We start from the raw sequence: 57671 nt of genomic DNA, 5'->3' as shown, positions 1-57671 counted from the left end.
TGGCCGTTGGCCGCGAGCTCACGTGCCCGCACGGTGGGTACGTGAAGCAGCTGCTTGACCATGCGCCGCAGGGCGAACTCAACCTCTTCCGCGGCGGCGGTGCAGCCGTGCCGGGCGCGCACCTTTTCCATTTCCGCGTCCAGCACGTTCATGGTGTGGCGCCGCAGGGCAACGATGGCCGAGTCCACGGACCGTGCCTCGCGCTCCTGCTCAAACGCCTGGGCGGCGCCGGCCACCATGCTGCTGGCCTGGGCGAGCGACTCCGCCTGCTCCTGGGGCGCAGCGAGCCGCACGGATTCCAGCGTGAGCAGCTCCACGCCGTCGAGCTCCCCGACGGCGGGGTCAAAGTCGTGGGTGAGCGCCAGGTCGATGGCGATCAGCGGCTGAGCGGACCCGGCACGCACCTGGGCGAGTTCGTCGGCCTCTACCCGCGTATCCGAGCCGCTGCAGCCGATCATGACGTCGGCCGCGGCCACCGCAGCGTTCAGGGTGTCGCCGTCGAGGGCGGTTCCGCCCCTGGTCGCCACGAAGGTGGCCGCGCGGCCCGACGAGGAGAATACCGAGATGTCGCGGCAGCCGCGTTCACGGAGGAGGGCCATGGTGGCTCCGGCGTAGGCTCCGGTGCCGAACACCACAACCTTCTTCTTCGACCAGTCCGCGTCCTCGGAGAGGTCGGTGGCGAGGTCGAGGGCCACGGAGACGATGGACAGGCCCCGCGAGCCGAGCGCAGTCTGCGCGCCGACGTCCTTGGCGGTCTTGGAAGCGGCCTGAAACAGGCGGACCAGTCCGGCGCTGGCCGTACCCTCATGCTGGGCAGTGATCAGGGCGCGGCGTACCTGCCCGGCGATCTCACGTTCGCCCACCACCGCGGAGTCGAGTCCGGAGCTCACTGCAAACAGGTGCTTGGTGACCTCGGGCCCGGTGTGGGTGCTGAACGAACGGGACACGAGCTGCTCGCTGAGGCCGCTGGTTTCGCTGATTTGCCCGACGAGGGCAGCGCGTGCGGCTTCCACGTCGTCGGCATGGGGCGCCTCGCCGTAGATTTCATAGCGGTTGCAGGTGGCAAGGACCACTGCCCCCTTGACCGCCGGGGAACCGGCGAGGGCGGACGTGGCAATGCCAGAAGAACCGTTGCTCAACTGAGCAACGGTTTCGAGGTCGATGTCGGCGTGTGTAGCCACCAATGAGAAAAGAACCACAGCAGGACAATCATAGCTTTTTCGCACCGGCGTAGAACAACCCTTCAAACGGATAGGGGCGTTCCCAGGCCTGTGATTCCTGCCACCCGGTGAAGTGGCTGCCGCGGAATGACAAGCTGTCGTTATCTTTTGGGGACTATTTTGGGCACAATCAAAGGCATGACTTCTAGCGCTGTAACACCCGCCGGTACCGGACTCGACGCAGGCCATCCGCTTCGCGACGGACGCACTGCAGACTCTCCTCTTATTACGGCTTACCGCGGCGGCAAGCCGGGCCGCCGTCCGGTGTGGTTCATGCGCCAGGCGGGGCGTTCCCTGCCGGAGTACCTGAAGGTCCGCGAGGGCGTCGCCATGCTGGACTCCTGCCTGCGGCCCGAACTTGCCTCGGAAATCACCCTGCAGCCGGTGCGCCGGCACGATGTGGACGCGGGCATCTTCTTCTCTGACATTGTTATTCCGCTCAAGCTGGCCGGCGTCGGCGTCGACATCGTTCCGGGCGTGGGGCCGGTCCTGGACAAGCCGGTGCGGACCGCCGCCGACGTCGCAGCGCTGCCGCGCCTCACCGAGGAATCGCTGGAGCCCATCCGGGAAGCTGTCCGGCTGACCGTGGAGCAGCTCGGCAAGACCCCGCTGATCGGCTTCGCCGGCGCGCCCTTCACGCTGGCGGCATACATGGTGGAGGGCCGCCCCTCCCGCGACCACCTGGGTCCGCGGACCATGATGCACGCCGACCCTGAGACGTGGACCGCGCTGGCCAACTGGGCTGCGGACGCCTCCGGGCTGTTCCTGCGCGCCCAGCTGGAGGCAGGCGCTTCCGCCGGCCAGCTCTTTGACTCGTGGGCGGGTTCCCTGGGACTGGCCGACTACACCCGCTTCGTAGCGGCCGCCTCGTCCCGCGCCCTGGACCACGTCCGTGACCTCGGCGCGCCGCTGGTCCACTTCGGTACCGGCACCTCCGAGCTTCTCGTGGCCATGCGCGATGTCGGTGTTGACGTGGTGGGCGTTGACTACCGCCTGCCGCTGGAGGAAGCCAACCGCAGGCTTGGCGGCACTGTTCCGCTGCAGGGCAACATCGATCCTGCCCTGCTGTCAGCACCGTGGGAGGTCCTCGAGGCGCACGTTCGCGAAGTCATCGCCTCGGGCGCGGCGGCCCCCGGCCACGTACTGAACCTTGGCCACGGCGTGCCGCCGGAGACTGACCCGGATGTCCTGACGCGCGTCGTCGAACTCATCCACTCCATCTCCCCGGAGTAAGGGCAGTGGCTGCTGGCAGTCCCTCCCTTGCCGGGCGCAGGGCACTGGTGATCGGCGGCGGCATCTCGGGGCTCCTGGCCGCCCGTGAGCTCGCCCGGGCCGGTCTCCAGACCACGGTGCTCGAAGCCGCCGGCGCGTGGGGAGGCTGTGTGGGCCGGCACGACGTTGCCGGGCTGGCCCTGGACAGCGGGGCCGAGTCCTTCGCTACCCGTTCCACTGCGGTGGCAGACCTGGCGGCCGAGCTGGGACTGGGCAGCCATATCGTTGCCCCGCGGCCCGGGGGCGCCTGGGTGCAGCTGCCCGACGGGCCCCGGGAACTCCCCAAGACGGGCGTCCTGGGCATCCCGGCCAATCCGTGGGACCCGGAGGTCCGCCGCTCGCTTGGCCTGGCCGGTTCCCTGCGCGCCTCGCTGGACAAGCTGCTGCCGGCCTCCGTGGGGACCAAAGCGAAGGTTTCCAGCGTCTCCTCGCTGGTCCGGGCACGGATGGGGCGGCGCGTCCTGGAACGGCTCGTCGAACCGGTGGTGGGTGGCGTGCATTCAGCCGACCCCGGGCTGCTCGACGTCGACATGGTGGCCCCGGGCCTCAGGGCCGGCATCACCCGGCACGGGTCGCTGGCCGCTGCCGTCGCAGCGCAGCGCAAGGGGACCGGAACGCAAGCCACGGCAACACCCAGGGAGCCCGCCAAGGCGGGCTCCGCCGTCGCCGGTTTAAAAGGCGGCATGCACACCCTCGTCACGGAACTCGTGGCGGAACTCCGTGCGCGCGGCGTGCGGCTGCTGCTCAAGACGGAGGCAACGTCGGTGGCGCGGACCGCGGCCGGCTGGAACGTGACGGCAGGGGCGGACAGCTATACGGCCGCCGTATTGGTCGTCGCCCTGGACGGCCCCTCTGCGGTGCGGCTCCTGCGTGAAGCGGTGCCGTCCCTGGCGGGACACGAACCCGGACCGGGGCCTGTGGTCAAGCTTGTGACACTTGTTGTCGATCTCCCCGCGCTGGACAACCGCCCGCGTGGCACCGGCATCCTGGTGGCGCCGCAAACGGCGGGCATCCGGGCGAAAGCCCTCACCCACGCCACCGGCAAGTGGGACTGGGTGGCGGAAGCAGCCGGAAACGGCCGGCACGTGCTGCGGCTCTCCTATGGCCGCAGTGAAGGTGTGCCAGCCGATGCGGCAGCCGCCGGAACGACGCCGGAAGCGGCATCGGACACAGAGCTTCTTGACACCGCTTTGCAGGACGCGTCAGCGCTCCTGACCGTGCCCGTCACGCGCGATGCACTCGTGGACTGGGACGTGGTGAGCTGGGCCGGGGCGCTGCCCTTTGCAGCCGTCGGGCACCGCCAGCGCGTTGCCGAAGTACGGGAGGTCTGCGCCGGCGTTGACGGGCTGCTGATGGTCGGCGGCTGGCTGGCCGGCAATGGGCTGGCGGCGGTGGTGGCCGACACGAAAAAGCAGCTGGCTGCGTTCCTGGCGAAGGGCTGAAACAAGTTTCCGAAGCTGTCCGCCGGACAGCTTCCCTGTCGCCCGCGATACCTTCTCGCCGGGCGGCCCGCAAGTTTTCCCCGGCGCCAAATTGTGTTTAGGGTCGATGACTATGGTCAATCAGAAGTCCGATGGTTTTCGTTCGCTGACTGGTTTCCATGGGGGTCTTCGGCGCGGCACCGCAGCAGCTGCGTTCGGAGCGGTACTGGTCCTGTCTGCAGGCGTTCCTGCATCCAACGCTGCAACGTCCGAGCTGCCGGCGTCCGGGCTGCTGGGCGATTCAGAGCAGACGGGCAGTGGCGCCGGAACGGGGCTGGAAGCCACCGTCGACGCTGCCGGCCTCGAGGCCTGGGCGGCAGCCGCACTGTCGAACGAGCGCGATAGTCGGGACGAGCCAGCGCCGTCCGGCCCGGCTCCGTCTGATTCGCCGTCGGAAACGCCCTCCGAATCACCATCGGTCCCGCCGTCGCTTGCTCCGCTGGTTCCGGCACCGGTCCCGTCCATGACCATCTCTGCCAGCCCGACGCCGGCCGTTCCCGTGCCCTCGCCGTCAGACCCAATCACGTCCGGCCCCATTACGTCCTACCCCGTTCCGTCGGTGCCGGTGCCGTCCGTTCCCGTGCCCACCACTCCGGTTCCCGTGCCCTCCCAGCCGATTCACACTGATCCTGCGCCGTCGCCGGCCCCGGCCTCCCCGGGAACGGCAAAGCCCGCCAGCCCCGCCGCCCCGCCGCCCACATCAGAGGAGACTGCCCCAGCGGGGATGCAGACGCCGTCGGCAACACCGTCACAATCGGGTAGCTGGACCGGGTCATCGACCGGCAACGGAAGCTCGTCCGTCTGGCAGCCGCCCGCCGGGCAGACACCTGGTGGGCAGGCGCTGGCCGGGTCTGTCACCGGAACGGGCTCCCAGGCCCAGTACGCGGGCGGCTCCGCACCGGCCGCCGGAGCCTCTTCGGCGGACACCAGCCCGTTCAAGGAAATCACCGGCCTCTCGGGTGGCTCCGGCCTCCGGGGGCGATCGGCTTCGGGGATTGCCGCCGGAGTCTGGGGATCGGCACAGCTCGCGGGCCCCAACAACATGGCCACGATCAGCTCGGCCTACATGCGCGGACCGGCCGAAAATGCCGTCATGAGTGCGTCGCACCGCGGGACCATCGCTCCGCAGGTGTGGTGGGGAGCGGGACTGCTTGCCGTCGCCGGGGCGGCTGGCGTGGCGGCAGTCAGGCTCCGGCGGGCGCTGTGAATCCGGCTGTGAAATTCACCACTTCTACACAGCGTAGAAGTTGAGTTTTTCGACTTAGGCCGCTCAGAAGGGGCAGGATAGTAACCATGAGCCACACTCCTGCCGAATCTGTCACCAAAATCGAAGAATCAGCCGAGCAGTTCTTCACCCTCTGGACCGTGTTCAAGCGCTCCGCCGAGGTCCTCCGTAGCGCCGATGCTGCCGAGGATTTCGACGCCCTGGTGGCGCGCCTGGCCGAGGCAGGGGTAGTCCACCGCGGAAGCTACGACGTTTCCGCCATGCGCGCCGACGCCGACGTCATGGTCTGGCTCCACGGCCCCAAGCCGGAGGCGCTGCAGCAGGCCATCCGCGACATCCGCCGCAGCAAGCTGTTCGCGGGAACCGAACTCGTCTGGTCCGCCATGGGCGTCCACCGCGAGGCGGAGTTCGCCAAGAACCACACCCCGGCGTTCTCCCGCGGCGTGGAGCCGGCGGAATGGCTGTGCGTGTACCCGTTCGTCCGCTCCTACGAGTGGTACCTGCTGCCGGAGGACGAGCGCGGCAAGATGCTGCGCGACCACGGCCTGCTGGGCCGCGACTTCCCGCAGGTCATTTCCAACACCGTCTCCTCGTTCGCCCTCGGGGACTGGGAATGGATCCTCGGCCTGGAGGCGCCCGAACTCGTGGACCTCGTGGACCTGATGCGCCACCTGCGTTCCACCGAAGCGCGCAACCACGTCCGCGAGGAGATCCCGTTCTACACCGGCCGGCGGATCACGTCCGGCGAGATCGCCGAGGTCCTCGCATGAGCCCGCTGGATCCCCAGGAAGGCACCGCAAATCCTGTCACCGAGACCGGCAGGATGGCTCCCAAGGAGTACGACGGCGTCCTGCTTGCCTCCTTCGGCGGCCCTGAGGGCCAGGATGACGTCATCCCGTTCCTCCGCAACGTCACCCGCGGCCGGGGAATCCCCGATGAGCGCCTCGAAGAGGTCTCCCACCACTACCGCGCCAACGGCGGCATCAGCCCGATCAACCAGCAGAACCGGGAGCTGAAGGCGGCCCTCGAAGCCGAGCTGGCGGCGCGGGGCATCGACCTGCCCGTGCTGTGGGGCAACCGCAACTGGGACCCCTACATCCCGCAGACCCTGCAGGACGCGTACGACGCCGGCCACCGCCGCCTGCTCATGCTCACCACCAGCGCGTACTCCTGCTACTCCAGCTGCCGCCAGTACCGCGAGGACATCGGCATGGCCCTGACCGAGACCGGGCTGGACGGCCGGCTGGAAGTGGACAAGGTCCGCCAGTACTTCGACCACCCCGGCTTCGTGGAGCCCTTCATCACGGGCACCGCCGACGGAGTCGCCGAGGTGCGCGCGCAGCTGGCCGCGGCCGGAAAGCCTGATGCGCCCATCCACGTTCTCTTCGCCACCCACTCCATCCCCACCCGGGATGCCGTGGCTGCCGGCCGCTCCGCGGACGAGCCGCGCGAGTTTGCCGAGGATTCCGCCTATGTGGCCCAGCACCTCGCCAACGGCGCGGAAATCATGCGCCGGGTGGAAGCCGATTCCGGCCTTTCGGCCCCGTGGTCCCTCGTTTACCAGTCACGCTCCGGCGCTCCCCATATCCCGTGGCTCGAGCCGGACATCAACGACGCCATCGAGGACCTCGCCAAGCAGGGCGTCGCGGGCATCGTGATCGTACCCCTGGGCTTCGTCAGCGACCACATGGAGGTTGTCTGGGACCTCGACACCGAAGCGCTGCAGACCTGCAAGGACCTCGGCATCGCCGCCACACGCGTGCCCACGCCGGGAACGCACCGCCGCTTTGTCGAGGGGCTCGTGGAGCTGATCTGCGAACGCACGGTGGCCAACAACGTCGCGGACCGCCAGGCCGTGACCGGCCTCGGCCCCTGGTACGACGTCTGCCGTCCCGGATGCTGCGAAAACTTCCGCGGCGAAAAGCCCACCATCGCCGGCGCCGACACCACCGTTGGACAAGGGCACGACCCCTACCCGGCAGGGCAGGACGCGAAGTGACAGTACGGATCGGCACCAGGGCGAGCAAGCTCGCCCTGACACAGACGCAGCAGACAGCCGACCGGCTGGCCGCGGTCGGAGGTTTCGACGTCGAACTCGTCCATGTCAGGACCGACGGCGACGTCCTCACCGGCTCGCTGTCCCAGATGGGCGGCACCGGCGTTTTCGTTGCCGCGCTGCGCGACGCACTGCTGCGGAACGAATGCGACGTGGCCGTCCACTCGCTGAAGGACCTGCCCACGGGTTCCGCCCCGGGCCTGACGCTGGCCGCAACCCCGCCCCGGGTGGACGTCCGCGACGTCCTCTGCGCCCGCGATGGACTCAAGCTGGCTGACCTGCCCAAGGGTGCCCGCATCGGCACCGGCTCTCCCCGCCGGGCAGCGCAGCTGCGCGCTGTCCGCCCCGACCTGGACATCGTGGACATCCGCGGCAACGTGGACACCCGGCTGGGCCGGGTGCCCGGGCTGCCGGGCAACGCCACCGAGACAGTGGTCGACGGGAAATCGTGCGATCTGGACGGCGTCATCCTCGCTGCTGCCGGGCTGGAGCGCATCGGGCGCCTGGACACCGTCACCGAATACCTGGAGACGGACATCATGCTCCCGGCCGCCGGACAGGGATCGCTGGCCATCGAATGCCGCACCGCCGAGGCGCCCCGCCGGACCGGCTCTGCGGAAGGATCCCAGGGCGTCCTGGCCCAGGCGCTGGCGGCCCTTGACGATGCCGATACCAGGCTTGCCGTCACGGCCGAGCGGGCACTGCTCGCCCGGCTGGAGGCCGGCTGTGCTGCCCCCGTGGGCGCCTACGCGTACCGCAAGGGCAGCATGCTCCACTTGGAAGCTGTTGTCTGCGCCGTGGACGGCACCGCCTCCGTGCGGGACAAGCGCGCCACCGACGGGCTCACCGAAGTCGGCGCCACGTTGCTGGGCATCGAACTGGCCGAGGTCCTGCTGGCAGCGGGAGCTGCGGACATCGCCGACCTGACGGCTTCCTGACGCAGCCGGCCACCGTATGCCAACGACGAGCGGGAAGAACCCGGCGGGCGGGCGCCCGCTGGAAGGATGCCGCGTCCTGGTGACGCGAAGCCCGGAGCGGTCCGGACCCCTCGCGGAGGCGCTGCGGCTGGCCGGCGCCACCCCCCTGCTGCTGCCGCTGACGGCCGCCGAGCGGGCTCCGGACCAGGCGGCGCTCAACGACGCCTTTGAAGCGCTGGGCGAGGGCAACTTTGAGTGGCTCGTGGTCAGCAGCGCCACCACCGTCCTCGCGCTGCAGGAGAAGGCGGCAGAGCACGGGGCGGAACTGCGGAACTGGCTTCCGGCCGGAACCCGCGTTGCCGCGGTGGGCCCCGCCAGCCGGCGCGCACTGGAGGCTGCGGGGGTTGCCGTGCACTTCCAGCCGCAGCACGACCATTCGGCCGCCGGGATAGTGGACGGCTGGCCCGGCGGTCCCGCCGCTGTGCTCTTGCCGCAGGCTGACATCGCAGCCCCGGCACTCGCCCGGGGGCTGGAGGCACAGGGTGCCCGCGTCCGCACGGTAGTGGCCTATGCCACGGTGGATTTCCCGGCCGAGCCCGGGCGCCGGTTAGGCCGCAATGACAGTGCCGGTGCACCGTTGCCGGTGCTGACGCCCGCCGAAGCAAAAGCCGAGGTCGACGGCGGCGTCCTGGCCGCCGTCGTCGCCGCCTCACCGAGCGCCGTGCGGCGCATCGCCGCGGCACTGGCGCCGCTCGCCTCCTGCCGCCTGGTGGTCATCGGCCCGGCGACCGCCGCCGAGGCGGAAGCCCAGGGGCTCGCCGTGGCTGCCACGGCGCGGGAGGCCACACCGGACGGGCTCGTCGCCGCCGTCATCCGGGCCGTCGTCGGCCCCTAGGCGCCGGCCATCAAAACAGCAGTCATCAACAGCAGGCAACACAGTGAAGGACAGGACATGAGCTTTCCGCACCACCGCCCCCGGCGGCTCCGCACCACCCCGGCCATGCGCAGGCTCACGGCCGAGCACCGGCTTGCACCGGCAGACCTGATCCTTCCGGCATTCATCCGCGAGGGGCTGTCCGAGCCCAACCCCCTTGCCTCCATGCCGGGCGTCGTCCAGCACACCACGGACACGCTGAAGCGGGCGGCGGCCGAAGCCGTGGAACTGGGCGTGGGCGGCATCATGCTGTTCGGCATCCCCGAAACCCGCGACGCCGAGGGAACGGCGTCGCTCGACCCTGACGGCGTGCTCAACAAGGCCATCCGGGACGTCCGGGCCGAGGTGGGCGACAGCCTCGTGGTGATGAGCGACGTCTGCCTGGACGAATTCACCGACCACGGCCACTGCGGCGTCCTGGACAGCGACGGCTACGTGGACAACGACGCCACCCTGGAGATCTACGCCAGGATGGCGGTGGCCCAGGCAGACGCCGGCGCCCACGTGCTGGGCCCGTCCGGAATGATGGACGGACAGATCGGCGTGATCCGCCAGGCACTTGAGGACGCCGGCCACGTGAACACCGCCGTCATCGCCTATGCCGCCAAATACGCGTCCGCGTTCTACGGCCCGTTCCGCGAAGCCGTGGACTCGCAGCTGAAGGGCGACCGCAGGACCTACCAGATGGACGCCGCCAACCGCCGCGAAGCCATCCAGGAGGTGGAGCTGGATCTTGCCGAGGGTGCGGACATGGTGATGGTCAAGCCGGCCATGAGCTACCTTGACATCCTGGCCGACGTCGCCGGGATCAGCACCGTGCCGGTGGCCGCGTACCAGATTTCGGGGGAGTACGCCATGATCGAGGCCGCGGCCGCCAACGGCTGGATTGACCGCCGGGCCGCCATCACCGAATCGGTCCTGTGCATCCGGCGTGCCGGCGCCAACATGGTCCTCACCTACTGGGCCAGCGAAATCGCCGGCTGGCTCAGGGAATCCTGATGCCGGAACCGGCCGCCGGTTCGCCGTCGGGTCAGGCCACAGATCCCACCCAGCCGGCGGGTCCCACGGAACCGGTAGGAGCCCGGCAGATCCTGCTGGGCCTGAACACCTTCGGCGACGTCGGAGTGGATGCCGCCGGGGAACCGAAGCCGCATGCCCGGGTGCTGCGGGAGCTGCTGGACCAGGCCGTCCTGGCTGACGCCGTCGGCCTGCACGCCTTCGGGGTGGGGGAGCACCACCGCCGCGACTTCGCGGTCTCCGCCCCCGAGGTGTTCCTCGCTGCCGCCGCGGCCCGGACCACCAGCATCCGGCTCGGTTCGGCAGTGACCGTGCTCAGTTCCGACGATCCCATCCGCGTCTTCCAGCGCTTCTCCACGGTGGACGCCCTGTCCGGGGGCCGTGCCGAGGTCATGCTGGGCCGCGGCTCGTTCATCGAGTCCTTTCCGCTGTTCGGCCTGGACCTGGCGGACTATGAGGTGCTGTTCGAGGAAAAGCTCGAGCTCTTCGACAGGGTGCGGGCGCAGAAGCCGGTCCACTGGGAAGGCCGCACCCGGCCGCCCCTGGCCGGCCTGAGCGTCTACCCGCCGCTGGAACACCACCTGCTGCCGGCCTGGATCGGCGTGGGCGGCACCCCGGAGTCCGTTCTGCGGTGCGCACAGTACGGCTACCCGATCATCTTTGCCATTATCGGCGGCCAGCCCCGCGCCTTCGCGCCGCTGGTGGAGCTGTACCGGGAGGCGATGGCCAAGTACGGCCAGCCCATGCAGCAGATCGCCACCCACTCGCCCGGGCACATCGCCGAAACTGATGAGGCGGCCCGCGAGGAGCTGTTCCCGCACTGGCTTGCCCAGCGGAACAGGATCGGCGCAGAGCGGGGCTGGGGCCCCGGAAACCGGCGCGAGTTCGATGCCATGTGCGGCCCGGAGGGAGCTCTCTACGTCGGCTCGCCCGAAACCGTGGCACAGAAGATTGCACTGTTGAAACGGAACCTGGGCGTTGACCGCTTCGACCTGAAGTACGGCAACGGGACGCTGCCGCACGAATCCATGATGCGCTGCATCGAACTCTTCGGCTCCGTGGTGGCACCCCGGGTGGCCGAGCTCGTCTCTGATGAAACTGTCCGGTGACACCCCCACAGACTGAAAGAATGGGAACCATGACTTCCAGCACCCCTCGCAACGAGGAACTCTTCGACCGCGCCCGCCAGCTGATGCCCGGCGGCGTGAACTCACCGGTCCGCGCCTTCGGTTCCGTCGGCGGCACGCCCCGCTTCATGGTGGCAGCCAAGGGCGCGTACCTGACCGACGCCGACGGCAAGGACTACGTGGACCTGGTCTGCTCCTGGGGCCCGGCCCTGCTGGGACACGCGCACCCGGCCGTCCTCGACGCCGTGCACGCCGCCGTGGACCGCGGGCTCTCCTTTGGTGCCTCAACCCCCGATGAGGCCAACCTTGCCGCCATCGTCAAGGAACGAGTTTCCGCCGTCGAACGGCTGCGCATGGTGTCCACCGGCACGGAGGCCACCATGACGGCGATCAGGCTCGCCAGGGGCTTCACCGGCCGCAACCTGGTGATCAAGTTCGCCGGCTGCTACCACGGCCACCTCGACGGGCTGCTCGCCTCTGCGGGCTCCGGCGTGGCCACGCTCGCCCTGCCCGGTTCCGCCGGGGTCACGGCGGCCACCGCCGCCGAAACCCTGGTGCTGCCGTACAACGACCTCGGCGCCGTCGAGGCCGCCTTCGCCGAGCACGGACCCAACATCGCCGCCGTCATCACCGAGGCTGCGCCCGCCAACATGGGCGTGGTCACCCCCGGCGAGGGCTTCAACGCAGGCCTGGCACGGATCACCGCCGAGCACGGCGCCCTGCTGATCGTCGACGAGGTCCTCACCGGTTTCCGCACCGGCTACTCGGGCTACTGGGGACTCACCGGGGGTGCCGCCGGCGCCGCCGAGAAGTGGACCCCGGATCTGCTCACCTTCGGCAAGGTCATCGGCGGAGGCATGCCGACGGCGGCACTCGGCGGCCGCGCCGACGTCATGGACTGCCTCGCACCGCTGGGGCCCGTCTACCAGGCAGGCACGCTGTCCGGCAATCCGGTGGCCATGGCTGCCGGCGTGGCCACCCTGACCCACGCCACCCGCGACGTGTACTCGTTCGTGGACGCCCGGTCCCTGGAACTGTCCAAGGCCCTGTCCGCCGCGCTGGACGCGGCTGGCGTCGACCACTCCATCCAGCGGGCCGGCAACCTGTTCTCGGTGGCGTTCGGCACGTCCGAGCACGGCGTCCACAACTACAGCGACGCGCTGAAACAGGAGGCGTTCCGCTACGCACCGTTCTTCCACTCCATGCTCGACTCGGGCGTCTACCTCCCGCCGTCGGTTTTCGAGGCCTGGTTCCTGTCCGCAGCGCACGACGACGCCGCCATGAACCGGATCTTCGATGCGCTGCCGGCCGCTGCGGAGGCCGCCGCCGCAGCCAAGGCCTCATAAGCCGTCCGCGCCGCCCGGCGTCGGGCTTGAAACGTTCGGCATAAAAAACTCTGGCACCCGCCGCGGCGGGTGCCAGAGTTTTTTGGTTACGTTCCGGCTTGCCGGGAGACTGCCTAGAAGGCTACCGTCACGTCACCGTTGGGCCATTCCTTCTGGATGAAGGCCTTGACCTCGGGGGAGTGCAGGAGCTCGTCCAGCTTCTTGATGCGGGGATCGTCCTTGGACTCCTCGCGCCAGGCCAGGAAGTTGGCGTAGGGGTTGTTCTCGGTGGACTCCACTGCCAGGGCGTCCGTGGTGCTGAGCCCGGCCTTCAGGATGAAGTTGCCGTTGATCAGGGCCAGGTCCACGGAGGGGTCCTTCAGGTCGTTGATCAGCAGCTCCGGCTGGTTCTCGGAGAACTTCAGCTTCTTCGGGTTCTGCTCATCGGTCAGGCCGATGACGGAGGAGTCATCCTTGATGTCCTTCACGAGGCCGGCCTTTTCCAGCACCCGGAGGGCCCGGACCTGGTTGGAGGGATCGTTGGTGATGGCGATCTTGGCGCCGTCCTTGATCTCGCTGATGTCCTTGACCTTCTCGGAGAAGGCGGCGTAAGGCTCGATGTGGACGCCTTCGCCGTGGCCGAACTTGTAGCCCTTGGTCTTGACCTGGTCCTCGAACCACGGCAGGTGCTGGTAGTAGTTGGCGTCCAGCGAGCCGTCGCTCAGAGCGGTGTTCGGCGTCTGGTAGTCCTCGATCTCCTTGATGTCCAGCTTGAGCCCGGCCTTCGGGGCGAGGTCCTGGTTGAGGAATTCAAGGATCTTGGCCTGCGGTACGGGGCTGGCGCCCACGGTGATCGTGACCGGCTTGGCGGGGTCAAGGGTCTGGGTGGACTCGGCGCTGGGGGCGGAGGAGCCGCCGCCGCACCCGGTCAGCGCCAGTGCCGCGGCGATGCCGGTGGCGAGGAGGGTGAGTGATTTACGCATGGGATGCTTTCCTTTCGAAATAGCCTAGGATCCCGACGGCGGCGCCGGGGAGATCCGAATCAGGTGCAGTGAGCGGCTACTCGCTGCGGTGAAGATTTTTAGCGGTGGTCCAGGCTCCGCGAGATCCATTCACCCGTGAGCTGGATGAGCTGGACGAGGACAATGATCAGCACGATGGTGACGATCATGACCGTGACGTCAAAGCGCTGGAAGCCATAGTTGTAGGCGAGCTTTCCGAGCCCGCCGCCGCCGACGAGGCCGGCCATGGCGCTGTACCCCACCAGGGTGACGACGGTGGTGGTCGCCGCGGCAACGAGCGCGGGCAGGGACTCGGGCAGCATCACCTTGCTGATGACCTGCATCCGGGTGGAGCCCATCACCTGCGCGGCGTCAATCTTGCCGTGGTGGACGTCACGGAGGCAGGCCTCCACCAGGCGGGCGAAGAACGGGATGGTTCCGATCGAGAGTGAAACGGAGGCAGCCACGGGGCCGAGGCTCGTCCCGACGAGGAGCCGGGCCAGGGGGATCAGGGCCACCATCAGGATTGCGAAGGGGATGGAGCGGGTGATGTTAACGACGATGTCGCTGACGATCCGGTTGACGACGGGCATGGGCCGCAGCCCGCCGGGAACGGTGACGTGCAGGAAGACCCCGAGCGGCAGTCCGACCAGCACGGTAAAGAAGGCCGAGATTCCCACCATCTGGAGGGTTTCCACGATGGCTTCCGGCAGCGCCTTGGCCAAAACAGGATTGCTGAAGATCTCGTTCACTTGGCGTCTCCCGTCTCGGCGGCGAAGTCAGTGTCCGCCGGGGCGAATTCGGCCAGTTCCGCGTCGTCGGCGGCCGTGTCAGCCAGTTTCGCGCTGATGCCGCGGTCCCGGAGGTAGTCCAGCACGGCGCGGTAATCGGCGTTGCTGGCAAGCTGGACCCGCAGGTGGCCGAACTGCTGGCCGCCGAGGGTTTCGACGCTGCCGGCCAGGACATTCAGGTCGATGTCAAAATGCCGTGCCACTCCGGTGAGCACCGGTTCCTTGGCGCCGTCGCCGGAGAGGAGGATCTCCAGCACCGGTCCCGTCTGGAGCGCACCCTTGATGGGTTCGGAGGCCGGCAGCGGCAGAAGGGCCCGCGCCAGTTTGCTGTCGAGATCCGAGGCGACCTCGGCGAGGGCGCCGGATTCGATCACGCGGCCCCTGGACAGCAGGGACACGGAGCCGCAGACACGCTTCACCACGTGCATCTCGTGGGTGATGATGAGCACCGTCAGCTGCAGGCGCCGGGTCAGGTCCTGGATCAGGTCGAGGATTTCGTCGGTGGTGGCGGGGTCCAGTGCGGATGTGGGCTCGTCACACAGCAGGACGTCCGGATCCGATGCCAGGGCGCGGGCGATGCCCACACGCTGGCGCTGTCCGCCGGAAAGCTGGGAGGGGTAGGCATTCTCGAATCCCTCCAGGCCCACAAGCTTCAGCAGCTCGGCGACCTTCGCCCGGCTCTTGTCCTTCGGCGCCTTGACGAGCTCCAGGGGATGGGCCACGTTGCCGGCGGCCGTGCGCGAGTCCATGAGGTTCGCGTGCTGGAAGACCATGCCGATGCGGCGGCGCGCGGCGCGGATCTCGGAGTCCCTGACAGAGCTCAGTTCGGTACCGTCAATGTTGACCGATCCCGACGTCGGACGGTCCAGCAGTGTCAGGCAGCGCACCAGGGTGGACTTGCCCGCTCCGGAGTGGCCGATGATGCCGTGGATGGAGCCTTTGGGGACAGAAAGCGATACCCCGTCAAGGGCCACCACTTCCTTTTTCCCCTGACGGTAGACCTTGCGCAGGTCGGTGACTGTGATCATTTATCCTCAGGAGGTTGGACTTGGGCAGGGCATAGCACAAGCACGGTTCTGAACTAAATTATGTCAGCGCAGGGAAACGCCAGCCACTTCCGAACATTATTCGGCTTCGGCAGGGCTGAACCGTTCTTCTGCGCCCTGACTGTTGCTGCGGACTGCGTGATCGACGGCGTTGCAGCATCATCCTGAATCGATGCAGGCGCGGATCGCCCGCCCGAGTTTGGCCGGGCGCTGTGATCTTCGTCCCAAGGCCTTCCGTTTTGTGACTGTCCGGACTTCGGCGCTATGCGGGTGCCTGCCCTAGAAACCCCCGCGGCTTGTGTCCTCGGGAGGCAGCACCGGCCAGTCACCCTCGATGACGGCCGTGGGCTTGGTCTTGCGGAGGTACTGCTGGAAGTCGGCTGCCTGGCTGACGGCCCAGTCCACCTGGAGCTGGTGCAGCTGGCTGGCCGGCATGCTCAGCTTGGGGAACTTACCGGCCATGGCGTCGAGCATGCGCAGGGTTGCCAGGGCGTCCGCGGCCGAGGTGTGCGCGTTTTCAAGCTCCACGCCGTACTCCTCGCACAGCGCCGTCAGCGTCCTCTTTCCCTTGCGGTACCGGTCCACCTGCTTGTTCATGATGTAGGGGTCGAGCACGGGGAACCGGCTCAGCTGCGGGACGCCGTACCTGGCCGACTCGGCGGCCAGGACCGTGAAATCGTAACTGGCATTGAACGCGATCACCGGCACGTCGTCGTCGAACAGCCCCTGGAGCACAGCGGCGACTTCCCTGGTGACCTCCGCCGCAGGCCGGCCGTGGGTGCGGGCATGTTCAGTGGTAATCCCGTGGACGTCGCTGGCCTCGGCCGGTATCTCGACGCCGGGATCAGCCAGCCACTCATGCTCACGGATGACACTTCCGGAACTGTCCACCACCGTGACGGAAGCCGTCACGATCCGGGCGGCACGGGAGTTGCGACCCGTGGTTTCGAGGTCGAACGCGGCCCGGGGGAGAGTGTTCCAAGTGCTCATGGATCCAAATTACCCGGAGCCACTGACAGTCCTGGTGCTTGCCCCGCGCGTGTCCGGCCCATTGTGGGAAGACGCACACGAAGCCTCCCCCGGGAGCTGATGGTCCGGGCCGGCCGATAGTCTGGGGACATGCGGACGGAGTATGTGGAGGCGGTCTTGGCCGTAGTCGACCTCATCCCGGCCGGTGCAGCGGTGGCATACGGGGACGTCGCCGAACTTCTCGGCGCGGGAGGGCCGCGGCAGGTGGGTTCCGTACTAAGCCATTACGGCAGCAGCGTCCCGTGGTGGCGGGTAATGCGGGCCAGCGGACAGGCGCCGGACGGCCATGAGGCCGAGGCCCTCAACCACTACCTGAAGGAGGGCACACCGCTGCGCGGGGACTATCGGGAGTTTGCCAGGACGGGCGAGGGACGGTGGCGGGTGGATCTGACCGCCGCCCGGTGGGCGCCGTCCGACGCCGATTTCGACGCAGTGGATGTGATTGCTGAGCGGCTGGAAGCGTCGCTGCGAAAATTGTCAGTCCCCGATGATGGAATGTCCGTGTGACCGCAACACTTGATCAGATTTCCGCCCTCACTTCGGAACAGGACCACGCGGACTCCCTCTCCGCGGCCGGGTTTCCATCCGCCGGTCTTCGGCTGCTGCCCCCCCGCCAAGTGCACTCGCGCGTTCCGGTGCTCACTGAGGACCAGCTGGCCGCCGTCGAAGTGCCCCGCGGTGCCGGCCCCGTGCTGGTCCCCGGCGCGCCCGGCACCGGAAAATCCACCGTTCTCATTGAAGCGGCAATCCGCCGGGTGGAGGCAGGCGGGGTCGACCCCCAGCGCATCCTCATTCTTGCTCCCGGACGGCTTGCTGCCGATACCCTCCGCGACCGGTTCACCGCCCGGCTGAACAGGAGCCTGAGCACCACACCGGCCCGTACCTGGGCGGCGTACGCCTTTGACCTCATCCGCCGTGCCAAGGCGGAGGGGCTCCTGCCGCTGTCCAAGGCCCCCCGCCTGCTGTCCGGCCCCGAACAGGACCTCATCATCAAGGAACTGCTGGAGGGCCATGCCTTGCCGGGCCTTGGGCTGCCCTGGCCCGATGACCTCATGGCGGCCCTGCCCACGCGCGGGTTTCGGCATGAGGTCCGCCAGCTGTTTGACCGGATCACGGAGGCAGGCCGCACCGCCGATGACCTCGCCGGCCTGGGCCACGCGTGCGGGCGGCCTGACTGGGTTGCCGCTGCTGCCCTGTACGCCGAATACCGCGACGTCCTCGACCTCCGCATGCCGGAGGCGTTCGATCCTGCGGGCATCATCACGGCCGCACGCCAGCTCTTCCAGGATTTTCCGGAGTTCCTGGCGGCCGAACGCGACCGTCTCCAGCTGGTCCTGGTGGACGATATCCAGGAGGCCAATCCGGCGGTCTTCGAGCTCCTGGCTGACGTCGCAGCCGGGAAGGACGTTTATGTGACGTCGGCGCCGGACACGGTGGTGCAGGGTTTCCGCGGCGCGCGGCCGGATCTCGTGGCGGAGCTCCCCGTCCTTCTGGGAGGCGAGGAACGCGCGGTCGTTGAGAAGCCGCTGGTCCACGCCCACCGGCACCGGCCGGCAGTGGCCCGGGCCTGGCTGGGGGTAGCGGACCGGATTTCCCTCCGGGCCGGGGGTCAGCTGGCCCGGCGCCTGGACCCGGTTGTCCCCGATGCCGCCGGCGCTGACGCAGCCGGCGCCGAAGCCGAAGGCGCCGAGACCGGCGGCGCAGAGACCGAAGCCACGGTGACCGACGGCACCGTGGAAGCGCACCTCCTGCCGTCGCCGGTGCACGAGCTGCGCTACGTCGCCCAGAGGATCCTCGAGGCGCACCTTCGGGACGGGCGGCCCCTCGAGGACATCGCTGTGATTGTCCGGAACGGCGGCCAGCTGAGCCAGCTGCAGCGCTACCTCTCCGGCCAGGGGATTCCCGTCCGGATTCCGGTGGCCGAGTCCGCCGTGCGCGATGAAGTGGCTGTCCGTCCGCTGCTCGACGCCTATGCGGTGGCCTTGGACCCGGCGGTCCTCACGCCGGAATCGGCCGTGTCACTCCTGACGTCCCGGGTCGGCGGGGCAACGTCCCTCGAGCTGCGCCGGCTCCGCCAGTCGCTGCGGCGGGAGGAGCTGCTTGGCGGCGGTGGCCGCTCCAGCGATGCGCTGCTTGTCGAGGCGCTGCTGGAACCCGGCGCACTCGGCTCACTGGGCATCGAGGGCCGGTCCGCGCGCCGGGTGGCCCGCATGATCCAGGCCGGCCGGAAGGCCGTCGCCGAACCCGGCGCCAACGCGGAAACGGTGCTGTGGGCCCTCTGGCACTCCACCGGGCTCGCGGGAACCTGGACTGCCGCGGCCCTGGCCGGCGGGCTCGTCGGATCCCGGGCCGACCGCGACCTTGACGCCATGATGGCACTCTTCCATACGGCTGAACGCTATGTGGACCAGATGCCCGGGTCGGGACCGGAACAGTTCCTGGAATACCTGCTGAACCAGGAACTGCCCATGGACACCCTGGCGGCGCGCGCCCAGGTGGATGACGCCGTGGAGCTGATGACGCCGGCCAGTGCCGCCGGCCGGGAATGGCCGTTCGTTATCGTCGCCGGACTGCAGGAAGGTGTCTGGCCCAACACCCGTCTCCGCGGTGAACTGCTGGGCAGCACCCTGTTCGCCGACGCCGTCGAACACGGCGTGGAGTACGCGCTCCAGCTGGGCCCGCTGAGCCGCCTGCGGGAGATCCGCTACGACGAACTCCGCAGCTTTTCCACGGCGGTCTCGCGGGCACAGGAGGTGCTCCTGTGCACCGCCGTGTCGTCAGAGGATGAACAGCCGTCCTCCTTCCTGGATTACGTGGCGCCGCTGCTGCCGGACCAGGACGGGCGGGGCTACACCCCGGTGGAGCGGCCCCTGACGCTCCGTGCCCTCGTGGCAGAGCTCCGCCAGTACGCCCAGCTGGACGGCAGGTTTTCAGCCGAGGCGGATGAGGCCGTCCGCGTCCTCGCCCGGCTCGCCACAGCGGAACCGCCCGTACCGGGCGCCCACCCGGAATCGTGGTGGGGGCTTGCCCCGCTGACATCCGTGGACCGGGTTGTGCCGCCCGGCGGCACCGTCTATGTTTCGCCGTCCAAGGTGGAATCGGTGCAGAAATCGCCGCTCGACTGGTTCATCCAGGCCGCCGGTGGCGAAGCGGCCACAGACTTCGCCCGCAGCCTCGGTACCCTGGTGCACGCCATCGCACAGGACCTCCCCGAGGCCAGCGGAACCGAATACCTCGCCGAACTGGTCAAGCGCTGGCCTGCACTGGGCATGAAGGACAACTGGGAAGGCAAGCTGGACTTCCGCCGGGCAGAGGCCATGGTCCGGAAACTGGCGCAGTACATCCTCGTCATGCGCAGCGAGGACAGGCGTCTTGCAGGCGTGGAGCAGGACTTCGAGGTGGCGCTGCCCGAGCCCGGTTCCGTCCCCCGCGCGGACGTTCCCACTGACGAGGGGCCGCGCTCGGCCGTGCTGCGCGGACAGGTGGACCGGCTGGAGATCGACGCCGAGGGGCGCCTGGTGATCGTTGACCTCAAGACCGGCAAGCGGCAACCGGGCAAGGCCGAACTGGGCAGGCATCCCCAGCTGGGCGCCTACCAGGCGGCCGTTCTGGCCGGGGGCTTCGGCGCCGACGCGGCGGGTGCAGTGCCCGGCGGCGCAGTGCTTGCCCAGCTGGGCACCACTACGAAGAGCCCGGGCATCCAGCACCAGGATCCGCTGGAGCCCGGGGATAACTGGGCGATGGACATGGTGAACGATGCCGCTGCGGTGATGTCCGGGCACGAATTCGAGGCGAGGCACGATCCCGCCAAGGCAGGCTTCGGCGGACTCGGCTGCCGGCTGCCGGAGGTTTGTCCGCTGTGTGCACGTGGAAAGCAGGTTACCGAATGAGCCGGACGGCAGAGCTGCCCGAGCCCAGGTTCAGTCCCGAAGAGTTGTCCGTATTGCTGGGGGAGAAAAACCTGCCGACGGCGGAACAGTCGGCCATCATCTCCTCGCCGCTTACGCCCCGGCTGGTTATCGCCGGTGCAGGGTCGGGCAAGACGGCCACCATGGCCGACCGCGTCGTGTGGCTTGTTGCGAACGGCTGGGTCAAGCCGGAGGAAGTCCTCGGGGTCACCTTCACGAGGAAGGCTGCCGGGGAACTCGCCAGCCGCATCCGCACCAAGCTCAGTGCACTGCAACGGTCGGTCACAGGCGTTGCCGGTGCCGCTGCGGGCGCTGGTGGCGCCGTTGCGGGGGCCCTGCTCAGCGCGGACGCCCTGGAGCCGAAGGTTTCCACCTACCACTCGTTTGCCAGCGGCATCGTCTCCGACTACGGCCTGCGGCTCGGCATCGAACGGGACGTCGTGCTGCTGGGCGGTGCCCAGGCCTGGCAGTTGGCCAGTGAGGTCGTCGAGGCGTTCGATGGCGAGTACTCGCATTTCCGCGTGGCCAAGTCCACCCTCGTCAAAGCGGTCATCCAGCTGGCGGGGGAGTGTGCTGAACACCTCCAGGACCCGGACGGCGTTCACGGCTGGCTGATGCAGCGGCTCGCCGAGTTCGAGGCCCTGCCTTACGTGGCCGGCGCCAAGAAGAACCCGTCCCAGGCCGCGGGCGAGCTGGGAGCGATGCTTCGGACCAGGGCCAGCGTGGCGGAGCTCGTGGGAAGGTACGCTGACGCCAAACGGGCACGGGGAGCCCTGGACTTCGGCGATCTCGTGGCGCTCGCGGCACGCGTTGCCCGGGAGGTGCCCTTGGCGGCCCAGATGGAACGGCAGCGCTACAAGGTGGTGCTGCTGGACGAATTCCAGGACACGTCGCACGCCCAGCTGGTGCTTTTCTCCAGGCTTTTCGGGGACGGTCACGCCGTCACCGCCGTAGGCGACCCGAACCAGTCCATCTACGGCTTCCGCGGGGCCTCCGCCGGCCAGCTGTTCCACTTCGTCAACGAGTTCCCGGTCAGTGTGAAGGACAGCCAGACGGCTACGGAGACCCGCCGACCCGCCCCGGTGTCTTACCTGACCACTGCCTGGCGCAACGGCCGCAACATCCTGGCTGCAGCCAACCTCATCTCCGCCCCGCTCAGCGCCGCCGCGGCGCAGTCCGGGCCTGCCGGCCAGCGGACCTCCGGCGCCGCCGTGGAAGTGCCTGCGCTGCGGCCCAGCCCCGCTGCAGTGCAGGGCAGGGTAGTGATCGGCCGTTTCGCCACGGATGAGGATGAAGCGGCGGCCATCGCCAAGGACCTCCTGAAGTTCCGGGCCACGGATTTCGACGCCTCATCCCCGGGCGTCCAGCCGGCGATGGCCGTCCTGTGCCGCAGGCGCGCGCAGATGGAATGCCTCCGCAAGGAGTTCGAGGCCACAGGCATCCCCTACGAAATTGTCGGCCTCGGCGGGTTGCTGGACACCCCCGAAATCGTGGACCTGGTGTCGACGCTCCGGGTCCTGGCCGACCCCGGCCGGTCGGATTCCCTGATGCGGCTCCTGGCCGGTGCGCGGTGGCGCATCGGCACCGCCGACCTCATGGCGTTCCGGGACTGGTCCGCGTTCCTGGCCCGCCGCCGCGGCATGGCCGACGACGGCCGCGGAACGGGCGGCAACGGCCCGGCAGACGGGGACGAAGGGGATGCGGACGCCGCGGACGTCATCATCGAGGGGGACATCACCGACGCCGCCAGCCTTGTCGAAGCCCTGGACTGGCTGCCGCACGAGGGGTGGACGTCGGCGCACGGCCGCTGCCTGACGCCGGCCGCCCGCGAACGGCTGCAGCGCCTTGGCACGGAGCTGCGGCAGCTTCGGGGGCTGATCGGCGAGGACCTGACCACGCTGCTCGGGGAAGTGGAGCGGGCCATGCTGCTGGACATCGAGGTTGCCGCGAGGCCCGGGTTCAGCATCCACCAGGCGCGGCGGAACCTGGATGCCTTCCAGGACGCGGCCGCCGGCTTCCTGCAGACATCCCACCGGGTTGATGTCCTGGCTTTCCTTTCCTGGCTGGAAGCGGCGGCAGCAGAGGAGGGCGGCCTGGACGTTCCGCCGGCGGACGTCAACCACGAGGCAGTCCAGTTGCTGACGGTGCATGCCTCCAAAGGACTCGAGTGGGACGTCGTGTTCGTGCCGGGCCTGAACTCGGGCGCGTTCCCCAGCAGCCGTGACTCAAGGTGGAGCAGCGGTTCCGCGGCCCTGCCCTGGCCGCTGCGGGGTGACCGTGCGGATCTTCCCCAGTGGGACCTTGACCAGCCGGACCAAAAGGGGTGGCTGGACGCCGAGAAGGTGTTCAAGGGAGACGTGCAGGCCCATGGGGAGGCTGAGGAGCGAAGGCTCGCGTACGTGGCCTACACCCGCGCCAAGCATGTGCTCTGGGTCTCCAGCGGTGCCTGGGTCGGTGGGCGCGGGGCGATTGCAGAGATGTCGCCGTTCCTTGCCGAGCTCGCGCCGCTGGCCGAACAGGACACTGCGGAGATCCATCCCGCCTCGGTCGACGAGGAATCCCTGCCCACGGAAAGTCCCCTGACCCGCGAACTGGAGGTGGCGGCCTGGCCGTACGATCCGCTCGAAGGTCCCGTGGACCCGCGCAACGGCAACCGGCTCCGGCTGGTTCCGGGCCGGCGAGCGGCCATGGACAGGGCCGCGGAGCGGCTGCTTGCCGAGATCGCTGCTGCCGAGGCCGGCACGCCCGGCCTTCCTGAAGGCGAGCGGCTCCGCCCCCTGGCGGCCGGCTGGGAACGCGAGGCTACCCTCCTTCTGGAACGCCGTGCAAGGAGGGCCCGGAGCCGTGACGTGCATCTGCCCGGACACATCTCAGCGTCAACCCTGGTGGACCTGGGCGAAGACGCCGAGGCCGTGGTCCAGCGGCTCAGGCGACCAGTCCCGCGCGAACCGGGCATGTCCGCCCGCAAGGGCACCGCCTTCCATGCCTGGGTGGAGGAGTACTTCGGAACGGCGGGAATGCTGGATCTCGGCGAAGCACCCGGCTCTGACAACCACATTGACGAGGCATACGGCCTCGATGACATGGTGGCCACCTTCAAGAACTCCCGGTGGGCTCACCGGTCGCCGGCCTACGTCGAAGTCCCCGTGGAGACCCGCATCGGCGACGTCGTTGTCCGGGGCCGGATCGACGCCGTGTTCCGTGACGCCGACGGCGGATGGGACCTGGTGGACTGGAAGACCGGCCGCCGGCCCTCGGCAGCGCAGCTGAAAACCAAGGGCGTCCAGCTGGCCGTCTACCGGCTGGCCTGGGCAAGGCTCAAGGGCGTGCCGGTGGAAGAGGTTCGTGCAGCCTTCTTCTACGTGGCGGACAACCATGTGGTGCGCCCGCACGACCTCGCATCAGCCGCCGAGCTGGAAGGAATCGTGGCCGCTGCCCTGGCTAACCAGGAAACCTGACCGGTTAGGGCGTCTTGGCCTCGACGACCGTGAGGGCAACCGTCGACGTGTCGGCGCCCGATGGCTTCGGAGCCGGTGCCTCATCCTCCCCCTGGGCGGCGTCGGCTTCGCCGGATGACCCGGGGCTGTCCGGTTCAGAAGAAGCATCCGGGCCTGCCGGCCGGCCAGCCGGCTGATCCGCGTCTTTCCCGGCTCTCACCTCATCTGCAGGGATGGGCGTTACCTCCACAGCGGGCGGCGTCACTGCGGGCGGGATGGGCGTGACGTGGACGGCGGGCATGGCCTCCGAGACATCCGTGGCTGCAGGTGCGTCCACCAGTCCGGGTGAAGCCGCGGCCTGTCCGGTTGGCGGGGACCCGGGCTTGGCCGGCGGGAGCGGTTCCACGCTGATCGGCTGTCCGCCGTACTCGGCAATGTCGTCGGCCAGAGTGGAGAGCATCCCTTCCGCCTCGGCGATCATCTCGCTGTCCGCTGCTGCGATGCCCTTGACAAGGTACTGCGCCAACGCGAATTCGGCCGAGAGCGCGGCGCGCCGCAGCAGATGGTTGTCGGGGGAGTCCCGTCGCTTTGCCCTGTAGTGCTTGACCACGGCGTCAACGAACTCGTGCTCATTGGACGCCACGAGCCAGGCGAGGTCGTCTGCGGGGTCCCCGATGCGGAGGTCGGTCCAGCCAGTGACGGCCGTGACACGGTTTTCCTCGACCAGCAGGTTGTCCTCGTGCAGGTCACCGTGCACCACACAGGGGTTGAACCGCCACAGCGAGACGTCCTCCATGGCGTGTTCCCAGCGGCGGAGCAGGAGGGCCGGAATCTTGCCCGTAGTGGCGGCCATGTCGAGTTCGTTGAGCCTGCGCTGGCGGAACTCGTTCGGGGTGTAGCTGGGCAGGTCCGCGTTGCTTACGAGTGTGCGGGGCAGGTCGTGGATGGCGGCCAGCGCCGTGCCGATCTCCTTGGCAAGCTCCTGCGGACCCGAGGTCAGCTCTTCCACCGTACGGGTGGCGCCGTGCAGGTGCGAGTAGACGAAGGTGGTGAGGTTCTGCTGCCGCACGGTGCCGGCCACGGTCGGCATGAGGAACGGCAGTTCGGCGCGAATGGCCGGTGCGAAGGCGCGCAGGACCAGGAACTCGGTCTCCAGCCTGGTGCTGGCTTCCGCGTGGCGGGGTGAGCGGACGCGCCAGCGCTTGCCTTCGGCATCAAGGAGGAGAGCCGAATCAAAGTCTGCCGGGTCATCCGGGGCAGAGCTCACAGCGGTAGGGCTCAGTCCGGGGACTGCCGCGGTGGCCACAGCTGCCAGTTCGATGGGTTCTCTTCTCACGGTTCCACGGTAGATTGAGCGGCGTCCAAGACGATGATGTGCCGCGGCGAGTCTCCAGATCCGACCAAATATGGCTGGCGCGGGGCGGGGAGGAGCCTCCGTGTCCGGGCCTTCCGGGCCCTCCCAAAATGTAAATTGTCAGTGCGAGTCAGTACGGTGGATACATGAGTCATGCGGAGGCCGCTGCGCCGGTCGGTCAAACGGCGGGCACCATCCCGGAAAATCGTCTGCGGGCAGGAGAGCTGCCCGCCAATCACCTGTTCGACACCGTGCTGCCGGTCCGGCCCGCGATGGTCAACAGGGAATCCGTCGAGCGGATGCGGCCCGGCCTCGTAGAGGACCTGTTAGCCGCCGGAACCGCCAAAGCCATGATCCTGTCCGGCCGGCATGCGCTGGTGGACGGGGACGCCCTTGTCCTGGCCGAGGCCACCCCGCTGTTGGAGCGGCTTGAGGCTTTGGCCTCCGCCCCGGCCCACGTCATCTATCTTGGCACCGCACTTGGCTCGGACGGTCTGCCTGCGGGGACTCAGCTCCTGCTCTTCATCCTGCCGGAACGGGTGGAGCCCGCTCCGGCCGGTCTCCCCGCTGCAGCCAGTTGGGAAGGCTTCCGGGACATCGCCGCGCAGCTGGATCCCACACACACCGCACTCTTCGTTGAAGCAAGTGCCATTGCCAACTGGCACGCCACCCACACGCACTGTCCCCGGTGCGGCACCGTCACGGACGTGGAAGCCGGCGGCTGGGTCCGGCGGTGTCCCGCCGACAACTCCGAACACTATCCGCGCACGGACCCGGCCATCATTGTCACAGTGGTTGGCCCGGACGGCCGCGTCCTGCTGGGCGGCGGTGGCCCGCTGGATGCCAAGAACTACTCCACGCTGGCCGGATTCGTTGAGCCCGGGGAGTCCCTGGAGCAGGCGGTGGTCCGGGAGATCCAGGAAGAGGTGGGCGTCAGGGTCAAGGCCTGCCAGTACCTCGGCTCCCAGTCATGGCCCTTCCCGGCATCCCTTATGCTCGGCTTCACAGCCGTCACCGATGACACGGAAGCAAAGCCCGACGGCGTCGAGGTCACCAGGGCGCGCTGGTTCAGCCGGGAGGAAATCCAGGAAGCCGTGCTCAGCGGAGAGATTGTGATCTCCACGCGGCTCTCCATTGCCAGGGCCCTGATTGAGCACTGGTACGGCGGCGTGATCCAGGACCGTCCGGCGGACGCCTGAACCAGCATCCATCCACACAAAGCAAGCAGCAAGAAGTGACGACAGAAATTCCTGATGGCAGTGCCTCCCTGGAGGACCGGATCCTTGGCGGCCTCGATGCCGAGCAGCGGGAAGTGGCCACGACCCTGACCGGCCCGCTCTGCGTGCTCGCCGGAGCCGGCACCGGCAAGACCCGTGCCATCACCCACAGGATCGCCTACGGCGTGCACTCCGGTGTTTACAGCCCGCAGCGGTTGCTGGCAGTCACGTTCACGGCCCGCGCGGCAGCGGAAATGCGCAGCCGGCTCAGGGATCTCGGGGCCGGGAATGTCCAGGCCAGGACCTTCCACGCGGCCGCGCTGCGGCAGCTGCAGTTTTTCTGGCCGCAGGCGATCGGCGGGGCGCTGCCCAACCTGCTGGACCACAAGGCCCAGATGATCGCCGAGGCTGCGCGCCGCCTGAGGCTTAGCACCGACCGCGCCTCCATCAGGGACCTGGCGTCGGAAATTGAGTGGGCCAAGGTGTCCATGCTCACGCCGGCAAACTACCTGGAAAATGCGCAGGACAGGGGGGCGCCGGGAGGCTTCGACCTCACCGCCGTCGCGCGGGTGTTCCAGGCCTACGAGGACGTCAAGACCGACCGTAACGTCATCGACTTCGAGGACGTCCTTCTGATCACCGTTGGCATTCTGCAGGAAGACCCGAAGGTAGCGGCAACGGTCCGGGAACAGTACCGGCACTTCGTGGTGGACGAATACCAGGACGTTTCCCCGCTGCAGCAGCGTCTCCTGGAGCTCTGGCTTGGCGGCCGCAATGAGCTGTGCGTCGTGGGCGACGCCAGCCAGACCATCTACTCGTTCACGGGAGCGTCCCCGAAGCATCTCCTTGGATTCAAGGCCCAGTATCCGGACGCGAACGTGGTCAAGCTGGTCCGGGACTACCGTTCCACACCCCAGGTGGTGGCGCTGGCCAATGACCTGCTGGCCTCGCGCCGCAGCGGCGGACCGGCGGCCGATGCCGCCTGGGCCACGCCGCTGAAGCTCGTGGCCCAGCGGAGCCCGGGGCCACGGCCGCAGTTCACGGAATGCACGGATGACGAAGCCGAGGCCGCAACAGTCGCCGGGAAGATCCGCACCCTTCTCGACGACGGCGTGCCGGCGAGCGAAATCGCCGTCCTTTTCCGCACCAACGGACAGTCGGAGGCCTACGAGCAGGCTCTTGCCTCGGCCGGAATCGGCTACCAGCTGCGCGGTGGCGAGAGGTTCTTCGCGCGGAAAGAGGTCCGCGACGCGATCCTGCAGCTCCGTGCTGCCACCCGCGCCGTTTCCGCGTCCGAGCCCGAGCCGCTGGGCCAGCTGGTGCGCGACATCGTAGCGTCGCTGGGCTATACGGACACCGCCCCGCACAGCGGCGGTGCCCTGCGGGAACGCTGGGAATCGTTGGCCGCCCTGGTGGCCCTGGCGGACGAGCTGGCGCAGAACCGCGGGCCGCAGTTCGGCCTCCCGGACTTTGTCAACGAGCTGCAGGAGCGTTCGGTTGCCCAGCACGCCCCCACCGTGCAGGGCGTAACGCTGGCCTCCCTGCACGCGGCGAAGGGCCTCGAATGGGACGCGGTCTTCCTCGTGGGACTAAGCGAGGGCCTCATGCCCATCTCCTTCGCAGATACTCCCGCAGCCGTGGACGAGGAACGCCGCCTGCTCTACGTGGGAATCACGCGGGCCCGGGAGCATCTCGCCCTGTCGTGGTCCACGGCGAGAACCCCGGGCGGGCGTGCCAACCGGAAGCCGTCCCGCTTCCTTGACGGGCTGCGCCCGGACTCGGTGACGAGTTCGGCAGCCCGGGGGAGGGGAACAGCGCCGCGCCGCAAGGCGGCCGCACCAGCGTCCTGCCGGGTCTGTGGCAGCATGCTGGCCACCGGAGCCGAACGGAAGGTGGGACGCTGCAGCCAGTGTCCGCCCAGCTACGAAGAGCAAACGTTCAACGCCCTTCGTGACTGGCGCAAGGAGGTCGCGCAGTCGGCCGACGTCCCGGCCTTCGTGGTGTTCACGGACGCGACCCTCACCGCCATCGCCGAAGCCCGGCCGTCCTCCCTGGAGGAACTTGCCCGGCTCGCAGGTGTTGGCCCGTCCAAACTTGAGCGGTACGGCGAAGCAGTCCTCGCGGTCCTAACGGAAAGCAGCACCCTCTGATGCCTGAAAACCGAAGCACCGGAACCCAAGACACCCGAACCCAAGGCGCCCGCATACATGGCGCCACGACGCCGCTGACCACCCATGACGGGGCTCCCGTCGAGGTGCGGCGTTCCGCCCGCCGGCGCCGCACCGTTGCGGCCTTCTGGGAGAACGGAACCGCCGTCGTCGCCATACCCGCCCACTTCACCCGAGCACAGGAGGCGGACTGGGTCCACCGGATGCTCCAGAAGCTCCGGACGCAGGGGGAGAAACGGTCGCGCGGCGCGGGACGCAGGCCGGCCTCGGACGCGGCGCTCGCCGCGCACGCGGCACAGCTTTCGGCCAGGTACCTCGGCGGCAGGTCGGCGCCCACGTCGGTCCGGTGGGTCAGCAACCAGAACTCCCGCTGGGGTTCGGCCACGCCCTCCGACGGGTCCATCCGGCTCTCGGACAAGCTCCGGCCCATGCCCCAGTGGGTCATCGACTATGTGCTGCTGCACGAACTCGCGCATCTGCTGGTGGCAGGGCACAACGCTGCCTTCTGGAAACTGCTGGAGGCGTACCCGGAAACGGAACGTGCCAAGGCATTCCTGGAGGGCGTGTCGTTTGCCATGTCACGCGGCGTGGCCCCCGGCGAGCCGCAGGAAGAAGCCGGACAAGGCGAAGCAGGACAAACAGAAGAGGCCGACGCCGGGCGGTTGCCCTTCAACGTCGGCCTCTAGCGCAACGTCGGCCTCTAGCGGCCGCTAGCTCTTCGGAGCTTCGCCGCCGCCCCCGTCACCCTCGTTCGTGCTGCTGTTGTCCGTGCCGCCGTCAGTCTTCCCGTCTTTACCCGCAGCGTCTTTATCCTCAGCGTCTTTGTCCCCGGCGTCATTGTCAGCCGGGGTGTCAAAGCCGCCGTTCAGGAGCTTCTGCAGCGCGTCGTCCACTTCGCTGTCACTGGCCTCGGCGAGCTTGCGGCGTTCGCTGAAGCCCTTGGGATCGTCAAGGTCCTCGGCGGTGGGAAGCAGGTCCGGGTGCTTCCAGATCGCGTCGCGGCCGTCGATGCCGCGCTCAGCCTTGAGCGATGCCCAGAGCGTGGCGGCCTCACGGAGGCGGCGGGGGCGCAGTTCCAGCCCGACGAGGGATGCGAACGCGTGTTCTGCGGGACCGCCGGTGGCGCGGCGGCGGCGGACCGTTTCGCGGAGCGCCGCGGCGGAGGGCAGGACCTTCTCCGTGGCGGCAGCGGTGAGTTCGTCCACCCATCCTTCGACGAGGGCCAGCGCTGTTTCCAGCTTCTGCAGGGCCAGATCCTGTTCCGGCGTGCGCTGCGGCATGAAGACGCCCTGCGACAGGGCCTCCTGGATGCCCTCCGGGTTGCTGGGGTCAAGGTCCCGGGCCAGTTCCTCGATCCGCGAGGTGTCGATGTGGATGCCCCGGGCGTAGGCCTCGATGGCGCCCAGCAGGTGTCCGCGCAACCACGGGACCTGGACGAAGAGCCGGGCATGGGCGGCCTCGCGGACGGCGAGGAAGAGCCGGATGTCGTTCTCCGGAAGGCTGAGGCCTTCGCCGAACTTGGCCACGTTGCCGGGCAGAAGTGCCATTTCCAGATCGGCCAGCGGAACCCCGATGTCGGTGGAGCTGACAACGTCAGTGGAGAGCGCGCCGATGGCCTGGCCCAGCTGCATCCCGAAGATGGCGCCGCCCACGTTCTGCAGCATGGAGGAAGCGCCGCCCATCATGGACTTCATCTCCTCCGGCATCTGTTCGGTCATGGCGGTGGAGAGGGCGTTGGCCACGCTGTTCGCCACGGGCTCCGTCAGGCGCTTCCAGGTGCCGAGTGTCTCCTCGACCCATTCGGCCCGCGACCACGCCTTGCCGATGAGGCCGGTTGCGGGAAGGTCCGTGACCTGGTCGAGCCACAGCTCGGCGAGCCGCAGCGCCTCATCCACTTCGCGTGACTGGGCAGACGTGACGGACGGGTCGGTGCTGCCTGCGGCCACGCGGCGGGCGTTGTCGTGGGCGAGCTTCCAGTTGACGGGGCCCTCGGAGGGGGCGCTCATCATGGCCTGGACCTGGGAGAACATCTGGGCCAGCAGGTTGGGGTCGTTCGGGAGTCCGGCGGCCTTGGCCAGTTCTGCGGGGTCAATGTCGCCCATGCCCTTGCCGCCCATAAGGTTCTGCAGCATCTCCGCCAGCGGATCCTTGGGGTTTTCGTCGCCGTTGGACGGATTGAGTGGATTGGAGGTCATGATCCCGCCGATCGTCGGTGTGACTATTAATCAACTTCACGCTACCCCGTGCGGGAGGGGCTGTCTGCTGAAAGCAGGCACTTTCGCTGTAGGCAAAGAGCTAACGGCCGGCCGGGACGCGTAGTGTTAGAAACCGGAACGTATGTAGGCTGCGCCCGGCTGTCCGCCGGGCTGCTGCCGCGGTGCAGCGCTGAATGACGCGGTGCGGAGAGGTCCTTCAGTGACGATTACCAAGGGCGGCCAGCCCGCAGAGGAATCCCCGGCGCCCGCCTCCGGTGGCGGGACTTCCGACGGAACCGGAGAAGCGCCCAGATCCCGGCGTGCCCGGGGCCGGGACCCGCGCATCTCCGCGATGACGCTGTCCGGACTCCTTGCGCTCGGGCTGGGCGTGGCGGCGGCGGTGCTGCCGGTTCCGTACGTGGTGGAATCGCCAGGGCCCACGTTCAACACATTGGGCACGGAAAACGCGAAGCCCGTGATCAGCATTTCCGGCCGCGAGACGTTCCCTGCCAAGGGGAACCTCGATCTCACCACGGTCTATGTCGACGGCGGCCCCAACGGTCCCGTCAGTGTCTTTGAGGCATTCTCGGCGTGGCTTGACGGTTCCAAAGCGGTGTACCCCGAGGAACTGATCTTCCCGACGGGGGTGACCAAGGAGGAGTCCCAGCAGGAGAGTGCCGTGGCCATGGCCACCTCCCAGGAGAACGCGGTGGCGGCGGCCCTGAAGGGCCTGGACATCCCTTACGGGCAGAAGCTCGAAGTGGCGGACCTGTCCGATGGCTCGGCGTCAGCGGGGAAGCTGCAGAAGGGTGACGTCTTCACGTCCATCAACGGCAAGGCCGTGACGTCACTGGAGGTGATCCAGGAGGAACTGGCCGCCGGTAAGGGCAAGCCCGCAGCCGTCGTCGTAAGCCGGGACGGCAGGCAGGTCACGGAAACGGTGACGCCGGCCAGGAACCCCTCCGGACGGTACATCCTGGGTGTTCTGCTGCAGTACCGCTTCACGTTCCCGTTCGACGTGAAGATCTCACTCGACAAGGTGGGCGGCCCGAGCGCCGGGATGATGTTCGCCCTGGGAATCATGGACACCCTGACGCCCGGTGACCTCACGGGCGGAAAACACATCGCCGGGACCGGCACCATCAGCCCCGACGGCGTGGTGGGCCCGATCGGCGGCATCGCGGTGAAGATGCACGGTGCCCGGGCTGACGGCGCCACGATGTTCCTGGCTCCGGCGGCCAACTGCGCCGAGGTGGTGGGGCACATTCCGGACGGACTGCAGGTGGTCAAGGTGGAAAACCTTGGTGAAGCGAAGTCCGCCGTGGAGCTGGCGGCCAAGGGCGCCGACACATCGGGACTTCCGGCCTGCACCAACAACTAGACTAAATCGAGGAACTAAGGCCCCGGTCCGCTCGTGGCACTAATTGAGAGCCGGTGCCGGCGCAATGCGTGCCCTCCACTGAAAACTTAAAATTAAGAACAGCAACTGACAAAGCTATGAGGTACGAGTTTGTCCCGTCCTGCCAGCCCCACCCCGCCCGGAAAACTGCAGACAAGGCGCGGTGCTTTGACGCCCACGCTCATCGTCGTTGCGCTGGTCGTCGTCGGGTTCATCTTCTTCGCCAACGTGTGGACGGACGTCCTGTGGTACCAGCAGCTTGGCTACTTTGAGGTGTTCCTGACGGAGAACCTGGCGAGGATCGGAATTTTCGCCGCCGGCTTCCTCATCATGTTCGCCGCCGTGTTCTACGCCATCCGCATCGCCTACCACGCCCGGCCGGTCTATGCACCGGATTCGGACATCCGGGACAACCTCAACCGCTACCAGGCGCAGCTGGAACCGGTGCGGCGGGTGGTCATGATCGGTCTGCCCGTGCTCTTTGGTCTTTTCGCGGGCAGCGCCGCCTCCAGCCAGTGGCAGAAAGTGATGCTGTTCTTCAACCAGGAGTCCTTCGGCCAGACTGATCCTGAGTTCGGGCTCGACATCGGCTTCTACCTCATGACGCTGCCGTTCCTGGGCTTCGTCACCGGATTCCTGATCAGCGTGGCCATCGTGGCCGGCATCGCAGGCATCCTCACGCACTACCTCTACGGCAGCATCAGGATCATGGAACGCGGCATCTTCACCAGCCGCGCCGCGCAGATCCACCTCGCCGTCACCGGCGCCTCATTCCTGATCCTGCTGGGCATCAACTTCTGGCTGGACCGTTACTCGGCACTGCAGAACAGCGGGGGCCGCTGGGCCGGTGCGCTGTACACCGACGTCAACGCGGTCATCCCCACCAAGGCGATCCTGGCTGTCGCGGCGGCCCTCGTCGCCATCCTCTTCATCGTCGCAGCGATCATCGGCAAGTGGCGGCTTCCGGTCATCGGCACCGCGATGCTGGTCATCACCTCCATCCTCGCCGGCGGCGTCTACCCGTGGGTCATCCAGCAGTTCCAGGTCCGGCCCTCGGAGCAGACCCTCGAGCGGAAGTACATCGAGCGCAACATCGGCATGACCCGGGCAGCGTACGGCCTTGACCAGGTGAAGGTGGAGCGGTACAACGCCACCACCACCACGACCGCCGGCGCCCTTGCCCCGGACGCCCAGACCACGGCGAACATCCGGCTCCTGGATCCGAACCTCATCTCCGACGCGTTCTCCCAGCTTGAGCAGTTCCGCCCGTACTACCAGTTCCCCAAAGCACTGAACGTCGACCGGTACATGGTGGACGGCAAGGTGCAGGACACCGTCATCGCCGTGCGCGAGCTGAACCCTGACGGCCTTGCCGCCGACCAGCAGTCCTGGCTGAACCGCCATGTCGTCTACACGCATGGCTACGGTGTTGTCGCCGCGAAGGGCAACAAATTCACCACCGACGGAAAGCCGGAGTTCCTGCAGTCCGGCATTCCGTCCACCGGCGTGCTGGGCAATGACCAGACCTATGAACCGCGCATCTACTTTGGCGAGGACTCCCCGGACTACTCGATCGTGGGTGCACCGGAAGGCGCATCGCCCCGCGAACAGGACCGTCCGGCATCCAGGGAGGGCGGCGAGACGCAGTACACCTTCACCGGAAACGGCGGCCCGAACGTCGGCAGCTTCTTCAACAGGGTGCTGTACTCGATCAAGTTCCAGTCCTCGGACCTGCTGCTGTCCGACGGCGTGAACGAAGCCTCGCAGATCCTGTACGAACGCAACCCGCGTGAGCGTGTGCAGAAGGTGGCGCCTTACCTGACGGTCGACGGCAACGCTTACCCCGCGGTGGTTGACGGACGGGTCAAGTGGATCGTGGACGGCTACACCACCAGCCAGTACTACCCGTACTCGCAGCAGGAGCAGCTTTCCGACGCCACCACGGACTCGCAGACCACCGCCGGCCGCAACGTCGCGCTGCCCAACAGCTCCGTCAATTACATCCGCAACTCGGTCAAGGCAACTGTGGACGCCTACGACGGTTCCGTCACGCTGTACGCCTGGGATGACCAGGATCCGCTGCTGAAGGCCTGGCAGAAGGTGTTCCCGTCCACCCTGAAGCCCTATTCGGAAATGTCCGGCGCAGTCATGAGCCACGTCCGCTACCCGGAGGACCTGTTCAAGGTCCAGCGTGAGCTGCTGGGCCGTTACCACGTGACGGATCCCGTGAGCTTCTACAAGAACGACGACGCGTGGAGCGTTCCGAACGACCCCACCGTCTCACAGGAGGTCAAGCAGCCGCCGTTCTACATGTCGCTGCAGATGCCGGACCAGAAGGCCCCCGCGTTCCAGCTGACGTCCTCCTACATTCCGCAGGTGGTCAACAACAACGCCCGCAACGTCCTTTACGGCTTCCTCGCGGCCGATTCCGACGCCGGTTCGCAGAAGGGCGTGAAGGCGGAAAGCTACGGGCAGCTCAGGCTCCTGCAGGTTCCGCCGGAATCCCAGGTGCCCGGCCCCGGCCAGGCGCAGAACAAGTTCAACTCGGACCCCGCGGTCTCCCAGGCCCTGAACCTGCTGCGGCAGGGTGCATCCGATGTGCTCAACGGCAACCTGCTGACGCTTCCCGCCGCCCGGGGCATGCTTTACATCCAGCCCGTCTACCTCAAGTCCACGGGCGAGACCTCCTACCCGACGCTGCAGAGGGTCCTGGTCGCCTTTGGCGACAAGATCGGCTTCGCGCCCACCCTGGATGAGGCCCTCAACCAGCTGTTCGGGGGCCGGTCCGGAGCCCAGGCAGGGGACGCGTCCAACGGCAAGACGCCGACCGCGCCCGGTGGCGGGGCCACCCCGCCGTCAACGGGCTCGGATGATGCCAAGGCAGCGCTGAAGGCAGCCCTGGACGAAGCCAACGCGGCCATCAAGGCGGGCCAGGAAGCCCTGGCCAAGGGCGACTTTGCGGCGTACGGCGAGCAGCAGAAGAAGCTCTCCGATGCGCTGCGGAAGGCGCTTGACGCCGAGGCGCGGCTTGGCAGCACCGGGACGGCCAGCAGCCCGACGTCGCCGTCCGCGACGCCGACGCCGTCTCCCAGCAGCTGACGCTCTGCTGACGTTCTGCTGACCCAGCTCCGCTGAGCCCGTCAAAGGCCGGCCTTCCCCGCATGGGAGGGCCGGCCTTTCCCGTAGAGGATGTGCGGGCGTCAGCCGCGCAGCCGGGATGCCGGAGACGCAGATCACGTCGTTTGGATTTGGCCTGCTGTTCACCGGCCGGTAGAGTAGTTCTTGCGACGCGGGGTGGAGCAGTTCGGTAGCTCGCTGGGCTCATAACCCAGAGGTCACAGGTTCAAATCCTGTCCCCGCAACCAGAAGGGAAGCCCTGGCCACGATGTGGTCGGGGCTTTCTGCATTACCGGAGCATTTGTTCATGTGCTCGGGGGACCTAGTATTCTCTATTCGCAGGGCCCGGAATTCCTGGCCGGCGCGCGGCGCCCACACTGGTCAGTCATTCTCGAGAGGAATGTGTAGTTCGATGTCCACAACGAAGAACAAGTCCGGTACTGCCAGGGGCAAGCGCACCAGGCTGTACTGGGCCGTGCCGGCAGCGCTCGTGGCCCTGGTGCTGGTGGTGCTCCTCGCAAAGTGGATCATCGGCCTGCCCGCCGTCCGCGACTTCATTGCGGACTACCCGGGGCATTCAGAGCTTCCTGCGGGTGCCCCCGTGGGCTTCCCGGCATGGCTTGCCTGGCAGCATTTCCTGAACGCGTTCTTCCTGCTGCTGATCATCCGCTCCGGCTACCAGGTGCGCAACACCACCCGCCCGGCAGGCTACTGGACCCGCAACAACAAGGGCCTCATCAAGACCAGGACGGCGCCCACGAAGATCAGCCTGGACCTCTGGTTCCACCTGACCCTGGATGTGCTGTGGATCCTCAACGGGCTCGTCTTCGTGATCCTGCTCTTCGCCACCGGACAGTGGACCCGGATCGTCCCCACGTCCTGGGATGTTTTCCCCAACGCGGTCTCGGCCGGCCTGCAGTACGCCTCGCTGAACTGGCCCACGGAGAACGGCTGGGTGAACTACAACGCCCTGCAGTTGCTGACCTACTTTGCCACGGTGTTCATCGCCGCGCCGCTGGCGTTCATCACGGGCCTGCGGATGTCCGCCGTGTGGCCCAAGAAGGCCGCCGGGCTGAACAAGGCCTTCCCGATCGAGACCGCCCGTGCCGTGCACTTCCCGGTGATGATCTACTTCGTGGCCTTCATCGTGGTGCACGTGTTCCTGGTGCTGGCCACGGGTGCGCTCCGCAACCTCAACCACATGTACGGCGGCAGTGACGACGTGAGCTGGGTAGGTTTCTGGTTCTTCCTGGCTTCGGTCGCCGTGATGGTCGCCGCCTGGTTCCTGGCCCGCCCGCTGTTCCTGCGCCCGATCGCATCCCTCATGGGCAAGGTCAGCAACCGCTGACCCGCTGGAACTGTTTATTGCCCGGCCGTCCTAAGGCTTAACCGTCCTTGAGCCGCTGGTACGTCTCCAGCGCCCGCTCCCGGGATTCCTGCAGGCCCACCAGCGGCTCCGGATAACCGGACGCCGCCTCCGGATTCCTCCATGGCTCGTGAACGGTCCGGTCATCCAGCTCCGCCAGTTCCGGCACGTAACTGCGGAGGTAGCTGCCCCCGGCGTCGAACTTCCTGCTCTGCGTCACCGGGTTGAAAATGCGGAAGTATGGCGACGCGTCCGCCCCTGAGCCCGCCACCCACTGCCAGTTGGCAGGGTTGTTCGCAGCGTCTGCGTCAACGAGGGTATCCCAGAACCAGGCCTCGCCAAGACGCCAGTCGGCAAGCATGTTCTTGACCAGGAACGATGCTGCAGCCATCCGGACCCTGTTGTGCATCCAGCCTGTCTGCCACAGCTGCCGCATGCCGGCATCCACCAGCGGGTACCCGGTGCGCCCCTGCTGCCATGCCTTCAGTTCGGCGTCCGACGGCGTTTGCCAGGCAAAGCGGTCGAACTCCGGGCGGTAGTTTTGCGTGGCCAGGTCCGGGTTCTCGTACAGCAGCTGCCAGCAGAATTCCCGCCACCCCAGCTCGCTCCGGAAAATCCCGACGTCGGCCGGTGCGTGCCGGGGGAAGCGTTCCCGGAGGGCGTGCCAGACGCGGAAGGGGCTGATTTCGCCGAAGCGGAGGTGCGGCGAGAGACGGCTCGTGCCTTCCACTCCCGGCAGGTCCCGGCCCCTGGCGTAGTCCTCCACGGGGCTGTCCAGGAATTCTTCCAGCCGTTCATGGGCGCCGTCTTCGCCAGGGGTCCACGTGGCGCCAAGGCCGCCGCTCCAGTCCGGGTGCCGGGGGAGGAGCCTCCAGCTGTCCAGGCGGTCGCCGGTTAGCGGCCGGCCGGAGGATCCGGCGGCGGGCCGGGGCAGTTTGCCGGGCGGATCCGCCGGAAGCCGCGGGTCTGCGCCGTCCAGGCAGGAACGCCAGAAGGGTGTGAAGACCTTGTACGGGCCGCCCGAGCCGGTGCGCACCGTCCACGGCTCAAACAGCAGGTTCGCCTGGAAGCTGGCGGCCTCGATGTCCTGGCCGGCAGCCCACTCCCTGATGCCGTCGTCGATGGTCCGCTCCGGTTGGCTGTAACGCCGGTTCCAGTACAGTCTCGAGGCGCCTGTCTCAGCGGCCAGGTCCTTGATGACCCGGGCGGCGGAACCGCGGCGCAGCAGCAGGCGTGATCCGTGCGCTTCAAGACCGGCGGCCAGGGCGGACAGGGAGTGGTGGAGCCACCACTTCGTGGCTGCCCCCAGCGGACGGATCCCAGGCGAGTCCTCATCGAGGATGTACACCACCGTCAGCGGATCCGGCAGCGTGGCCGCGGCAGCGAGGGCGGGGTTGTCGTCGAGGCGCAGGTCGTCCCGGAGCCAGACAATGGTGGAGGCCATGGTCACACGCTACACGTACGGAGGAGGCAGGGACCTGAGACGGCGGAGGCCGGGATCACGTGGATCCCGGCCTCCGCTGGTGGCGCCTGTTTCACTGCAGGGTTACAGCTTGTCGAAATCCGCCTCGTCCACGGTGGAGGACGATGCCGATGCAGTGCCCCCGGCCCCGATGGCGGGCTTGGCATTGCCCGACTTCAGCGCGGCAAGCCGGGCCTCGATCTCAGTCTGTTCGCCGAGGTCCTCCAGCTGGTTGAACTGGGCGTCGAGGCTCGAAGCGGCAAGCTCCTGCTGGCCGCGGACCTTGGCCTCTTCGCGCCGGATCTTTTCTTCGAAGCGGCCAACCTCGCTGGTGGGATCCAGGATGTCGATGCTGCGCAGGGCGTCGTGGACCTGGGACTGCGCGGCAGCCGTCTTGGAGCGGGCCACCAGCTCGTTCCGTTTGCTGGTCAGCTGGTTCAGCTTGTTCTTCATCTGGTCCAGGCCGGTCTTGAGACGGTCCACCACTTCACTCTGGGAAGCGATGTTGGGCTCGGCGGCGCGGGCTTCGTTCTCCGAGGAGATCTGGCGCTGCAGCGCCACCTTGGCCAGGTTGTCGAACTTCTGGGCGTCGGCCGCGTTGCCGGCGCTGCGGAATTCATCAGCTTTGCGGGAGGCTGCAAGGGCCTTGTTGCCCCAGTCCTGCGCGTTCTTGATGTCCTCGTTGTAGTCGTCCTGGAGCATGCGCAGGTTTCCGATGGTCTGGGCCACCGCGGACTCGGCTTCGGCAATGTTGTTGGTGTAGTCGCGGACCATCTGGTCCAGCATCTTCTGCGGGTCCTCGGCCTGGTCCAGCAAAGCGTTGATGTTTGCCTTCGCCAGCTGCGCCATGCGGCCGAAAATGGACTGCTTAACCATGGTGATACCTTTCGTCCTGCTCCGTGTGTGCCACTGAATTCAGTGAACAGTTGATGTACCGCTTTCACCCGCCTCCCCGGTGGGGGACCGGCGTTAGTCTTGCCGGCTAGAAGTCGCCTCCGCCGCCGAAGTCGCCTCCCCAATCGCCGCCGCCGGAGTCACCGCCGAAGCCTCCGCCGTCACCGCCCCAGCCTCCGCCGTCGCCGTGCCCGCCCCAGCCGCCGCCGCTGCCGCCGTTGAGGATGGAGTTGATGAGGATGCCGCCCAGGATGGCGCCGCCAAGACCGCCTCCTCCACCGCCGCCGAACATGCCGCCGCGGCCGTACCCCTGGTTCGCGTAACCGAAGCTGTCGACGTCGGACTGGGCCAACTGGGCTGCCTGAGCTGCGAGGGCATGGGCCTGCTGCGCGTAGGTCAGCGCGGTGACGGGGTCGTTGCGCGAGATGGACAGCGCGTAGTCCAGGTTCCGCTGGGCCTCGGCCAGGCGGGTCCGGGCTTCCGTGCCTACGCCGCCGCGGCGGGCCGTGATGTAATCCGATGTCGCGCTGATCTGGGCCTGGGCCGACATGATGGTCTGCTGCAGTGAAGCCTGCGCCCTGCGGGCCTGCTCCTGCTGGTCCCTGATCCCGCCCAGCGCCTGGTCGAGCGCCTGGTGCGCCGACTCAACCCGCTCCAGTGTGGCAATGGGGTCGATCCTGCCGCTCTGGATTTCGCTCTTCACCCGGGCGAGGGCCGCTTCGACGCCGGCCACGGGCCCCTCCAGCTCAGGGTGGGCGCCGGACTGGATCATGGCGCGCGCCTGGGCCAGATCCTGGGAGGTGTCCACCACAGCGGACTCCAGCCCCTGCCGGGCTGAATCCAGGTTCCCGGCCACTTTGGAGATCGCATCCAGCAGCACATTGGTCTGGTGCAGGCTTTCCTCCGACGCGCGGACGGCGACGGCGGCGAGGCTGCCTTCACCGGCAGCGAGCTTTTCGCGTGCTGTGGCACTGGCATTCTGCACGAAGGCCAGCCGCTCCTTTGCCTGGGTGATGTTGTCTGCAACCTGTGTGAGGGCAGTGTCGGCGTACTTGCCGCGGAGCTCGGCCAGCGTCTGGTCCGCCCGCGCGATCTTGGCGTCGGCCTCGGCGGCGCCTGCGTCCACTGCTGCAAGGGCCTGCGGCGCGTTCTTCTCAAGTTCGCGCAGGGAGTCGAAGTCTGCCTTCTGCTCCTGCAGTGAGGCGAGAGCGGCTTCCGACCTCCGGATGATTTCACCGAGCCAGCTGCGCTGCTGTTCCTCGGTGTCGGGGATGTGGTCGTCCAGCTGCTGCTGCAGCTTGAACGATTCTGACATGTGCGCCTTCGCCTCCTGGAGCGCCCTGGTGAAGTTGCCCACGGCGGCTTCCCCGTATTGCGCCTCGGCGAACCCAAGTTCCTGCTCGCTTGACTTGATGGCGTCGTCCGCCTCAATCAGCAGTGAACCGCTCTTCCTGCGGAGGTCTTCGATGCTCATGCCAGCGAGGGGATCGAGTTCGGCCCCCTGCGGCCCGTAGCTCGCACTGGATGCCTGGCCGGCCTTCTTGCGACGGTTGCGCAGGTAAAGATAGGTGCCGGCACCGCCGGCGGCCACGATGCCGGCGCCCACGAGAACAGCGGTGCCTGCACCGGCGCCCGAGGGTACGTTGCCGCTGCCGCCTCCGGCGGCATCGCCGACGGCGGCCGCTGTGTCAATGGCAGCCTGCGCGTAATCACCGTTTCGAAGCTGGGGGTCGACGGCGCTCCTCACAATCGTGTCGCGTTGAGCATTGGTGATTTTGCTGCTGGCGGGTTTGCTTAGCTGGTACTTTCGGGTCTCAGTGGCCACGCTCAGCAACATCGCATTAGAGCCGAGGTTGGCCTTCTTGGCGACGTCGGCCGCCCAGCTTGTCCCGTCCGTGGGATTTTCGAACTTCTTCACGTAGACGACGTATAGCGTCATGGCGTGATCGGTCCCGAGCTTTTTGATTGCCGCTTCGACGTCGGCCTTCTTGCCGCCCAGGACGCCAGCGGAATCAACGATCTTGGTGACAGGATCGAGCGTGACCGGATCTTCTGCCCAGGCTGCCGCAGCCGGAGCCGCCAGCATCCCCGTCAGGCCGATCACGGCGAGAACACGTTTCAACATTGACCGCATGGCAACCCTTCAGCACGCCGCGGCTGGTTCGGGACGAACAGCCGTCTCAGAATGCAGCAGCGCCCCCACGCCGGGTGTAAAGCCGCAGGTCGCTGTGGCAATCCTTCTTGATTCTATGGTGCACCAGAGGGACCGTCCACGGCGGGGAATATGCCACCAGCGAAAAGCGCTGAACACCGTGGCAGCGGTTCAGAACACTGGAAGAACCGCCTTCGCCGGAAGGCATTCAGGAACCTCCCAGCAAACGTCCGAATTAGTTTCAGTCCGATCGTCCATAGTTAATACAGACGCGGATGAAAGGAAGTCCAATGACTGAGCACCCAACACCGGGCGCAGCACCTGAGAACCGAGATCCTTCAGGGCGCCCTGTTGATCCGACCCTTCGGCCTGAGCCCGCAGAGGGTCTCGAGCCTCCTGCGCAGGCGGGTTCCGAGAACCCCACCGCGCGCCTGGAATCCGGCAGCAACCCCACCACTCCGCTGGAGCGGCTCACGCATCAGCCGCAGGAGCAGCGTTCCGGCGGCCCGCACCCCGTGTACCCGCAGCATGCCCCCTTCTACGGGCAGCAGCCGGCACATGCTTCCCAGCAGGCCGGTTCCCAGCCACAGCACAACAACCCTTACGCCCAGCACGGCAACCCGTACTCCCAGCACAGCAGTCATTCCGCCTTCCAGGACGACCGCAGCCAGCCCAAGCGCAAGGCGACGTTCGGCGTCGGAACGCTCGTGGCCAGCATCCTGGCCGCGGGCCTCGTGGGCGGGGGAGTGGCGACCGTCGGCTCCGGCAACCTGTTCGACGCCGGCGGCACGGCGCCGGCGGTGAGTTCCGGCAGCCAGCCCGGAACTGTAATCGTCAACAACCAGGATTCCGTCAACGAGATCACGGCCGCAGCCGTCAAAGCATCGCCGAGCGTCGTGACCATCAAGGCCACCAGCGGCAGTGATGGCGGTACGGGTTCCGGAATCATCCTCGACGCCGAGGGGCATATCCTTACCAACACCCATGTGGTCACGCTGGACGGCGCCACCGCGAACGCGAACATCCAAATCCGCACGAATGACGGCCGCGTGCTCAGCGCCAAGGTGGTCGGTACCGACCCGCTGTCCGACCTGGCCGTCATCAAGGTGGACAACCCGTCCGGCCTCACGCCCGCTGCCCTCGGTGACTCCAGCAAGCTGAACGTCGGGGATACCGCGGTAGCTATCGGTTCGCCGCTCGGCCTCACCGGCACGGTGACGGACGGCATCGTCTCCACGCTGAACAGGACCATCAGTGTCGCGTCTTCGGCTGCCCCGAAGGAAGGGACGGACAACTCCCAGGGCGGCGACCAGGGATTCGAATTCGCTCCTCCGGGCCAGGGGCAGGGCCAGAGCTCGGCTAACAAGGGTTCGATCTCCATCAACGTCATCCAGACCGATGCGGCCATCAACCCGGGAAACTCCGGCGGTGCCCTGGTCAACAGCAAGGGTGAAGTGATCGGCGTCAACGTCGCGATCGCCTCCGCCGGCGGCAGCTCCGCAGCCAGCGGAACAGGCAACATCGGCGTGGGCTTCAGCATCCCGATCAACCACGCAAAGCGCGTGGCGCAGGAAATCATCGACAACGGCAAGGCCACCCACGGCCAGCTGGGCGTGAGCGTCCAGGCGAAGTCGGAATCGGATGCCGGGTTCTCCACGGGAGCCGATGTGGCCTCGGTCGAGCCGGGCTCGGCGGCGGCCAAGGCCGGGATCAAGGTGGGCGACGTGGTGACGCGCTTCAATGACCTGGCCATCAGTGACCCGAACCAGCTGACGGCAGCCGTCCGCGAGCAGCCTTCCGGCTCCTCGGTGAAGATCACCGTCCTGCGCAATGGCCGCGAGCAGCAGCTGGACGTGACGCTGGGCGCCGCAGCCGAACAGTAAGCCGCCGAACTGTAAGCCGCCGAACAGTAAACCGCAGCAGAACGACGGCGGGCCGCACTCCTTGAGTTCCGGGAGACGGCCCGCCGTCATGCTGCCCGCCTTTGACACAGGCGTTAACGGGGCGTCATATGACGGGCCCAATATGGTTAGCTAGTTGCTACCCGTATCCCGGGCGTTCCACGGCCATGACCCCACCCGGCTGGCTATCCACAAGCACGGAAGGCTGCTGTAAATACAGTGGAAGAGACATTGAAGATCGTCGTCCTGGTCAAGCATGTGCCGGACGCCCAGTTCGACCGGCACCTCAGCGGCGAGGGCCACACCACAGACCGCGACGAAAGCATCCTGTCCGAACTGGACGAGTACGCCCTGGAAGCCGCGCTGCAGCTCGCCGAAGCCCGGGGCGGTGCCAAAGCCGGCAACAAGGTGATCGCTTTGAGCATGGGACCTGCCGGTGCCGTGAACTCGATCAAGAAGTCCCTGCAGATCGGCGCCACCGAGGGTGTGCACCTCACCGACGCAGCTCTTGCCGGTTCGGATGCGGCTGCCACTTCCCTGGCGCTCGCAGCAGCCGTCCGCCACCTCGGCGCGGACACCCCCGTGGACCTGGTGCTGACCGGCATGGCTTCCACCGACGGCGAGACTTCCCTGGTGCCGGCCCAGCTCGCCGAGCGTCTGGGGCTCCCGCAGGTCACCTTCGCCTCCTCCCTCGACGTCGACGGCGGCCGGGTCACCGCCCGCCGTGACGCGGACACCCACTCGGAAACGGTTGAGGCTTCCCTGCCCGCCGTGGTCTCCGTGACGGACCAGATCAACGAACCGCGCTACCCCAACTTCAAGGGCATCATCGCGGCCAAGCGCAAGAGCATCACCACCCTTTCCCTGGCCGACATCGGAGTGGATTCCTCCCAGGTCGGCCACGCCGGCTCCTGGACGCGCGTGACCGCTGCCGAGGAACGCCCGCCGCGCACTGCCGGCACCATCATCACGGACGAGGGCGACGCCGGCATCAAGCTCGTTGACTTCCTGGCCGCCCAGAAGCTGCTCTAAGAGGACTCCACAACATGGCAAACGTACTGGTATTCATTGACAACCCCGGGCAGGCTCTCAAGAAGAGCAGCCTGGAACTCCTCACCATCGCCCGGTCCCTCGGGGAGACTGCCGTGGCGGTCAACGGCGAACTGTCCGATGACGTCGCCGGCACCCTGGGCGCCTACGGTGCGGCCAGCATCTTCCGCCCCTCGTCCACCGACCTCGACGATTACCTCGTCGCGCCGAAGGCCGCCTTCCTGGCTGCCGTTGCGGACAAGTCCGGTGCCACCACCGTTCTCCTCGAGAACTCACCCGAGGGCAAGGAAATCGCGGCCCGGCTCGGCATCCGCCTGAGCGCCGGCGTCATCACCGACGTCGTGGCCGTGGACGCCGACGGCACCGCCCACAAGTCTGTCCTGGCCGGTTCCTACACCACGACGGCGAAGGCCACCACCCCGGTCACCGTGCTGTCCGTGAAGGCAAACACCGTGGACCCCGAACCCGCGGCGGCACCCGGCGTGCCTGAAACCGTGACCGTTGACGCCCCTGCCGACGCAACGGCTGCGGCCGCCCGCATCACCTCCCGGGAACAGAAGGTTGCCAGCGGCCGCCCGGACCTCACAGATGCCCGCATCGTGGTGGCAGGCGGACGCGGACTCGACGGCGACTTCGGTCCCGTGGAGGAACTGGCGGATGCACTGGGTGCAGCGGTCGGTGCCTCCCGCGCGGCAACCGACGCCGGCTGGATCAGCCACGACGCACAGGTCGGCCAGACCGGCAAGACCGTCTCGCCGCAGCTGTACATTTCCGCAGGCATCTCCGGCGCCATCCAGCAGAAGGCCGGCATGCAGACCGCCAAGGTGATCGTCGCCGTAAACAAGGACGCCGAGTCGCCCGTGTTTGAAATCGCGGACTTCGGCATCGTCGGTGACCTCTTCCAGGTGCTGCCGCAGGCAACCGAAGAAATCAAGAAGCGCAAGGGCTGAATCCTTGAGCGCAAACGCTGCACCAGCGCAGAGCCCGTTCAATCCGGAACAGCACCGGATTGAGCGGGTGCTCTGTTTCTCAGCCCACCCCGACGACATCGATTTCGGCGCCGCCGGCACCATCGCCGCGTGGACGAAGGCCGGCGTCGAAGTCAGCTACTGCATCATGACCGACGGCGATGCCGGCGGCTTCGACCCCGCCCAGCGCGCCGAAATCATCGCGCTCAGGGCGGCCGAGCAGGAACGTGCCGCCGCCCTCGTCGGCGTCAAGGACATCCATTACCTGCACCAGCGGGACGGGTACCTTGAACCGAACCACGAGGTGATGCGCGGAGTGGTGAAGCTGATCCGCGAAGTCCGGCCCGACGTCGTGCTTTCCATGCATCCGGAACGCAACTGGAAACGCATCCAGAAGAGCCATCCGGACCACCTGGCCGTGGGGGAGGCGGTGACCTGCGCCATCTACCCGGCCGTGGAAAACCCCTTCGCGTACCCGGATCTCGCCGAGGCCGGCCTCGAGGCCTACAAGGTTCCGTGGCTGTGGTTCTTTGCCGGGCCCGAGGAGCGGGAGAACCACTACGTGGACGTCACGGAGCACGTGGAGAGCAAGCTTGAGGCGATCCACGTCCACGTCAGCCAGCACCCGGACACCGAAGCCATGGAAGCCAGGGTGCGCCGCGGCATGCGCGAGTATGCCGAACGTGCCGGCCTGCCCGAGGGACGGAGCGCCGAGGCGTTCCACGTTGTCATGGTGAACGGCCCCGGGACCATCGCCGGTTTCTAGCCCCTGTGCTTGGCCTGCGGCAGGGCGTGTGCTTGGCCTGCGGCAGGGCCTGCCCTAGCCTGCGGCAGAACCCAGCCGCGACGCCGCGTAGACCTTGATCCCCTCCAGCAGGTAGGGAGCGAGGCCTGCGCGGCTCTTGTCGTAGAAGGCAGTGAAGCGCGGATCCTCGACGTACATCCGCCCCAGGCCCACGTAGCTGTCCGCATCCGGTGTCCAGCTGACGCAGACCCAGCGGTAATGGCGTTCGACGGCGGCCTGCACGCGGGCGTCGTCCGCCGGCAGGCCGGCGTCGAGGCAGCGGGCCAGTTCCTCGTTGATCGCCCCCGCCTCGGCCATAAAGGCCTGCTTGTCGTCAGGGCTCAGCGCGGCGTGCCGGGCCTTGCTTTCCTCGACAGCACTGTCGCCCCAGCGCTGGCGTGCCTCCTCCTCGTAGGGGTTGGTGTCAAAGTCCTTGAAAATCTCCTCGCCTGACATGGCGTCTCCTTGCTGCAGTGCCGATATGGTTGCCCCCACGGTCCTGGCCATCCGGTCCAGGCGGTCGCGCTCGGCCAGCAGCCACGTCCGGTGGACGCTCAGCGCATCCACCTGGTCCGCCTGGCCGTCCAGCACCTGGCCGATGGTCTCCAGCCCCAGGCCAAGTTCGCGCAGAAGCAGGATCCGCTGAAGGCGCAGCAGCTCAGGCTGCGTGTAGTAGCGGTAGCCGTTGTGCGCGGTATAGGCAGGCGGCAGCAACCCCACCTGGTCGTAGTGCCGGAGGGTCCTGGACGAGACCCTGCTCAGCTTCGCCAGTTCGGCGATGGACCAGCTCCGGAGTTCTTCCTGCTTCATGCCTCCAGCGTAGAAGTTGACGCAACGTCAAGGTCAAGCGCCGGTTGTCAGCGGCCCCGGCGCCGGAACTCAGGTGGTCAGCGGGGCGGCAGCCACTGTTGGCAGGCTGGGCGTAGCGGATCCGCCGGCCGGCTCCACCGTGATGCCAAGCGACGCAGCGGAGCCGATGCCCTTGACCAGGGCAGGCTTGGACAGGGCTTCGGCGTCCATCAGGCCCTCGGAGACCGGCGCGGAGCCGTCCTTGGGAATCAGCCACATCTGGTACACCTTGCCCGCGGGCGGCGGCGGCACATCCTTCATCCGCACCACCAGCGCGTCGTGCGACGGCGAGATCGAGACGGTGGCGGTGCCTCCGCCGGCCACATTGACAGTGGCCTGCCGGGCATCCTGCGCCTCGATGACCTGCCGGAACGGATCGTTCTGGTTGGCCACGTAAGCCCCGATCCCCACACCGCCGAGCGCGATCACGGCAGCAGCCGCAACACCGATGAGCCAGTTACGGAGCCCGGCCGTCCGGCGTCGGACTTCACGGCGCTGCCGGGCAGCGGAAAGTTCATCAGCGGCAGGCTCCTCCGCCGCCGCAGTGGCAACGGGTGTCGTGACCGGCACCGCCACCGGGGCAGGAAGCTGCGCGACGATCCGGGCGAACAGGTCAGCGGACGGATCCTCCTCGGCCGTGAAGGACATGGCCAGGGTTTCCCTGGCCTGGCGGACGCGCTCGTTGAAGGATGCACGTTCCGCCTCGGGCGCGCCGCTGATGTAGGAATCGATGGCTTCCCGCTCCGCGTCTGTGACGGCATCAAGAGCGTAAATTTCCGCGAGTTCCACGGCCCGGCCGGCGGCAAGGTCGGTGGGGATATCGGCGGCAAATGCCCTGGGCAGCTGGCGCCCCCGGGAATCATTCGAATCGGTCATGGTCAGCTCACCCCCAGGCAGGTCTTGAGTCGGATCAGTCCGTCGCGGATGCGGGACTTGATGGTTGGAATGGCCGCGTTGAGTTTTTCTGCCACCTCGCGATAGGTGAGGCCGCCGTAGTAGGCGAGCCGCACTGATTCCTGCTGCGTTTCGGTCAGGGTCTCCAGGCAACGCACCACGGCTTCGGCCTCGAGCCGGCCGTCCACCTCGTCCTGCACCGAGTCATGGTCGATGTCCTGGCTGATGGCACCATACCGGGCCTCGCGTTCGCTGGCGGACTGTGCGGACCGGACCTTGTCTACGGCCCGGCGGTGCGAGATGGTCATGAGCCATGCCAGTGGACTTCCGGTCGCGGGGTCGAACCTGGCCGCGTTTTGCCAGACCTGCAGGAAGACCTCCTGGACGGTGTCCTCGCTCAGCTCCGGGTCGATGAGCACCCGGCGCGCCATGCCGAACACCCGCCGCGACGTGAGCCCGTAGAACTCGGCGAAGGACGCCTGGTCACCTTGGGCAATCCGCTCCAGCAGCTGGGCCAGCTGCTGGTTAAGGTCGACGGCGGTACCGGGCGGTGCGGTGGCGTCAAACTTGGGCGCGTTGGGAGTTTCCATCACTCTCAAGCATAGGTTGCCGGCCGGCGGACGCGGCACACCGGTGCCGGCCACGGCAGCATCGTGCCGGGCAAAACGGAAAGCCGTGTTGCCCTGACCTAGTGTGCCCACCTGCCGCTCCTTACACCCTCTGGATTGCACGTGCCCCAATCGTGCTCAGGAGGGATTCGGTACGGGACGCCCCTTGGATGGGTGGCCCTGTGGACGGGCTGGGGTCAAAGCTGTGCGCCGGTGAATCCCTGCTGCCGCCAGGCCTCGTAGACCGCGATGGATGCCGCATTTGCCAGGTTCAGTGACCGCAGCGACGGCAGCATGGGCAGGCGGACCCGGGACGTGACGTGCGGATCGCGCTTCAGGTGGTCCGGCAGGCCCACCGACTCCGGGCCGAACATGAGCACATCACCTGGCCGGTACGCGATGTCGGTGTAGGACACCTCACCGTCGGATGTGAACGCGAAGACGCGCTCCGGCTGCAGGGCCTGCCACGCGGCCTCGATGTTGGCGTGGACAGTCACGACTGCAAGGTCGTGGTAATCCAGTCCGGCGCGGCGGAGCTTGGCGTCGGAGAAGTCGAAGCCCAACGGCTCCACGAGGTGGAGTTCGGCGCCGGTAATGGCGGCGAGGCGGATGGCGTTGCCCGTATTTCCGGGAATTTCAGGCGTGTGGAAGAGGATGCGGAACACGTTTCCATCCTAGCGTCGGCGTTGCGGGCGCTCTCCGTGCGGCGCTGAGTGCGCGGCTTCGGAGACGGGAATTCAGTGCATGCCCCGGAGCAGCCGCGCGAGCACCGGAACATTCACGGTGTTCGGTGCCGGGCCGGAGGAGAGGAAATCCTTGAGCCCGCGGGCCAGGCCGGCGGCATTCACCACCTGGACAATCTCGGATCCGCCGCGGGAGCGGCGGTGGCGGTCGATGACGGGCTCGTGGAGGTTTCCGTCGGGGCTGTGGACCACCGTCCACCCGGTCACGTTGAGCTCGGGAAAGATATCCTGCATCCGTCTGACAACCTGGGCCAGCTGCGGCGGGGCGATCGACCTGCCGCCGTGGTTCAGCGTGTTGCCGTCCCAGGCGTACGCCCCCTTGGGCAGCAGCATGGAGCCGACCAGCGCCAGCCGGTAGCCGGAGAGCAGGGCATGGTCGATGTGGCTGTTGTCTGCCGGGGACTGCAGCCCGTTGATCAGTCGCGCGGCCGGAATCGCCGGCAGGACTTGCCTGCTGATCAGCTGGACGGTGCGCAGCTCCCGTTGGATCCGGGCTTCGGCACCGAAGATGCCCCGCTTCCTGGGCATGCCGTGGACCTGCTGGCTCGCCAGCTCCAGCGGGACGAGCGGAACGGCCCCCGGCGTGTCGAAGGGCGGCACGTAGACAGGCGCATCCCCGGCAGTGTTCCGCGGCGTTCCCGGTTTGTGGATCGTCGCGGAGGCGTGGCTGCCGGCAGCGGGGGCATCGAAGTGCGCCTCATCGCTGTCCGGGCGGTTCCGGCGGGGGCCGGCCGCATAGGAGCGGTCATAGGCGGCGCGGCGCCGGGGGTCGATGAGCGTTTCATAGGCGAGGGTCACCTGCCGGAACATGGCGGCGTCGCCTCCGTGGTCGGGGTGCGAAGCGCGGGCAGCCTTGCGGTAGGCCACCTTGATTTCCCTCTCCGTAGCGGTCACGGCCACGCGGAGCACTTCGTAGTGGGAACTGCTGCCCTGGGTCAAGCATGGTCCTTCGGTCGTTGTTGCCGGAATGCCTGCCCGGCCCGGTGTGCCAAGCATATAAGCCGGTCTTGACGGTCTTGACGGAACAACGACTGCGGCAGGGCTGCCGGTTCCCGACGCCGGGAGGCAGGACCACTAGACTTTTCGGAATGGGAGTTGTGACAGGCTGCGGCGGCGGGCGCGGCGCATTCGCGGTGGTGGCGGCCGTTGCATTCGTCGCATCCCTTGCGGGTTGCAGCGTCGGGGTGCCGGATCCGGCTGCGCCCAGCAATCCGCCGGTCACGAGCGGACCGGCCACGCCCACCATCACCCCGGGCCACGACGCCGGCGCCGTGGCCGCGCGGGATATGCCGTTTTCGGCAGGGCCCACCCTGGCACGCGGAGTTCCCGTTGGGTTGTCGGAAGACCTGGCCGAAGCGCCGCACTGGAAGCAGGTGGTCAGCAACGCCGGCGGCGCCAGCCGGTACCGGAAATCGGATGGCTGCCAGGCGGCGGCCGAGGTGCGCCAGAACCAGTGGCCCCTGGTGGCGGCTGATGACAGGGAGTCGACGGCTGCGCTGTTTGCCTATCTGGATTCCACGATCCTGCCCGGTTATTTGAAGCCGGCCTCGCTGCGCTGGGGAGGTGAACGCGGGAAGCCCGGCCCGGCGGTGGAAGTCCTGGCTCTGGAGCGGGCCGCCAATCCCTCGGGCCAAAGGGCCGGCAGGGCCATCACCGTGATGGCCCGGGTATTCGGTATGGCCGGCTCGTCCGTCTTTGTCTCAGTGTCCTGCCCGACGGCGGCGGCGCTCGCCGCCGCCCGGGCAGATGTTGCTCAGTGGCTCGCGGTGGTTCCGCCCAGCTGACGGACCGCCGATGGGGTGGCCAGGCGGTTGAGTGCCAGCGCACCCACGAAGAGCCCGAAGTCGCGGAGGGCGACGTCGAAGAAAGAGCCCAGGATCAGCAGGTTCACGATGATCCCGATGAGCCAGGCGGCCACTACCAGGGAGCCGATCCGCGGCCGGAGGGCCACCAGGATTCCGGCGACTATTTCGATGACGCCGACGGCGTACATCACGGTCTGGGCCGGCAGGTTCAAGGTATCGGGAACTATCGGTGCGAGGTAGCCGGTCCAGTCGGTCAGAAGATTGGTGAACTTGTCCAGGCCGAACAGGACAGGGGCCACGGTGAACACCGTGCGCAGGAGCAGGAAGGCCTGGCGGGCGGTATCCGAAGCGGGCGCCTGCGCGTGTGCTGACTCTTTCACTGCTGTGGTCTTCATGATGAAGCCTCCTTCTAAAAGTGGATAGCTTGATTTTAGAACTCCCGCTCCTTCTTTAGCAACAGATCTTGATTTTAGAGTTACGCTGGTTTCATGAGCCGCACAGCTGAAAACCGCGAATCCGGGACTGCTCTTTCGTGGACCGGCCGCCTCGCCGCCCTGGCTTCGCTGGGTGACGCCGGAAGGCGCCGCCTGTTTGAGTACGTCGCGGGGCAGCCGGCTGCGGTGGGCCGGGACGACGCGGCGGCCGCGCTGGACATGCCGCGGTCCACAGCGTCCTTCCATCTGGACAGGCTGGTCCGCGACGGGCTGCTCGCCGTCGAGTTCCGGAAGCTCGGCGGAAAGGCAGGGCCGGGCTCGGGCCGGCCGGCGAAGCTGTACCGTCCGGCGCTGGATGAAGTGGGGGCATCGGTTCCGGACCGCAGTTATGACCTGGCCGGCGAACTGATGGCCACGGCGATTGAATCCTCCATGAATGCCGGGGGCGGGGTCGGCGAGGCACTGGCCGAGGCCTCCTACTCACGGGGCCGCGCCCTGGCAAGCGACGGCGCATCCCTGGATGAGGTACTGGGCGGCGTCGGCTACATGCCGGAACGGGACGCCGAGGGCGGAATCATCCTTATGAACTGTCCGTTCCACCGGCTCGCCGACGCCCACACCGAGGTGGTGTGTGCCATGAACGGGGCGTTTCTCAGCGGTGCCGCCGCGGCCTGCGGGGTGCCGGAGGGCAAGGTGGAGGAGGACCGGACCGTCGGCCGCTGCTGCGCCAGGATCAGGGCTTGAGGACACCGGAAATCCAGCGGCGTCTAGAATTTAAGCGTGCCTGTTTACCTGGACCATGCCGCCACCACCCCCATCTCCGCGGACGCCCTGGCTGCGCTGACACGCGAGTTGTCCCGGACCGGGAACCCCTCGTCACTTCACGGTTCCGGCCGCCGGGCCAGGCGCTCTGTGGAGGATGCCCGGGAAACCCTGGCCGCCGCGGCAGGCGCACATCCCTCGGAGATTATCTTCACCTCGGGCGGCACTGAGGCAGACAACCTGGCCGTCAAGGGCCTGTACTGGTCCCGGCTGGCAGAAGACCCGCGCCGACGGCGGATCCTGTGCTCCGCCGTCGAGCACCATGCAGTGCTGGACACTGTGGAGTGGCTGGAACGCCACGAAGGGGCGGAAATTTCATGGCTGCCCGTCGATCACGAGGGCGTGCTGGACCTCGACGCGCTGCAGGCGGAACTGCTGCGTGAGCCCGAGTCGATTGCCCTGGTGACGGTCATGTGGGCCAACAACGAGGTGGGCAGCATCCAGCCAGTCCGCCGGATTGTTGAGCTCGCGCACGCCGCAGGGGTCCCGGTGCATTCCGACGCTGTCCAGGCCTTTGGCTCCGTCCCGGTCGATTTCCGCGCCAGCGGGCTGGATGCCATGTCCGTCTCCGGCCACAAGATCGGCGGCCCGGTAGGCGTCGGCGCCCTCGTTCTGGGGCGGGCAGTGAAGCTGACGCCGGTGCAGCATGGCGGCGGCCAGGAACGCGACGTCCGCTCCGGAACCCTGGACACGGCATCCATAGCTGCCTTCGCGGCCGCTGCTGACTCCGCCGCGAAAAATCTCGGGGTGGAGGCTGCACGGATTTCAAGGCTGCGGGACCGGCTCATTGAGGGTGTCCGCCACGCGGTTCCGGCGGCGGTGCTGCGCGGTCCCGAGGGCGCCGGGCGGCTGCCCGGCAACGCACATTTCACGTTCCCCGGGTGCGAGGGCGACTCCCTGCTGTTCCTCCTGGACCTCGCGGGCGTTGAATCGTCCACCGGCTCGGCCTGCACCGCGGGCGTTCCGCGCCCGTCGCACGTCCTTCTCGCCATGGGCCTGGACGAGGAGACGGCGCGCGGTGCGCAGCGCTTTACGCTCGGGCATCCGTCGACCGAATCGGACGTGGACGCACTCCTCGCGGCCCTGCCCGGTGCCTATGAGCGGGCGCGGCAGGCCGGGATGGCCGGGCATGAATCGTCCATCCAGACGGCTGCAACGGTCGCCCGCCAGGGGCAGGGCACCAGCTGAGTCAGGGCATCAGCTGAATTCCGACAGCAGCCGGTCGAAAGGCACGGATTCATCGGCAAGCTGCTCCGCCGGCACCGCCGTCCGGGCGGAGACCAGGGCCTTGATGGTCTTCTGGGCGCCCGGCTTGGCGGACCTGGGCCAGTTGACGTTCATGCCGGCCACCACACGCCCCTCCTGCTGCCAAAATGCCACGAACTCCTTACTCTCCAGCGAGCCGCGGATCACCGGAGCCGACTTCGCCGCCAGGGAGGGAAAGCCCGAGTACTCCATGCTGACGTCGAACTGGTCCGTATAGAAGTAGGGCACCACGTCCAGGACGGCATCCTGGCCGAGCATCGCCTTGGCCGCCACCTTGCCCCCGTTGAGTGCGTTGGACCAGTGTTCACTGCGGTGGTGCTCACCGGTGAATGGATGCAGGGCGTTGGCGGCGTCCCCGGCCGCGAAAACATCCGGCGCGCTGGTGCGCAAAGAGGCGTCCGTGAGGATACCGTTGCTGACCTCCAGCCCGGCCGCGGCGGCCAGGGAAGTTTCCGGAACCACTCCCACGGCGATGACCACGATGTCCGCAGGCAGGTGCTCGCCGGTGTCGGTCACCACGGCCGTTGCCTTCCCGCTTTCCCCGGTGATTTCCCTGGCGGCGGCGGGCAGCCGGAAGCGGACGCCGTTGTCCTCGTGCAGCGTGCGGAAGAAGCTGCCAAGGTCCGGGCCGATGGCGGTGGCGAGCGGAATGTCCTCAAGCCCGAGCAGGGTGACCCGGTTGCCGTAGGTGCTTGCCGCCGCGGCCAGTTCCATGCCGATCCAGCCGCTGCCGATGAGCACAACGTTCCGGCCGCCGGAAGCCAGCTGTTCCCGCAGCCGGCGGCTGTCCTCGATTGTCCGGAAGGTACTGACGCCATCAAGCTCGGCCCCGGGGACCGGAAGCCTCCGGGGTGATGCCCCCGGTGCCAGCAACAGCGCCCCGTAGCTTTGGACTGCCCCGTCCGCGAACCGGACGGAGTGTGCTGCCGGATCAACGGATGCCACCGGGTTGCCCAGCAGGAGGCCCACATTGTTGTCGGCATACCAGCCCTCCGGAGCCACCTCGACGGCGTCCTCCCCGGCTTTGCCCAGCAGGTATTCCTTGGACAGCGGTGGCCGCAGATAGGGATGGTGCTGCTCGGTTCCCGCGATGGTGATCTTCCCGGCGTACCCTTCGGCACGAAGGGTGCGGGCCGCCGTCGCACCGGCCAGCCCGGCGCCGGCAATGACAATGCTTTCAGGGGTCATGGCGCAACTCGATTCGCCCGGCAGGCCAATGGCCTGCGTTCTAAAAACGGTACTCGTGACTTTAGAAGGGCGGGCAGGGGCCGTCAAGGGAATTTAGGCCGTGAATCCGGCGGGCAGTAGAATAGTTCGGCAACCCGTGTCAACAGAAAGCCATAATGCGAGTTCTAGCAGCCATGAGCGGCGGGGTTGACTCCGCCGTCGCAGCCGCCCGCGCCGTCGAGGCGGGGCACGACGTCGTCGGCGTCCACCTCGCGCTGTCGAGGATGCCGGGCACCCTGCGCACCGGCAGCAGGGGCTGCTGCACCATCGAAGATTCACGCGACGCCTGGCGGGCCTGCGACGTCCTGGGGATCCCCTACTACGTATGGGATTTCTCGGAGCGGTTCAAGGAGGATGTGGTCCAGGACTTCATCGACGAATACGCTGCCGGCCGCACCCCGAACCCCTGCATGCGCTGCAACGAGCGCATCAAGTTCGCCGCCCTGCTTGAGAAGGCCATCGCCCTCGGGTTCGACGCCGTGTGCACGGGCCACTACGCCAAGGTCATCGAGGATGCGGACGGAAACCGCGAACTGCACCGCGCCGCCGACTGGGCCAAGGACCAGAGCTACGTCCTGGGCGTGCTTACCCATGAACAGCTGAAGCATTCCATGTTCCCGCTCGCGGACACCCCCTCCAAGGCGGAAGTGCGCGCGGAAGCCGAGCGGCGGGGGCTGTCCGTGGCCAACAAGCCGGACAGCCATGACATCTGCTTTATCCCGGATGGCGATACCGCAGGCTGGCTCGCCGAAAAGATCGAGATGACCACCGGCGACATCGTTGATGAGACCGGGGCCAAAGTGGGCGAACACGGCGGTGCCAACGCCTTTACCGTCGGCCAGCGGCGCGGGCTGAAGCTGGGCCGGCCGGCGGCGGACGGCAAGCCTCGGTTTGTGCTGGAGATCCGGCCGAAGGAAAACAAGGTGGTGGTGGGGCCCGAGGCCCTGCTGGCCATCGACGAGATCCGCGGCATCAAGGTTTCCTGGGCCGGCCTGCCCATCGGCGAGGTCAGCTCCGGTGCCGACTTTGACTGCCACGCGCAGGTCCGGGCGCACGGTGACCCGGTTCCTGCGAGCGCACGCATCGAGCGGGTTGCCGACGACGCCGGCATCGAGCGGGACAGCCTGGTGGTGACTTTGAAGGATCCGCTGCGCGGCGTTTCGCCCGGCCAGACCGTGGTGCTGTACCAGGGGAGCAGGGTCCTTGGCCAGGCCACCATCGACGCCGCGCGGTCCCTGCAGCGGGCCGAGCTCTAAGCGGCGGTACTTTCCAGTCGTGCTCCGGTTTCCGGAGCAGCAACGGCCGGCGGACTCGTTCCGCCGGCCGTTTTTCTTGCCTCTTCGCGGTTTCCGACCGTTCGGTCAGCATTGCACGCGCCCTTCTGGTAAATTTTGTGTCTCAACTCACACGATGCAATGTTTCACCGGGCAACCATCTGGTTGAATCAGAGGCATCAGCGGGCTGCCCGCACACGAGTCAGACCGGGCACCCCGCGCGTACTCATCGAACAGAAAGTTCACAGATGGCAAAGAACAAGAGGGCCCTGCGGAGCACTATCGCGCTGGCAGGCGTTTCCGCTTTCGCACTCACAGCCTGCACCGGCCCGTCCGGAGGCGGTGGCACCTCCACCGGGGGCGCCGGCGGGGGCACCATCACCTACGGGACCACGGACAAGGTTGTCACCCTGGACCCCGCCGGCTCCTACGACGCCGGATCCTTCATGGTGATGAACCAGGTCTACCCCTTCCTCATGAACTCCAAGCCGGGGAGCGCGGACTCTGTTCCGGACATCGCGGAATCGGCATCCTTCACCACGCCCACCGAGTACACCGTCAAGCTCAAGCCGGGGCTCAAGTTCGCCAACGGCCACGCCCTGACCTCCTCCGACGTGAAGTTCTCGATCGACCGCGTGGTCAAGATCGCCGACCCCAACGGCCCGGCGGCGCTGCTGTCGAACCTGAAGTCCGTGGAGGCCAAGGACGACTCCACCGTGGTCTTCACGCTCAAGGCCGGCAATGACCAGGTCTTCCCCGGCGTCCTGGCCGCCAACTCCGGTCCGATTGTTGACGAGGAGGTCTTCCCGGCAGACAAGATCCTCAGCGACGACGAGATCGTCAAGGGCAAGCCGTTCGCCGGGCCGTACACGATTGAGAGCTACAAGAAGAACGAGCTTGTCAGCCTCAAGGCCAACCCGGACTACCAGGGGCTCCTGGGCAAGCCCGCCAATGACGGCGCCAACATCAAGTACTACGCCGACTCCAACAACCTGAAGCTGGACATCCAGCAGGGCAACATCGACGTCGCCGGCCGCAGCCTGACGGCCACCGACGCCGCCGACCTGGAGAAGGACTCCAAGGTCAAGGTGCACAAGGGCCCCGGCGGTGAACTCCGCTACATCGTGTTCAACTTTGACACCATGCCGTTCGGTGCCAAGACGGCCGACGCCGATGCCAAGAAGGCGCTCGCCGTACGCCAGGCCATGGCCAACGTCGTGGACCGCGAGGCGATCGCCACCCAGGTCTACAAGGGCACTTACCTGCCTGCTTACTCCGTTGTTCCCGACGGCTTCAACGGCGCCATCCAGCCGCTGAAGGAAATGTACGGCGACGGCAACGGCAAGCCCAGCCTGGACAAGGCAAAGAAGGCCTTCGCTGACGCCGGCATCACCGGCACCGTCAACATCAAGCTGCAGTACAACGCCGACCACTACGGCAAGTCCTCCGGCGACGAGTACGCCATGATCAAGGAACAGCTGGAGAAGTCGGGCCTGTTCAAGGTGGACCTCCAGTCCACCGAATGGGTCACCTATAACAAGGCCCGGACAGCCGACGCCTACCCGGTCTACCAGCTCGGCTGGTTCCCGGACTATTCCGACGCCGACAACTACCTCACGCCGTTCTTCATCCCCGGCAACTTCCTGAAGAACCACTACGAAAACTCCGCCGTCACCGAGCTGGTGACCAAGCAGCTCACCACGGTGGACAAGGCCGAACGCGAGAAGGTGCTGGGTGACGCCCAGACGGCCGTCGCCAAGGACCTCTCCACCCTGCCGCTGCTGCAGGGCGCGCAGCTCATGGTTGCGGGGGCAGACGTCAAGGGCGTGGACCAGACCCTGGACGCGTCGTTCAAGACCCGCCTCGGAGTGATCTCGAAGTAGGGCCCCACCCCATCAGGTCCTGACCAGCCAGGGAGGCGGGACGCCTTCCGGGC

Annotated in this window: 45 protein-coding genes and 1 tRNA gene (1 of these 46 running past the window's edge); 29 read left to right on the top strand and 17 right to left on the bottom strand. The window is 67.6% G+C overall.

Going from position 1 to position 57671, the window contains the following annotated elements:
- Positions 1 to 1199: the 5' portion of a glutamyl-tRNA reductase gene (locus ACFUTU_RS10890; RefSeq protein WP_377964057.1), read on the bottom strand. Its footprint begins 160 nt before the window's first position; only the first 1199 of its 1359 coding nucleotides appear in the window; the start codon lies at positions 1197 to 1199; its stop codon lies off the left edge, out of view.
- Between the two features lie 159 nt (positions 1200 to 1358).
- Here ACFUTU_RS10890 and hemE point away from each other — a divergent pair, with 159 nt between their 5' ends.
- The 10 genes from hemE to hemL all read left to right on the top strand — a co-directional run bounded on the left by hemE (position 1359) and on the right by hemL (position 12595).
- On the top strand, positions 1359 to 2453 hold the full coding sequence (hemE, locus tag ACFUTU_RS10885) for a uroporphyrinogen decarboxylase (RefSeq protein WP_377964055.1): 1095 nt from the start codon (positions 1359 to 1361) through the stop codon (positions 2451 to 2453).
- Positions 2454 to 2458: 5 nt separating this feature from the next.
- The gene (gene hemG / locus ACFUTU_RS10880) at positions 2459 to 3934 is read left to right on the top strand and encodes a protoporphyrinogen oxidase (protein WP_377964053.1); all 1476 of its coding nucleotides are present in this window, start codon (positions 2459 to 2461) and stop codon (positions 3932 to 3934) included.
- A gap of 106 nt (positions 3935 to 4040) precedes the next feature.
- Positions 4041 to 5180 carry a hypothetical protein gene (locus ACFUTU_RS10875; RefSeq protein ID WP_377964051.1) on the top strand — a complete coding sequence of 380 codons (1140 nt, stop codon included), beginning with the start codon at positions 4041 to 4043 and terminating at the stop codon, positions 5178 to 5180.
- A gap of 86 nt (positions 5181 to 5266) precedes the next feature.
- The gene (hemQ, locus tag ACFUTU_RS10870; RefSeq protein ID WP_377964049.1) at positions 5267 to 5968 is read left to right on the top strand and encodes a hydrogen peroxide-dependent heme synthase; all 702 of its coding nucleotides are present in this window, start codon (positions 5267 to 5269) and stop codon (positions 5966 to 5968) included.
- The gene (locus tag ACFUTU_RS10865) at positions 5965 to 7197 is read left to right on the top strand and encodes a ferrochelatase (protein WP_377964047.1); all 1233 of its coding nucleotides are present in this window, start codon (positions 5965 to 5967) and stop codon (positions 7195 to 7197) included. Before hemQ ends, ACFUTU_RS10865 begins: the two co-directional genes overlap by 4 nt.
- Entirely contained in the window at positions 7194 to 8192 is a 999-nt protein-coding gene (gene hemC, locus ACFUTU_RS10860; protein ID WP_377964045.1) for a hydroxymethylbilane synthase, read from the top strand. The genes ACFUTU_RS10865 and hemC overlap by 4 nt, the downstream gene beginning before the upstream one ends.
- A gap of 79 nt (positions 8193 to 8271) precedes the next feature.
- On the top strand, positions 8272 to 9066 hold the full coding sequence (locus tag ACFUTU_RS10855) for a uroporphyrinogen-III synthase (protein ID WP_377964043.1): 795 nt from the start codon (positions 8272 to 8274) through the stop codon (positions 9064 to 9066).
- A gap of 57 nt (positions 9067 to 9123) precedes the next feature.
- On the top strand, positions 9124 to 10104 hold the full coding sequence (gene hemB / locus ACFUTU_RS10850; RefSeq protein WP_377964041.1) for a porphobilinogen synthase: 981 nt from the start codon (positions 9124 to 9126) through the stop codon (positions 10102 to 10104).
- Positions 10104 to 11231, top strand: coding sequence for an LLM class flavin-dependent oxidoreductase (locus ACFUTU_RS10845; protein ID WP_377964039.1), 1128 nt, complete (start codon positions 10104 to 10106; stop codon positions 11229 to 11231). Before hemB ends, ACFUTU_RS10845 begins: the two co-directional genes overlap by 1 nt.
- 29 nt (positions 11232 to 11260) lie before the next feature.
- Positions 11261 to 12595, top strand: coding sequence for a glutamate-1-semialdehyde 2,1-aminomutase (gene hemL / locus ACFUTU_RS10840; RefSeq protein WP_377964037.1), 1335 nt, complete (start codon positions 11261 to 11263; stop codon positions 12593 to 12595).
- Positions 12596 to 12708: 113 nt separating this feature from the next.
- On the opposite strand, the gene ACFUTU_RS10835 is transcribed toward hemL, so the two are convergent.
- The 4 genes from ACFUTU_RS10835 to ACFUTU_RS10820 form a co-directional block, all read right to left on the bottom strand.
- Positions 12709 to 13557, bottom strand: coding sequence for a MetQ/NlpA family ABC transporter substrate-binding protein (locus ACFUTU_RS10835; protein ID WP_377964035.1), 849 nt, complete (start codon positions 13555 to 13557; stop codon positions 12709 to 12711).
- Positions 13558 to 13655: 98 nt separating this feature from the next.
- A complete protein-coding gene (locus ACFUTU_RS10830; RefSeq protein WP_102971944.1) occupies positions 13656 to 14327 on the bottom strand; it encodes a methionine ABC transporter permease in 672 nt (223 codons plus the stop codon).
- The gene (locus ACFUTU_RS10825; protein WP_377964032.1) at positions 14324 to 15394 is read right to left on the bottom strand and encodes a methionine ABC transporter ATP-binding protein; all 1071 of its coding nucleotides are present in this window, start codon (positions 15392 to 15394) and stop codon (positions 14324 to 14326) included. Before ACFUTU_RS10825 ends, ACFUTU_RS10830 begins: the two co-directional genes overlap by 4 nt.
- Before the next feature lie 297 nt (positions 15395 to 15691).
- Complete coding sequence (locus tag ACFUTU_RS10820) at positions 15692 to 16402, bottom strand: 3'-5' exonuclease (protein WP_377964030.1); 711 nt, start codon at positions 16400 to 16402, stop codon at positions 15692 to 15694.
- Positions 16403 to 16531: 129 nt separating this feature from the next.
- Between ACFUTU_RS10820 and ACFUTU_RS10815 the strand changes: the two genes are divergently transcribed.
- The 3 genes from ACFUTU_RS10815 to ACFUTU_RS10805 all read left to right on the top strand — a co-directional run bounded on the left by ACFUTU_RS10815 (position 16532) and on the right by ACFUTU_RS10805 (position 23807).
- Positions 16532 to 16948 carry an MGMT family protein gene (locus tag ACFUTU_RS10815; protein ID WP_377964028.1) on the top strand — a complete coding sequence of 139 codons (417 nt, stop codon included), beginning with the start codon at positions 16532 to 16534 and terminating at the stop codon, positions 16946 to 16948.
- Positions 16949 to 17058: 110 nt separating this feature from the next.
- Complete coding sequence (locus tag ACFUTU_RS10810) at positions 17059 to 20331, top strand: ATP-dependent helicase (RefSeq protein WP_377964103.1); 3273 nt, start codon at positions 17059 to 17061, stop codon at positions 20329 to 20331.
- Positions 20328 to 23807: an ATP-dependent helicase gene (locus ACFUTU_RS10805; protein WP_377964026.1), complete on the top strand. Its 3480-nt coding sequence runs from the start codon at positions 20328 to 20330 to the stop codon at positions 23805 to 23807. Before ACFUTU_RS10810 ends, ACFUTU_RS10805 begins: the two co-directional genes overlap by 4 nt.
- Before the next feature lie 4 nt (positions 23808 to 23811).
- Here the strand turns inward: ACFUTU_RS10805 and ACFUTU_RS10800 are convergent, their stop codons facing one another.
- On the bottom strand, positions 23812 to 25122 hold the full coding sequence (locus tag ACFUTU_RS10800; protein ID WP_377964024.1) for a phosphotransferase: 1311 nt from the start codon (positions 25120 to 25122) through the stop codon (positions 23812 to 23814).
- A gap of 164 nt (positions 25123 to 25286) precedes the next feature.
- On the opposite strand from ACFUTU_RS10800, the gene nudC reads away from it, so the two are divergent.
- The 3 genes from nudC to ACFUTU_RS10785 are packed head-to-tail and all read left to right on the top strand — an operon-like array spanning position 25287 to position 29211.
- Positions 25287 to 26339, top strand: coding sequence for an NAD(+) diphosphatase (gene nudC, locus ACFUTU_RS10795; protein ID WP_377964022.1), 1053 nt, complete (start codon positions 25287 to 25289; stop codon positions 26337 to 26339).
- 35 nt (positions 26340 to 26374) lie between these two features.
- Positions 26375 to 28507 carry an ATP-dependent DNA helicase UvrD2 gene (locus tag ACFUTU_RS10790; RefSeq protein WP_377964020.1) on the top strand — a complete coding sequence of 711 codons (2133 nt, stop codon included), beginning with the start codon at positions 26375 to 26377 and terminating at the stop codon, positions 28505 to 28507.
- Positions 28507 to 29211, top strand: coding sequence for a M48 family metallopeptidase (locus tag ACFUTU_RS10785; protein WP_377964018.1), 705 nt, complete (start codon positions 28507 to 28509; stop codon positions 29209 to 29211). The genes ACFUTU_RS10790 and ACFUTU_RS10785 overlap by 1 nt, the downstream gene beginning before the upstream one ends.
- Before the next feature lie 24 nt (positions 29212 to 29235).
- Here the strand turns inward: ACFUTU_RS10785 and ACFUTU_RS10780 are convergent, their stop codons facing one another.
- Positions 29236 to 30720: a zinc-dependent metalloprotease gene (locus tag ACFUTU_RS10780; RefSeq protein WP_377964016.1), complete on the bottom strand. Its 1485-nt coding sequence runs from the start codon at positions 30718 to 30720 to the stop codon at positions 29236 to 29238.
- 220 nt (positions 30721 to 30940) lie between these two features.
- On the opposite strand from ACFUTU_RS10780, the gene ACFUTU_RS10775 reads away from it, so the two are divergent.
- From ACFUTU_RS10775 to ACFUTU_RS10760, 4 genes are all read left to right on the top strand, one after another.
- Positions 30941 to 32101 carry a PDZ domain-containing protein gene (locus tag ACFUTU_RS10775; RefSeq protein ID WP_377964014.1) on the top strand — a complete coding sequence of 387 codons (1161 nt, stop codon included), beginning with the start codon at positions 30941 to 30943 and terminating at the stop codon, positions 32099 to 32101.
- A 129-nt stretch (positions 32102 to 32230) separates the two neighbouring features.
- Positions 32231 to 35218, top strand: coding sequence for a UPF0182 family protein (locus tag ACFUTU_RS10770; protein ID WP_377964012.1), 2988 nt, complete (start codon positions 32231 to 32233; stop codon positions 35216 to 35218).
- A gap of 189 nt (positions 35219 to 35407) precedes the next feature.
- Positions 35408 to 35484, top strand: a tRNA-Met gene (locus tag ACFUTU_RS10765).
- 164 nt (positions 35485 to 35648) lie between these two features.
- Positions 35649 to 36584 (top strand): cytochrome b/b6 domain-containing protein, encoded by a 936-nt coding sequence (locus tag ACFUTU_RS10760; RefSeq protein WP_377964010.1) that lies wholly within the window; start codon positions 35649 to 35651, stop codon positions 36582 to 36584.
- Positions 36585 to 36621: 37 nt separating this feature from the next.
- Here the strand turns inward: ACFUTU_RS10760 and ACFUTU_RS10755 are convergent, their stop codons facing one another.
- The 3 genes from ACFUTU_RS10755 to ACFUTU_RS10745 all read right to left on the bottom strand — a co-directional run bounded on the left by ACFUTU_RS10755 (position 36622) and on the right by ACFUTU_RS10745 (position 41092).
- The gene (locus tag ACFUTU_RS10755) at positions 36622 to 38046 is read right to left on the bottom strand and encodes a cryptochrome/photolyase family protein (protein WP_377964008.1); all 1425 of its coding nucleotides are present in this window, start codon (positions 38044 to 38046) and stop codon (positions 36622 to 36624) included.
- Positions 38047 to 38148: 102 nt separating this feature from the next.
- Complete coding sequence (locus ACFUTU_RS10750) at positions 38149 to 38940, bottom strand: PspA/IM30 family protein (RefSeq protein ID WP_377964006.1); 792 nt, start codon at positions 38938 to 38940, stop codon at positions 38149 to 38151.
- 106 nt (positions 38941 to 39046) lie between these two features.
- Positions 39047 to 41092 carry a TPM domain-containing protein gene (locus ACFUTU_RS10745; protein WP_377964004.1) on the bottom strand — a complete coding sequence of 682 codons (2046 nt, stop codon included), beginning with the start codon at positions 41090 to 41092 and terminating at the stop codon, positions 39047 to 39049.
- 308 nt (positions 41093 to 41400) lie between these two features.
- Here ACFUTU_RS10745 and ACFUTU_RS10740 point away from each other — a divergent pair, with 308 nt between their 5' ends.
- The 4 genes from ACFUTU_RS10740 to ACFUTU_RS10725 all read left to right on the top strand — a co-directional run bounded on the left by ACFUTU_RS10740 (position 41401) and on the right by ACFUTU_RS10725 (position 45795).
- Positions 41401 to 42993, top strand: coding sequence for a trypsin-like peptidase domain-containing protein (locus tag ACFUTU_RS10740; RefSeq protein ID WP_377964002.1), 1593 nt, complete (start codon positions 41401 to 41403; stop codon positions 42991 to 42993).
- Positions 42994 to 43242: 249 nt separating this feature from the next.
- A complete protein-coding gene (locus ACFUTU_RS10735; RefSeq protein ID WP_377964101.1) occupies positions 43243 to 44043 on the top strand; it encodes an electron transfer flavoprotein subunit beta/FixA family protein in 801 nt (266 codons plus the stop codon).
- Between the two features lie 14 nt (positions 44044 to 44057).
- Positions 44058 to 45011 carry an electron transfer flavoprotein subunit alpha/FixB family protein gene (locus ACFUTU_RS10730; protein WP_377964000.1) on the top strand — a complete coding sequence of 318 codons (954 nt, stop codon included), beginning with the start codon at positions 44058 to 44060 and terminating at the stop codon, positions 45009 to 45011.
- Between the two features lie 4 nt (positions 45012 to 45015).
- Complete coding sequence (locus ACFUTU_RS10725; RefSeq protein ID WP_377963998.1) at positions 45016 to 45795, top strand: PIG-L deacetylase family protein; 780 nt, start codon at positions 45016 to 45018, stop codon at positions 45793 to 45795.
- Positions 45796 to 45849: 54 nt separating this feature from the next.
- Here ACFUTU_RS10725 and ACFUTU_RS10720 read toward each other — a convergent pair whose 3' ends face one another.
- The 5 genes from ACFUTU_RS10720 to ACFUTU_RS10700 form a co-directional block, all read right to left on the bottom strand.
- Positions 45850 to 46623, bottom strand: a complete 774-nt coding sequence (locus ACFUTU_RS10720) for a MerR family transcriptional regulator (RefSeq protein ID WP_377963996.1) — start codon at positions 46621 to 46623, stop codon at positions 45850 to 45852.
- Between the two features lie 69 nt (positions 46624 to 46692).
- Positions 46693 to 47538, bottom strand: coding sequence for an anti-sigma factor domain-containing protein (locus tag ACFUTU_RS10715; RefSeq protein ID WP_377963994.1), 846 nt, complete (start codon positions 47536 to 47538; stop codon positions 46693 to 46695).
- 2 nt (positions 47539 to 47540) lie between these two features.
- Positions 47541 to 48146, bottom strand: coding sequence for a sigma-70 family RNA polymerase sigma factor (locus tag ACFUTU_RS10710; RefSeq protein WP_377963992.1), 606 nt, complete (start codon positions 48144 to 48146; stop codon positions 47541 to 47543).
- 215 nt (positions 48147 to 48361) lie between these two features.
- Positions 48362 to 48829, bottom strand: a complete 468-nt coding sequence (locus tag ACFUTU_RS10705) for a tRNA (cytidine(34)-2'-O)-methyltransferase (RefSeq protein ID WP_377963990.1) — start codon at positions 48827 to 48829, stop codon at positions 48362 to 48364.
- 72 nt (positions 48830 to 48901) lie between these two features.
- Positions 48902 to 49846: a J domain-containing protein gene (locus ACFUTU_RS10700; RefSeq protein WP_377963988.1), complete on the bottom strand. Its 945-nt coding sequence runs from the start codon at positions 49844 to 49846 to the stop codon at positions 48902 to 48904.
- Between the two features lie 149 nt (positions 49847 to 49995).
- On the opposite strand from ACFUTU_RS10700, the gene ACFUTU_RS10695 reads away from it, so the two are divergent.
- Positions 49996 to 50691: a hypothetical protein gene (locus ACFUTU_RS10695; RefSeq protein WP_377963986.1), complete on the top strand. Its 696-nt coding sequence runs from the start codon at positions 49996 to 49998 to the stop codon at positions 50689 to 50691.
- On the opposite strand, the gene ACFUTU_RS10690 is transcribed toward ACFUTU_RS10695, so the two are convergent.
- Positions 50661 to 51107: a DoxX family membrane protein gene (locus tag ACFUTU_RS10690; RefSeq protein WP_377963984.1), complete on the bottom strand. Its 447-nt coding sequence runs from the start codon at positions 51105 to 51107 to the stop codon at positions 50661 to 50663. The genes ACFUTU_RS10695 and ACFUTU_RS10690 overlap by 31 nt on opposite strands.
- Positions 51108 to 51200: 93 nt before the next feature.
- Here ACFUTU_RS10690 and ACFUTU_RS10685 point away from each other — a divergent pair, with 93 nt between their 5' ends.
- On the top strand, positions 51201 to 51890 hold the full coding sequence (locus tag ACFUTU_RS10685; protein WP_377963982.1) for a helix-turn-helix transcriptional regulator: 690 nt from the start codon (positions 51201 to 51203) through the stop codon (positions 51888 to 51890).
- Positions 51891 to 51926: 36 nt separating this feature from the next.
- Positions 51927 to 53156 (top strand): cysteine desulfurase family protein, encoded by a 1230-nt coding sequence (locus ACFUTU_RS10680; protein ID WP_377963980.1) that lies wholly within the window; start codon positions 51927 to 51929, stop codon positions 53154 to 53156.
- 9 nt (positions 53157 to 53165) lie between these two features.
- Here ACFUTU_RS10680 and ACFUTU_RS10675 read toward each other — a convergent pair whose 3' ends face one another.
- Positions 53166 to 54422 (bottom strand): NAD(P)/FAD-dependent oxidoreductase, encoded by a 1257-nt coding sequence (locus ACFUTU_RS10675; RefSeq protein WP_377963978.1) that lies wholly within the window; start codon positions 54420 to 54422, stop codon positions 53166 to 53168.
- A gap of 155 nt (positions 54423 to 54577) precedes the next feature.
- Between ACFUTU_RS10675 and mnmA the strand changes: the two genes are divergently transcribed.
- Both mnmA and ACFUTU_RS10665 read left to right on the top strand, forming a co-directional pair.
- Positions 54578 to 55717, top strand: coding sequence for a tRNA 2-thiouridine(34) synthase MnmA (gene mnmA / locus ACFUTU_RS10670; RefSeq protein ID WP_377963976.1), 1140 nt, complete (start codon positions 54578 to 54580; stop codon positions 55715 to 55717).
- A 266-nt stretch (positions 55718 to 55983) separates the two neighbouring features.
- A complete protein-coding gene (locus tag ACFUTU_RS10665) occupies positions 55984 to 57618 on the top strand; it encodes an ABC transporter substrate-binding protein (RefSeq protein ID WP_377963974.1) in 1635 nt (544 codons plus the stop codon).
- The last annotated feature ends 53 nt before the right edge of the window (positions 57619 to 57671 follow it).

This window comes from Arthrobacter sp. NPDC057388, assembly GCF_042668165.1.
Taxonomy (GTDB): Bacteria; Actinomycetota; Actinomycetes; order Actinomycetales; family Micrococcaceae; genus Arthrobacter.
This window is presented reverse-complemented; position numbering and strand designations above follow the sequence as displayed.

Excerpts from the sequence above, each read along its gene's own strand:
- ACFUTU_RS10750 (WP_377964006.1), bottom strand. The coding sequence starts at position 38,940 with ATGGTTAAGCAGTCCATTTTCGGCCGCATGGCGCAGCTGGCGAAGGCA.
- hemB (WP_377964041.1), top strand. The coding sequence starts at position 9,124 with ATGAGCTTTCCGCACCACCGCCCCCGGCGGCTCCGCACCACCCCGGCC.
- ACFUTU_RS10845 (WP_377964039.1), top strand. The coding sequence starts at position 10,104 with ATGCCGGAACCGGCCGCCGGTTCGCCGTCGGGTCAGGCCACAGATCCC.
- ACFUTU_RS10805 (WP_377964026.1), top strand. The coding sequence starts at position 20,328 with ATGAGCCGGACGGCAGAGCTGCCCGAGCCCAGGTTCAGTCCCGAAGAG.
- ACFUTU_RS10740 (WP_377964002.1), top strand. The coding sequence starts at position 41,401 with ATGACTGAGCACCCAACACCGGGCGCAGCACCTGAGAACCGAGATCCT.
- ACFUTU_RS10675 (WP_377963978.1), bottom strand. The coding sequence starts at position 54,422 with ATGACCCCTGAAAGCATTGTCATTGCCGGCGCCGGGCTGGCCGGTGCG.
- hemQ (WP_377964049.1), top strand. The coding sequence starts at position 5,267 with ATGAGCCACACTCCTGCCGAATCTGTCACCAAAATCGAAGAATCAGCC.
- ACFUTU_RS10820 (WP_377964030.1), bottom strand. The coding sequence starts at position 16,402 with ATGAGCACTTGGAACACTCTCCCCCGGGCCGCGTTCGACCTCGAAACC.
- ACFUTU_RS10785 (WP_377964018.1), top strand. The coding sequence starts at position 28,507 with ATGCCTGAAAACCGAAGCACCGGAACCCAAGACACCCGAACCCAAGGC.
- ACFUTU_RS10665 (WP_377963974.1), top strand. The coding sequence starts at position 55,984 with ATGGCAAAGAACAAGAGGGCCCTGCGGAGCACTATCGCGCTGGCAGGC.
- ACFUTU_RS10865 (WP_377964047.1), top strand. The coding sequence starts at position 5,965 with ATGAGCCCGCTGGATCCCCAGGAAGGCACCGCAAATCCTGTCACCGAG.
- ACFUTU_RS10755 (WP_377964008.1), bottom strand. The coding sequence starts at position 38,046 with ATGGCCTCCACCATTGTCTGGCTCCGGGACGACCTGCGCCTCGACGAC.
- ACFUTU_RS10825 (WP_377964032.1), bottom strand. The coding sequence starts at position 15,394 with ATGATCACAGTCACCGACCTGCGCAAGGTCTACCGTCAGGGGAAAAAG.
- ACFUTU_RS10695 (WP_377963986.1), top strand. The coding sequence starts at position 49,996 with ATGGGAGTTGTGACAGGCTGCGGCGGCGGGCGCGGCGCATTCGCGGTG.
- ACFUTU_RS10875 (WP_377964051.1), top strand. The coding sequence starts at position 4,041 with ATGACTATGGTCAATCAGAAGTCCGATGGTTTTCGTTCGCTGACTGGT.
- ACFUTU_RS10730 (WP_377964000.1), top strand. The coding sequence starts at position 44,058 with ATGGCAAACGTACTGGTATTCATTGACAACCCCGGGCAGGCTCTCAAG.
- ACFUTU_RS10715 (WP_377963994.1), bottom strand. The coding sequence starts at position 47,538 with ATGACCGATTCGAATGATTCCCGGGGGCGCCAGCTGCCCAGGGCATTT.
- ACFUTU_RS10685 (WP_377963982.1), top strand. The coding sequence starts at position 51,201 with ATGAGCCGCACAGCTGAAAACCGCGAATCCGGGACTGCTCTTTCGTGG.
- ACFUTU_RS10720 (WP_377963996.1), bottom strand. The coding sequence starts at position 46,623 with ATGAAGCAGGAAGAACTCCGGAGCTGGTCCATCGCCGAACTGGCGAAG.
- nudC (WP_377964022.1), top strand. The coding sequence starts at position 25,287 with ATGAGTCATGCGGAGGCCGCTGCGCCGGTCGGTCAAACGGCGGGCACC.
- ACFUTU_RS10745 (WP_377964004.1), bottom strand. The coding sequence starts at position 41,092 with ATGCGGTCAATGTTGAAACGTGTTCTCGCCGTGATCGGCCTGACGGGG.
- hemE (WP_377964055.1), top strand. The coding sequence starts at position 1,359 with ATGACTTCTAGCGCTGTAACACCCGCCGGTACCGGACTCGACGCAGGC.
- ACFUTU_RS10835 (WP_377964035.1), bottom strand. The coding sequence starts at position 13,557 with ATGCGTAAATCACTCACCCTCCTCGCCACCGGCATCGCCGCGGCACTG.
- hemL (WP_377964037.1), top strand. The coding sequence starts at position 11,261 with ATGACTTCCAGCACCCCTCGCAACGAGGAACTCTTCGACCGCGCCCGC.
- ACFUTU_RS10815 (WP_377964028.1), top strand. The coding sequence starts at position 16,532 with ATGCGGACGGAGTATGTGGAGGCGGTCTTGGCCGTAGTCGACCTCATC.
- ACFUTU_RS10690 (WP_377963984.1), bottom strand. The coding sequence starts at position 51,107 with ATGAAGACCACAGCAGTGAAAGAGTCAGCACACGCGCAGGCGCCCGCT.
- ACFUTU_RS10780 (WP_377964016.1), bottom strand. The coding sequence starts at position 30,720 with ATGACCTCCAATCCACTCAATCCGTCCAACGGCGACGAAAACCCCAAG.
- ACFUTU_RS10710 (WP_377963992.1), bottom strand. The coding sequence starts at position 48,146 with ATGGAAACTCCCAACGCGCCCAAGTTTGACGCCACCGCACCGCCCGGT.
- mnmA (WP_377963976.1), top strand. The coding sequence starts at position 54,578 with ATGCGAGTTCTAGCAGCCATGAGCGGCGGGGTTGACTCCGCCGTCGCA.
- ACFUTU_RS10760 (WP_377964010.1), top strand. The coding sequence starts at position 35,649 with ATGTCCACAACGAAGAACAAGTCCGGTACTGCCAGGGGCAAGCGCACC.